This window comes from Microbacterium sp. UMB0228 (assembly GCF_002871415.1).
Lineage (GTDB): Bacteria > Actinomycetota > Actinomycetes > Actinomycetales > Microbacteriaceae > Microbacterium.
Map to the genome: position 1 here is coordinate 12,147 of NZ_PNFU01000001.1, position 54,122 is coordinate 66,268.

Here is a 54,122-nt window from a genome sequence, read left to right on the forward strand (position 1 = left end):
ACGGCGACGACGACCGCTGCGATGGCCAGCCCGGCGAGGAAGGACCAGCGCACTCCCGAGCGTCGGTTCGTGGTCGGTGACGTCACTGTGCAGTTCCCTCTTCGTGCGATAGCTCGTGCCGGGCCGGTTTTCGGTTACCGGCTTCACCAGACTATTCGCTGGGCTATGGCCGAGAGGTCAGGGCTTCGACGCCAGTCACACTTTCACGGGGAACGTCGCCAAGATGACCACACCGATGACAGCGAGAGTCAGGCCCAGAATGAAGAAGGTGCGCCGGCGCCATTCGGCGCGCTGGTTCTGGGACAGCGCCGCGAAGAACAGCACGAGCGCGAAGAGCACGGTGAGCAGAGCGTAGTTGTCTCCGCGCTGGTTGTTCACGAGTGCTTCGTCGAACTTGGCGTCCGCGCGCGCGTGCAGGTCTTCCGCTTCCTCGGTCCCCGGCGGAATGTACTCCTCCCTGGCGAGGGGCCCCTGGGATACGCGCCCCTCCGCCGTCCAGGCGTCGAACGCGATCCGGAACTCGTCCGTGAAGCGTTCCTCGATGAAGGTGACGAGTTCCTGGTCGTCGTCTGCGGTGGCGAGCACCCATTCGGTGTAGATGGTCAGATCGTATTGGCGCGCCGCTTGGGCCCTGCTTTCGGCGGAGGCGGCCTGGACACGTGCGCTGGACGCTTGGCTGAAGGCGATAGACATCTCACCGCCCCATTTCGACGCCTCGAATCCGCACCATGCGGTGATGACCGCGGTTATGGACAGCAGCACCACCGTGGCCACCTCCAACCACCGGCCGGGATGAGTGACTTTCTCGGTGGCGTCCATGCGCGCCGTCTTTTAGGGCAGCACGATCTCGAATGCCGGGTCTCCGGGGGTCAGTACGCCGAGCAACTGCTTCAGGACGCCGAGGTCGCCGCGCACGTCCAGGCCCTCGGCGTCGAGGTCTCCGCCGGCGAGGCGGATGAGCCGCTCCTTGGTGAGGGTGAGATGCAGTGCGGCATCTGTGGCGGGTTCGCGCTCGACGTAGACGAGCACGCCGTTGCGGAGCGTGACGTGGAACGAGCGGTCGAGATCACTGAGTGTGATGTCGAATCCGAGGTCGAGGTCCCAGGCGCGCGGGCCGTCGACGGTGATCGCGACGGCATCGAACAGCTGTTCCGGGGTGAGCTGCGCTCGGATGGCTGGGGCGTTGGTCACGGTCGGGGTACCGAAGTTTCCCTCGCGCAGTTCGGTCGCCCCGGAGAGGAAGAAGTTGCGCCAGGTGCCGTTCTCAGCGCCGTAGCCGAGCTGCTCGAGGGTGTCGGCGTAGAGCGCCTTCGCTTCCGCATTGTTCTCCTCGGTGAAGACCGCGTGGTCGAGCAGTGTGGCCGCCCAGCGGAAGTCTCCCGAGTCGAAGGCGGCGCGGGCGAGCTCGAGGACCCGGTCGATGCCTCCGATCGCGTCGACGTAGCGCTTCGCCTGCTCCTTCGGCGCGTGCGGCCAGAGCCGAGCCGGGTTCCCGTCGAACCAGCCCATGTACCGCTGGTAGATGGCCTTTACGTTGTGGCTGACCGAGCCGTAGTAGCCGCGGGCGTGCCAGGCGTTCTCGAGCGCGGGCGGCAGCTGGATCGCCTCGGCGATCTCGGCGCCCTGCATGCCCTGGTTCAGCATCCGCAGCGTCTGGTCGTGCAGGTACCCGTACAGGTCCCGCTGCAGACCGAGGAACTCACGGATCTCCGCGTTGCCCCAGGTCGGCCAGTGGTGCGAGGTGAACACGACTTCGGCGTCGTCGCCGTAACGCTCGATGGCCTCGGTGAGGTACTGCGACCACACGTGCGGATCCCGCACGACCGCGCCCCGCAGGGTGAGCAGGTTGTGCAGCGTGTGCGTGGCGTTCTCCGCCATGCACAGCGCCCGGTACTTCGGGAAGTAGAAGTGCATCTCGCTGGGCGCCTCGGTGCCCGGCGCCATCTGGAATTCGATCTCCAGCCCGTCGACGGTGTGGGTCTGCCCCGTCTCGGTGATCTCCAGCGTCGGCGCGAGCAGGGTCGCCTCCCCGGTCGACGTCGTCTGTCCGAGACCGGCGCCGACTGCCCCCTGCGGGCCGCGTGCGAGTGCCGCGCCGTACATGTACCCGGCGCGCCGGCCCATCGCGGTGCCCGCGTAGACGTTCTCTGCCACCGCGTGCTCGACCATGCCCGCGGGGACGATGATCTCGACCCCCGCGTCGACGTCGGCCTGTGAGACGATGCCCTGCACGCCGCCGAAGTGGTCGATGTGAGAGTGGGTGTGGATGACAGCGGTGATCTTGCGGTCACCGCGGTGACGCCGGTAGAGCGCCATCGCCGCGGCTGCGGTCTCCTTCGAGATCAGCGGGTCGATCACGATCACGCCGGTGTCGCCCTCGACGAATGACATCACCGACAGGTCGAGCCCGCGGATCTGGTACAGGCCGGGCACGACCTCGAACAGGCCGTGCTTGGCGACCAGCGTGCTCTGGCGCCACAGGCTCGGGTTCACCGTCTCCGGAGCATCACCCTGCAAGAAGTCATAGGTGGACGCGTCCCAGATGATATCGCCGGCGGCGTTGCGGATCGCAGGCTCGTCTAGCGTGCCGATGAATCCTCGCTCGGCCGCCGCGAGATCCCGCTCATCGTCGAACGGGAGCCGTGCCTGCAGCTCTGCCTGCTGTTGCCGGATGGTCTCTGATGCGTCGCGCTGACCCATGATGGTGCTCCCGTCTCCGAAGAACAGTTCACGACGAGTCTTGCGGTCACGAAAGACGGTGACAACCACCTTTCGTCTGAACCTTGTGCCGGCCGCTGTCACGCGGCATCCTGAGGTATCGGATCACCGCGGGCCCCCGCGGGTGTCCGGTTCTGGGGACGAGGCTGGGGAGGCCTCACGCGGGATGCCTCATGGGTGGCGACTCCCTCGGTCGCACGTGCGGCATCCCGCACACCCGGACGGACGCTGGCTGATACCGTCGGCGCATGCCCCGACGTATGGCGGACCCTGAGTTTCGACAGCAGCAGTGGGACGATCGCTATGCGCTGCACATCGCGCCGGTCAACGAGTACGTCGACGAACTGCGTGAGGTCGGCCGCGGGTGGGCGCCGTACGTCGCGCCCCTTCATGGTGGAGTCGAAGCGCGGGTGCTGAGCATTCTTCGCGATCCAGGGCCCGCGACGCAGGACGGCAAGGGTTCGGGCTTCATCTGCGTCGAGAACAACGACGGCAGCGCCGAGCTTCAGGCGGTCCTGCTCGAGCAAGCAGCGCTATCTCCGTACGAGCTGCTGCCGTGGAATGCGTACCCCTGGTACATCAACCGCGCCCCGAAGGCGGCTGAGCTGGATGCCGGCGTCCAGACGATCCTGCACCTGCTGGAACTCGCGCCGAGGCTGAAGGTCGTGCTACTCCAGGGTGGTGATGCGGATCACGCCTGGCGCCGGTTGCTTAGGCAGTCCCCTGAGATCGAGCGTGAGCGGGGTCTCACCGTCGTTCGGACGTTTCACCCTTCGCCGCAGGCTCTCTTCGTGCGGGATCTCGAGGAGAGAGCTGCACGCGTAAAGCGACGAGCCGACGCGTTCGTCGAGGTGGCAGGTCTGCTCGAGCCCGTGCGATCGACGCCATGACGGGCACGGGGAGCTCGCCACGCGAGCGCTGATGACCGTCCGGTAACGATGGTCATCAGCGCCTTTCGCGTCTCGCACTGAGAACCGAAGGTGTCAGTAGGCGCTGATACGGTCAGCGTCGACATCAACCTGCTCGGAGAGGCATCCCTTGAACATCACAGCACCCAAGCTCGGCGCGACCATCGCACTTCTGGCACTCCTCGGCATCAGCGCCGTGGGGTGCGCATCTCCCGAACCGTCCAGCTCGTCGTCTGGCGGCGAGTCCTCCTCGTCCGAGACCGAGCAGGTCCAGGAGGAGGAAGCTCCGGAGCCGGTGAGTCTGGAGGGCTCCTGGAAGCAGAACAACTCCAACTCCGAGGACGCGTGGCAGGAGGCCACGATCACCGGTGACACGATCGAGGTCCACTGGGTCGCCGACGGCGGTGACACGAAGTCGCTGTACTGGGCCGGCACCGTCGAGGTCCCGGCAGAGGGCGACTCGTTCACCTTCGATTCGGCGAACGACACGTCCAAGACCGAGTCCTCGATCATGGCATCGAGCGACGCGACCAAGACGTTCACGTACGAGAACGACGAGCTCAGCTACGAGGTCACCGCGATGGGCACCACGATGACCGTGCGCCTCAGCCGCGAGTAAGCACTTCGCTCACTAGTCGGCACAGCCCCCACGCTCTCGGAGCGAATGGGGGCTGTTCTGTTGCAGTTGGTGGCTCGTTCCAGGCGAGTCCCGACGGACACATGGTGTCGCGAATCTTCAAGCACGCTGGTTCTCGCGCCCCGTAACGTCGAAGCCATGACAGGAAGAGGACACCGTTGAGCGCGTTGATGGGCGAAGAGATCAGGACCGCGGAGGTCAGTGGCGACATGAGGACGGCAAGAGGAACGTTCGAGGTGTCGCTCGAGCCCGCGGAGCACGATCAGGCGGGCATCCGCCGAATGGTCATCACCAAGACATGGCGGGGTGACCTTGCCGGGCAGGGGGCCGGGACGATGCTCGCAGCTGGCGATCCGGCAACCGGAAAGGCGGGCTATGTCGCCGTGGAAACCGTTGACGGCGAGCTCGACGGGTTGCGCGGAGGCTTCGCGTTCCAGCAGTTCGGAACGATGACGGCACCCGACCAACAGCTGCGCTACGAGATCGTGCCCGGCTCGGGAACCGCGGACCTGGCAGGAATCACCGGAACGCTCGACCTCGAGATCATCGACGGGAACACCGCTACCTGTTGACCTACGCGCTGAGCTGACAGCACGGGTGAAGCGCAAGCGGCTCGCCTGTTGAAGGTGTCTCAGGCCTGACTGAGATTGCTCGCGGCTTCAGTCTGCTGGTCAGGCGCGGCGGCGTCGAAGACGCGCGTTCTGATGACCTGGTCGACGCCGACGAGGCCGGCGAGCTTCACTACATCGCGGCCGCCCATGATGCGGTTCAACATGAACTGCGGCGGGAAGAGGTCCAGCAGCGGGTTCTCACCGTCGAACGACCGCGAGGTCCTGGCGGCGAAGATGCGCGTGGTGTCGAGAGCTCTGAAGCTGTCGATCGAGAGGATGGACGTTCGGGGATCGGGCCAGATCAACCGGTCCAGAGGCTTCGCACCGGTCCAGTGCTGCTTGATGCGCTTCATCACTCCGACCGAGGCGTTCGTCGCGCCGACATACGCCTGGCGGTACTCGTCGAGCACCATGACGTAGAGGCCGGGCACCCCATCCCACTTCGTGAGATCGGTGACCTCGGTCATGCCCGGTTGGCTGGTGATTGCCGCCTGCAGCGCGGCATCGAACTCGGCAGTGTCGAGGGAGGCGAAGTGCGCCATGTTGAGGTCGTAGTTCGCCAGTGCCAGCTCCTGGAGGAACGAGCACCATGCGTCTGTGTAGATGCGGTGGTCGGGGTCCTCGTATCTGTCGTCGATCGCGTCCCAGAGATACGGGTCCTCCTCGCGGTACCAGCGTTGCAGGGAGGAGCGCTTGTTGATCCGGGCGTAGGTCTCGCGCGACATGCGGAGGCCGAGCTCGCGGCTGCCGCGGACCTTGAGTCCGAAGTGCACGGCGCTTTCGACCGGACTGGTGCCTGCTCGGCGACCACGCTGCGACGAGACGGCGACCCCCCAGATCTTCCGGGCTGGTCGCGGATGCCACCGGTGCCAGAAGAGCACGTGACCGGAGTCGACGAGCATCTGCAGGGACGCGTTCGCGTCGGCGCCGATGTCGACGTTGAAGATCCGCGCAGGGTCGAACTCGAGATGCTCGCCCTCGGGGATGATGCTCTGCTGGTTCAGCTCCCACGGATCAGCATCGAGCACTAGGTAGCCGGAGTCAGTCAGCTCTCGTCGCAGCTGTGCAGCGTGCTCGGTCGACGGCGCCCAGACGAGTGTCTCGCGCGGAGTAGCGGTGATCTCGAGTTCCACGATGGCGTTCAGCCCTCGGGGCGCCACGCGGCGGCCTCGGCGGCCATCGCGGCTCGAGCAGCCGAGAGCCGGGGGAGCCTGCCGGGGTTCTTGTCCAAGTTGATCGGTGGTGTGAGGCGCACGATGACGCTGGTCTCGACGTCGCCGAGCGGGACCCGCATGTCCGCTGGCGCCGGCCAGACAGAGAGCTGGAGGCGCGCGTGCATCCACTCGTTGAGGCGTGCGTCGCCGCCGTCGGCAAGGGCGTAGTTCGCGAAGCGCTCCGGCTTCGCGAGGTTGCGCGGGACCGCATGCAGATCGAGGAAGTCGCGCAGGAGGGCGGCGAACGACCGCCGGACCGTGGACCCGCCGGTGCGGGGCTTGGACTTCGGGTTCGTGGCGAAGTGACCGTTCAGGTCGCGCGAGACCAGGCTCTCCTCGGCCTTGCCGACGTACAGGGGATGATCCGGAGCCGGCTCAAGCTGGAGATCCCGCCAGGCCTGCTCGTCGCCGTAGATGGCGTACAGTCCGGGACGGGCGGGGACGAGTTGCGCGGCCTCCATGATCGCCCAGCGCTCTCCGGTGAGCGCGGCGACGGCAGGATTGGTGAGGTCGTGCAGGGAGTCAGCGCTCACGCCGAGGTCCTGCCGAAGTGCGCACGAACCTCGTCGGCCTGCTCGGGGGTCAGCTCCCAGCGCTGGTTCTTCAAGTGGTCGGGGTAGCGCTCGCGCAGATAGCGGCGCACAGTGATGCCGGGCCGATCACCGTCGTTGTGACCGAGTTCGCGGCCGAGCTCGGCGGGGGTGATGACGTCGTGCGATGCGCTCATGAGGTCATCATGCACGATGCCCTCGTTGACCGCATTCCCACGGATTGTCCTCGAAGGTCGGCAGTGTCCCGGGTTGTTCTCAGTGCTGCAGGCCATCTTCTCGCTGAGGTGCGGAGGAGCCAGCAAGACCATACCGATCGAGGTGCACACCGCGAAGCTCGGGGAAGGCATCGGAGACGCGCTTCGGTGGCGCGGGAGTCCGCGGCACCTTCGGGGCGGGGGTGTGCTGAGCCGCACTCTGCAAGCTGGACCGAACCATGTGCGAGGTGAACTGTCGCGGCCGCATCATCAGCCGGCCGTTCCATGCGGGACCGAGATCGATGAGGTGATGGTCGGAGGAGACGATCACGTCCGCGTCGACGGCGGGGTCCTTCGCGAGGGCGAGGATGTTATTGTCCTCGTGATTCCCGATGGCATAGTCGCGGACGACCGGGTCCACGATCGCGCCTCCGGAGTCGTCGCAGGCCTCGGCGACGAACTCGATGTACTTGGCCGTGGTTCGTTCAGACTGCCCGGAGGCGATCATCAGGCGGTGGACGTTCCGCAGGATGTGCGGCGAGGTGAACAAACGCACCTGCTGATCGAACGCGAGCGAGAGAGCGTCGGATGCCGCCGAAGGGGAGGGGAGCTTGTCGGGGAGCAGCATTCCGGTGCCGCTACGGATGTGGTCGAGGTAGACGTTGATGTCGTAGACGACCGCGATCCGAGGGCGCTCCCGCTGGCTGTTCATGAGGTTCCCAAGTCCTCGATGAGCTTGAGCGTTTCCTCGGTCGTGTAGACCTTGCCGCCGCGCTCTTCGAGCATCTCGGCGTGCAGATCGTTCATCTGCTGGACGCGGAGCTTCTTCTTGAACTCCTTCATGGCGACGCGCAGGAATTCGCTGCGGTTGCCGCCGCCGAACGCATCGGCGAGCTCCTGGAGCAAAGGGACGTCCGTCTCTTCGACGGCGAAACTGATCGGTCGTGCAGCCATTCGAGGCCTCCAAGCGTGTTAGTAATGCATTAGTAATGGTACGTCGAGAGGTCGACATCGACAAGAGTGGTCTCGAATCCCGCACGCAGTTCGCGGGATATCGGCCACCATTGCGATTCGGCTTAGATGCTGGCTGATATGTTCGGCGGCATGGCCCGCAAAATCGTGCATCAGCTCGTCGACGACATCGACGGAGAAGTCCTGGAAGTCGGATCCGGCGAGGCGGTGACCTTCTCCCTGAACGGCACCGCGTACGAGATCGATCTGTCCGAGAAGAACGCAGCAGCGTTGCGAGAGGCCTTTGAGCCGTGGATCGCGGCAGCCCGCCGGGTGTCCGCCGGCGGTACTCGCGGAGGCCGTGGGCGCCGGAACTCGCAGGGCGCCGCCAAGCGCGACCTCTCGGCAATCCGCGCGTGGGCGAAGGAGAACGGTCACCAGGTCTCCGACCGCGGCCGCGTCCCCGACGCGGTGCAGCAGGCGTACGACGCCGCGCACTGAGGCCGCCGTGGGAGAGGCGCGCGGGTTCGAGCAGGGGACGAACTGGAAGGCGAAGAACGCCGCGAGTATCCGTCTGCGCGTCGGCGACGGAAAGAAGCACCCGGTTCGTTCCTCTGATGGCGCCCCGCGGCTTACGTCTGAGGAGCAGCGGCGAGCGGACGTCCTGCGTGAGCAGGAGCGTGAACGCATCGCGAAAGAGCGCCAGGCGCGCGCGGGGCGCGCACGTGGGCAACGGCGTGAGGCCGGGCTCGACGCACGCCATGCTGAGCGCGATCACACACCAAAGGGGTGGGTGCCGGCGAACCGGCGAGGGTACGTCGATCCGCTCTCGCAGGCAGCTGATCCACGGCCGACGGCGCCGCTCAAGAAGAAGAAGTTCCGTCGCGGCCGCCGCGAGCTACAGTAGCTGAATCTCAGCGGTACTGACGAGCCTGCGCCGCGAGAATCGCTTCGCGCATCACGTCGCCGAGTTCGGCGACGATGATCTCGATGCCGGCGTCGCGGATGGAAGCCGTCAGCCACGCGCCCGGGCGATGCAGGTAGCTGGCCGCCGCCTCGTCAGCCACGGCGAGGATGAGCCGGGTCGCACCGAGCTTCTGACCGGCCCAGGCGAGTTTGAACGCGTCGGTGGCGAGCTTGCGGGGCTGCGCACCCTTGAGTGCGCCGATACGGGCGTAGGCCTCCACGAGGACCATGCGGTCTGGGGTCGCCCGTCGATCTCCATGTGGGCGTCATCGATCGCGATCCGAGCGGGAGTGAGCGCGACGCCCAGCTGCTCGGCGACGGCCGCGACGATCGCGCGCTCCGCCATGCGCTGCTCCGCCATGCGCTGCTCGGCCGAGTCGGAGGCGTGCGGGGTGGCGGATGACGGACTCATTCCGCGGCCACCAGGTCCGCGCACCCGATGGCGAACTTCGACGTATAGTCGACATGGCCACAGGCACTGCTTTCTGCAGCCTGGAGCTGGTCGCTCGAGACGGGCGCTTTGCCTGCAGCGGCGTGGAGAGCGTTCACTGCTGCGAGCATCTGCTCGCGTTCATAGAGAACCCATCCGAGCTCCGTGTTGCCGTCCTCGAGCTGGACAAATTCCTGGCGCCGATAGCGCGTCTGCTGAGCACGCGTGAGCGTAGTGCGAAGGTATTCGAGGTCTTGAGACCAGGTACGGGCGGTCATGACACCCTCCTTTCGGGTCTCTACGCCAAGCCGAGGCCTAGGGTCTTCGCGAACGACTCGAGCGTCACGGTGAGTCCAGGCGAGCTGAGTTCGATGTCCGCGGTCGGGCTCACCGGCAGGGCGTCTTCGGCGCGCTCCCACAGCGCCGCGGCGCGAGCCTCGGGGAGCTGCGGACGCTGCGCGATGGTGCGGGGGCGGTAGAAGACGCCGTCGACGTCGGGATATGCCTGGTGGATGGCGCGGGCCCACGGCCGGGACAGCGACCGATCGCCAGTGTTGATCTGATCGTTCCCGCCGACGTCCGTGACCCAGGTGCTGTCGATAAGGTCGAGGAGTGTGATCTCGCGGGTGGTCGCGAACAGCACGAACCGAGGCTGCGTGCCCCCGGTCCCTCCCGCTCCGACGCCACCGCGTTCGATGACGCCTCGGTCGCTGAAGCACTCTGATAGGCAAACGAGCAGGAGGCTCTGAACTGCCGTCTCCGGTGGAACCGTGATCTGGGGCGTGACGTAGGTCACGGCGTGGTTCGGATGGTGACCCACGGGATCGGGGTGGTGATCGAATCGGCTCCCCGTGGGCCCGAAGTGGCGGAGCTCGTGCCACCGGGCAGGGTGAGCGCCGCCGGCGTCGTAGATGCGTCCGAAGATCGTGCCGGCCGGCAGCGTACGGACAGCGCTCGGGGGGAGAGGATGCGGGAACTTCGATGCGTCGGGGGCAGGAAGCGCGCTCATCGGATCGAGAACGCCTGCTCGGCCAGCGCCGCGACAGGTTCTGCGGGCTTGCCGGCTGCGAGCCACTGGGCAGGAGTCAGCTCGCCGTCTCCCAGGTCGGGGTGAGCGTGAGTGAGGAAGTACTCCACGGCCACGGGGTTCGCCCCTTCGGGCAGCGCTCGGCTCACCGTTCCCCAGCCCGGGAGCTCACCGTGGTCGGTGAACTGGAACGTCGGGAACCGCAGGCCGCGGCCGGGGCCCGGGATCGCGAAGAGAGTCCCCTCGCCGTGGCGCTGGCGCACTCGGCCTTCGGTCACGTCGAGCAGTTCTGCGACGCGCTTAGTCGGCAGCGCCTCAGCGAGGATGTCCTGCTGGCGGAGGGCCGTGAGCACGCTGGGGCGCTCTTCGACAGGCAGCGCGTTCTCCGGCTCAACGAGCGAGCCGGCTGCGCGCAGTGCGTCCAGCTCAGCCTCCGTCAGCGACGAGTGCCCAGGCTCTTCCTCGAGCCGGAGCGCCTTGTTCACGCCCTGCAGGATGCTGATGAGGTGAGCGCGCCGACCGCTGGAGCCCAGCACGTTCAGCTCGTGCGCGAGCTCCTCGGCCTCGTGGTCCGTGAATTCCACAGGACCGACGATCTTGATGGTGATCTCGCGACCTTCGTCCGACCGAGTCGCCGTGAGGTATGCGCGTCGATCGCTGCGGAGGGGGTGTGCGGTTGCGTTCGACATCATCGGATCCTAACGGTCATTAGCGAGTATAGCTTGCGTAAGCGGCGGGGGGTCACTGTTGATGCAGAACCTCAGCGATCAGGTCGACATCGTCGTAGTCGGCGCGGCCGGGGCAGGCGCCCGTGACCTAGCTATCGACGTCCCGCGTCGATGTGTTCAGAGCGACGTGACCACGTAGCTGCGTGGGCCGGCGTGCGCGCAACGTGAGCTGCCCCGCGAAATAAACAAAGTAAATACGATTCGGCTCATCGAGTTCAGCATCGAGCCGGGTTCATCATCATCCAGGCCGCTGGCGGTCCAATGACACACTTAGCTCCATCGGCGTCCGCTGAGGTCTCATTCCCGTGATTAGAAGGGCAGAGAGGTCAGATTTGTGCCACGCCCGGAGACGAGTTCTGGGCGGATGAGCACAGGGCTCAGCGGAATGCTCCTACGGAGCTGGGGCGCTCGCTAAGCCCCCAGCAACCGGTTCGGGGCAGCGCGATCTGCGCCTCGAAGTGGAGAGCGCATGAGGCCAGTCGCTTCCGGGCTGCTCGCATCATCCCGCGGAGGGTGACGATCCGCCGGTCCATCAGCTGCGAACGACGGCGCCATCGCCTTGATCAGCGCGGTGCTTGTACCGTCGTCTTCCGCCGCGGATCTCGTTGAGTGGAAGTGGGCTGAACGCGAGGCCCGCGAGGTCGAGCACTCCTGCGTTGCAGGCAAACGTGTCCCGATCGAGACTGACCACGGTCCTGCCGTCCTCGCGCTCAAACTTACCGTAAACGTGCATATGGCCGTGCATGTGCAAGCGGGGGAGCGCAGCATCAGATACACGTTGCACACGCTCTCTCTGTGCAGCAGATACGGCCAACGCCTCGGGACGAAAATCATGCGGATTGTTCGTGAGCAGCCGCTGCACCTCCGGTACCGCGATCGCTGGAGACTCGTGCGTGAGCATAAGGTCGGCCGGGCCGCCGGCAATCGCGGCGGCTTCCATCGGTTCCGTGATGAGTTCATCCTCGAACCAGTCCTTGCCCGCAGTTCGAAACGCCTTGTCGACGCTGGACGCGCCGCCGAGCGATAGCACCTCGCGTCCCGCGATCTGAAAACGGAACGGCCGGGGGATGAGCCACACGACGTCACTGACCCTGATCGCCATACCGGAGGCGCTTTCCTGCGCCGGGGTGATGTGGTTCCACTCTTCGTGGTTGCCAGGCGTGACCAGCACGCGCTCGATGCCTGTGCGCTTCGCCCAATAATCGACCGGGCCAGTCCCGGGCTGAGCATGCTCGAAACCGTAATCTCCGAGTTGAAGGATGGTGCGCAGCGATGGTCATGCCGACGCATCGCGGGCAGCAGCGGTTGAATCCATCCAGCATTGCCGTGGAGGTCGCCCACGACCCACACGCGCTCATCCGGCAGGTCGAAGCTGTCGGCTGTCTCATGGATCTGCATCCATCCATCATGCCCGTGAGTGCCGACTCGGACATGGCGTCGACAACTCAACGTGGAGAATGCGAAACGGCCGAGATCAGTGGGCGCCGAGCGACCATATTGTGGTCATGTTCTGGCCACCCCTGCTGCCCAGCGAAATGCCGGTGTCCCGTTAGTGACCACGAACCGGCCTGTGAAGGACCAGCTGAAGCCCGTTTTTCGGACTGCCACTAGCGACTATGTAGTGTGGGCACCGTCGGACCACTATATGGACACGAGGCGGTCACCGGCCACCCACTGCACAGTGCTAGTCGCCGATGCTCCGTTCTTGGTGATCGGGCGCGGAAAGCTCCGCCTCTTCGAAGAGTGCGGGGAACCGCAGTCGCAGCGGGCGAGGCTTGGGGGAGGTCTCCTGATTCTCACCGGTGTTAGCCTGCGGCCGCGCCGATCGCGGTTGCTCGACGTCGTGCGGACGGTAGTCGGGAACCGTGACCTCCGTTTCTGGTTCCTCTGGGTCCGCGATCCGTGGCTGAGTTTCTCGGAGTTCCGACAGTCCCATTGTGCCCGGGACTGCGGGTAGCTCGGTGGGAGCGTGCGCACCGGAATTCTCGTGTTCGCTTGTCATCGCGTCGGCGTTTGACAGGGCTGTAGCCACCAGGCGTTGCGCGGCGCGATTTGCCTCCTGTGTCGCCTCGTCCAGAGCGATCATCATGCGTTTCTTGGGCGACAGTCGGCGTTCAACAGTCGTGTGTTGTGGCACGGACAATGTCACCGCGCTGTTGCGAGCGAAAGCGGTCTCAACAGCGTCCCTCTCGAAGGCCGTGCCGAGTGTGGTGCAGCGGCGTCGATCACTCGGCGTTGGATCGGCTGGGGTTCGGTCCGGATTCTCGCGAAGCATGCCGTACGAAATGCCACGGCCCTTCTTGCCGCGCTGTTCGATCTGAACGCCTCGGGTTCTACCGACTTCGACGAAGCTGTCCCAGTCGACAACGGCTGGATCGGCGAGCGTGTTCTCGATGCTCGCCCTCAGCACGGTGAGACTAAAAGGTTGCTTGTTGCGGGGCGCACCGAACTCATCCGCGAGGTCGCATTCTGTTTCCCAGATGATGTGCCGCTGCCATTCGCGAAGCTCACTGTCCGCGGTCGACCCGGCGCGGCGAAGACCGCTCGGCTCGCCCCGCTCGAAGCGCTCGTTCGCGTCGCTGAAGGCCTGCTTGAGGTCCGCTCGCTGCTCGAAGCCGCGCTGTTCAAGAACACGCTCATGTGCCTCGACAAGGCGTGCGTGCGTGACGACTGAACTGTTGAGACTGCGGCCGGTTTTGGTCTCGATGGAGTTCGCGACGAGGTGGTTGTGCACACAGCCTGTTCGCCCGTCTCGTTGTGTTACAACGAGCACCTGTCGGCCGGGGAACCTCTCTTCTGCGAGTGCTGTCCCGAGCTTCTGAGCCGTCAGCCAGTCGTCTGGCTCTTCGGGGTCCAACTCGTCCTTCGCGAAAGACTGGATGACGTGATACGCCTGGACGAACGCGCCAGGCTTGTCCTTACCCCACTTCTTGCGGACGTCGCGCATCTGCTGCTTCGCGACCGATACCAGCATGCCGCCCACGCCGGACGCCATGACGTACCGCTCGCCATCTTGCTCGGGCTTGTCATCGAGCGCATAGTTGATCAGCGCATCGGCCGACCGCGTCGAGCTCGCCACCACAACAGGCATAACTACACCGTCCCGCGCGGCGGCAGGCCATGGTCCACGAGGCGTGCGATGCGCTTCTCGATATCGTCGGGAACATCGCGTAGCTCAGCCACCGTAAGGAGAGCCTCCGAGACCTCCCCAGCGGTCACCGGGTCGCCGATATTCAGCCGCTTCGCGATCTGATTGAGGTTGCCGCCGATATGCGCGATGTGATTGCGAATCGGACCGAGCTCGTACCCGAGCCGATCGGAGATGTCGGCCAGGCCCCAGTCGGTCACGTTCGGGCCCTGGCGCTCGATAGCCAGCGCCCTCGCTTCCACCTCGGCGGCACCCTCACGGTCAGTAATGAGCAGGCGCAGAGCTTCGGAGAAGGAGACCTCTTCGAGGTCGCGTCCGGAGGACTTGGCCAAAGCTCGCCGCACGTCGTCGACGGCTCGTTCCTCGTCGTCGCTGAACCTCAGTGTGCGGCGCTTCGCAAAGTTGACGACCCTCTTCCTCGGACGACGCGGCGTCGCTTCGCTCGCCTTGCCGGTCCTCGTCATCAGGTCGTCCCCTTCGCTCGGTTCTTTGTGCAGTCTGGGCCTTTGCTTCCCCGCTCCGCGAGGGTGGTCCCAGACTACACAAATAACGGCAAGCAGTTTATCCGTCAGACATATCGCTGCGCTCCTGTCCTTGGATACTCCTTGGTCAGGCCTCCGGCCCGACACCCGGATGAAGGCTCCCGCCTCCACGCACAGGTCGTGGCGCCACCTTCCGAAACGGAGAAACCCCATCAGCGCCTCTTCGAGGGCAGATGGGGTTTCTCTACTCGCCGCGACCGCACGGGGCCGCGGGCGACGCAACGCTCAGGCGGCTGGCTGCTTGACCGCCGTCGGCGTGCTTGAAGTCGTCGCGACCAGGGCCGGAGAAGCCGCCTGCGGCGGTCTCTCAGCTGCCTGAGCAGGAACCTGACGATCACTGCCGACTGGTTGCGTCGTAGGCTGCTCCTCAATTGATAGCAGGACGGTGACAGCCTCGATGAGGCGAGCAGCGCGCTTGGCCTCGTCCTTATCGGACGTGACCTCGTAGCGGCCGTGCTTGCCATCACGAATGATGGGTGGTTCAGGCTGGACGTCGAGAAGCTCGTACAGCTGCTCGACGGCGTCACAGCGTGCGAACGCCGCGACCTTGATCGCGTCGTTCACGTTCTTGTCGTAGGCGTCCTGCTCGGCCTGCAGCGCGGCGATCTGCGCAGCTCGGAGCTGACTACGGGTCCTTCGCATGGTGTTCTCCTAACGGTGCGGTGTAGTGGTCAGCCCCGATCAACGGGGCTCGGTCTTAGGTGGGGCTACGGTCTCCTCGCCCCTACCCGGAGGTGCAAAGGGATCGCTGCCGACGTACTGGTCCAGGTCAGCAACGCTGATACCGAGAGCCGTGAGTTCGTCCGCGAGTCGTGAGGTCAGCGCTCGGGACCGCTGCAACGGCGTGTCCCACTCGGAGCGCCAGCCGGCAGTGCAGCCGGGCGTCCGGCAAGTGATAGGGAAGCCCGAGCTCGCAGCGGATCCGTGGTCGGTGGCGCATGAGGCGGTGGCCCCGTTCGCCATGAACCTAGCGATCCACGCTCGAACGTCTTCAGCGACGAACTCGCGGGTCAGTTTCACGCTCGCAAGATCCGCATCGGAGATGGCGGAATCCGGAGGCACCAGAACCCAAGTCTTGGAACGCTTGGTGGTCGGGTCCGGCTTGATCTCGTCGATCTGCCACCCTGCCTTTCGAAGATCCGGAGCCACTCGCCGGAGCTTGCCACTCATGCCACGAGGCTCGGGCCAATAGCGATCGTCCGAGGGTCTGCGCAAGAGCTCGTGAAGGGCCTTGCCGGTACCCGTCCAGCGACGTTTGATCGTCTCGGTGATCGCCACCAGGAACTGGTCGGTGCTCACGATGTCCTCGGCGACAGAATCTTGCGCCCGCCGGTAACGGCTCAGAGTGTCTGACCCCGTTGCATGATCAAGAGCGGCCAAGATCTCGGCGAAGTCCGCCATCCGAGGCTTGTTGCCGAGTTTCACGACGGGCAGCTGCTGCAAGGTCAGAACAACAAGGTCCAACAATGCACCCACCATCGAGGCGTAGCTCGCGTTCCAAGCGGAGTTCAACTCGCGTTCTGAGCGACGCCTGTCTGCGGGGATCACCTCAAGATCTCCCCAGACGCATCGCTCGGCGAGGTCGCCGTTGAGAACGCCGATATCGATACTGGTGAATCCCAGGACGCCCTGCACCTGCATGATGCGCACGTCGTCGTCGGTGTACAGCGCGCGGTCGACATCAGCTTCACCGGTCACGAATCGGCACAAGCCGTCCGACAACCAACGCGGCATCGACGACATATTGTCGAAGACCACGCCGCGCGAGTGAGCCCCGGCGTGAAGCAGCCGGTCCGCATCGTTCGGTGGGCGCCTCACCGGCGCGGTGGTCGGATCGAACAGGGAGAAGAGCCGTCGTGCACTACTGGTCTTGGCGGTTCCCTGTTCACCGAGCAGAGCCAAGGCCGGGCACGGAAGACCGACAAGGATCGTCGCAGCGACGAGCCAGCCGATGATCAAGCCGCGGTCCGAGGCCGGCAGATTGACGAACTCCCACAATGCGTCGAGGTTTCCGCCGCGCGCAGGGACGGGCAAAGGGGCGGTCACGGCGGTGCGGCGAAACAGCACGGGAAGGTCATCGTCGCCGTCGAGGATCTCCCAGCCGGCTGCCGTCACGCGGATGACCTGCTCACTGCGATCGCCGATGTCGATGAAGATCTCGTCGTCGCTGGGGCGCGCCGTGCGCAGGTGCAGCTTGATGGGCTCGAAACTCTCCTCCGCCTCGTACTCAAGCGCGCTCATCGCCTCAGTCAACGCGTTCTGCGAGGCTGTGCGAGCGGTCCGACGCCGGTACATGCCGCCGAGTTCCTTGCGGACGGAGCGTCTGCTGCCGAGGAGAGGAATCGCTACGTGACCGCCCTTGCGAACACCGAAAGGCTTGCCATCGGTATCGACGTGAAGGTCGTAGTGATCGAGGGCCAACTCAACGAGCTGCTGCGCGGTGGACCGCTTCCCGAGCGCCTCGGGGATATCGCGGTCTTCAGGTACGCTGGTGGTAGTCAAATGCAGGATCTCCTTTCAGATCCGCCATGGGGTCGCCGAGTTGCAGCTCGGTGGCCCTTTTTGTTTCTTCCGTATGGGTAGTGCTCGCTCAGGGTTCGAGCGTGATGTCGATCTTGTGGTTGCGGTCCCTTCGTATCCGCGCCTGCACCCTGCCGTGCGCGTGTTGAGCACCAGCAGGCCGCTTCGGGGGCGAGGCAAGAGCAGGCACGCTCCCGGGAGCCGAGGAAGATCGGTAGTGCGGAAGTCACCCCCGCACTTCTCCTGCGCGGACTGCACCTATTTCGCCTCCGAGGTGCCAATAGAGAAGTGATGGGGTTCCGTCCGCATCTCCGCTCCCGTGCGCGGGTTATCTAGGCGACGGCGGGGCGCGCCACGTGCGGAACACCACGCGGAACGTGTCGGTCCCGACAGTTGCCTCGAAGTTCCGCACGGTTTCCGCGCGCAATGGGTCCGGCGAGGACGCATCACATCGCCGGCTCGAGCTGCTCCTCGGTCCAACGGTCGACATCGGCCTGACGCCAGCGAACAGCGGCGCCGATCTTCACGGCCCGGGGGAGCGGCTCACCGAGCGACCGCTTGCGGTAGATAGTCGACACAGACATGCCGGTCTGGGCGGAGAGATCGTGAACGTCGAGGAGGGTGTTCGTCGTCTGTGTCATGCGGAGTCCTTTGATAGCGAGTACCAGAAATTTGTAACTTGTGAGGTACCGTAACACAAGCTACATGATTCTGGTAACTTGTAAGCATGGAATCAATGGCATACGCGGAAGCGGTGGGCGGATTTCTTGCCGCCTACCGGCGGCGGCACGGGATTACCCTTGAGGCGATCGCGACCGTTGGACGCGATTACGGAGCAACGTGGAGCCTGTCTAGCGTCCAGGCGATTGAGCGGGGCAAGGCTGCGCCGACGGTTCCGACGCTTCTCACGCTCGCACTCGCACTTGGAAAGCTCTCTGGTGAGCCGCTTCGACTCGCCGACCTTCTTGGGGCTGCGGAGTTGCTGGAACGGCCGTACGAGCTCCGTGAGGATCAGCCCGTGCGGCGGGAGTGGGTCAACCGCGTACTGTCGGGCGCACCGATCGCGCTCGAGGATGGCGACTATGCGCACGTGGGCGCCGCGCCGATAGGTGGGGATCACGAGTGGGACGAGGAACTCGAGATGGCGGCCCTTGAGCATATGAGGGTGCACGGCAGGAAGTCCGAGTCGTATGACCAGGTGGATGCACAGTGGGGGGCCATGACGGAGGTGCCCGACCGTGACACGCGTCAGAGCGCTCGTCGGCCTAGTGTGAGCCTTGCAGAGTCTCGGGCGGCAAAGAAGCTTGGGATACGCCCACCTCTGCTTCAGCAGTACGCGGCGCGACTCTGGGGCCATTCCCTTGAAGTCGAGGCCCTGCTCCGTGCCGGCGAGGACAGCACGCCGCAGGCGCGTGGGCGCGTCACGCGTGTGCTCATTGACGAACTCCGCGCATCCACCGACGGTGAAGTCTGATGGCCAGACCTCGAATGGCGATCGGAACCTACGGCACCATCCACGTGGCCGAGGTTCAGCCGGGGAAGTGGCGTGCCCGCACGCGGTATCGTTTCGCGGACGGCAAATCCCGCCAGATCGAGAAGCACGCGCCGAGCAAGGCCAAGGCGACGGCCGCGCTGAGGCATGCGCTGACCACGATCGAGGCCGACCGCGGTGGCGAGCTGAAACCGGCAACGCACCTCCGCGCCCTCGGCCAGAGGTTCTTGGAGTCCCGGCGTGAGTTGGGGCGCTCAGAAGGCACGCTGGAGACCTACGGCTATGCAGTCACCGCTCATATCGCGCCCCGGATCGGCGACCTCTCAGTCGCCGAGGCCACACCTGAACGGCTGCAGAAGTTCCTTAACGCCGTTGAGAAGGAAGCCGGCCCGGGGGCAGCAAAGAACTGCCGATCGGCGCTGAGTGGCATGCTCGGCCTAGCGGTGCGGAACGGGGCTTTGTCGCACAACCCCGTGCGTGAGCTCGAGCGCGTCACCCAAAGGAAGAAGAAGGGCAGCACCGCAATCCCGTTGGACGAACTGCCGATGTTTCTCCAGCGCGTCCGTGAGGACGAGAAGCTCAACGAGTGGGACACGGTGGATCTGATCACGTTCATGCTCGCGTCAGGGTGGCGAGTGGCCGAGGTGTGCGCGCTCGAAGCGAGCGCTATCGACTTCGCCGCCGGCACAGCTTCCGTTGTCGCGCAGAATGTGCGTGTGAAGGGGCGGGGAATTGTGCGGCAGGAGTTCGCGAAGACCGACAAGTCCGCGCGTACCACCCACTTGCCGGAAGCGACCATGCTCCTCCTTCACAAGCGGCACGAGAGGCTGCGCGCCGATACCAACCTCATCTTCCCGACTCCGCTGATGCGCCCTCGCGATCCCTCGAACACGCAGCGGGAGCTTCGAGACCGTCGCGACGGCCTGGGGTACCCGGGATTGTCAACGCACGCGTTCCGAAAGTCGGTAGCCACGATTCTTGACAAGGCTGGACTGTCCGCGACAGAGATCGCCGACTACCTCGGACACGAGAACCCGAGCATGACCCAGGACGTGTACATGAACACCATCAAGGGCTCCACCAAAGCTGCAGGCATCATGGGCCAGAAGCTGGACGGGCTGATCTAATCCGGTGCGAGAAGCAGCCCGGGGCGGAGTGAGGAGAGGGCTTCCGCTCTACCCGATCGTAGTGTCCGTGGCTGCGGATACGATCCATCGATGACTGATGAGCAGCCGCCGGCGCCTGATCCTGCGAGCGGGCTGAATCTTGCGGACGAGCTGAACCGTGACTTCTATTCGCATTCACCATCGCAGTACCTGCGAACTCGAATCGCGTTGCTCGTCGCCCTCGGCGACGCCGATGCCGCCTTGCATCCCGCGCTCGTTGGAGGTGTCCGTGCGTGGGGTATGGGCGTCGAGCTAGAGGTGCCACTAGACGACGAAGAGATCGACGGATTCGCTGTGGTCGAGTCGATCTCGATCATGTACCTCGCGGCGGAGGCACTCCTGCGGTTGTACTTCGCGCACGTGGAACCGGAGCCTTGTCCGCCGCTGAAGCTCTCGTCGTTGACGAGCTTCGCGAAGTTCAAGCAGATGGCGGGCGACTTGTTGACCAGCCCTCCGCGCAATGAGCTATTGCGCGAGGTATTCCGCGGCAGGCTCGATGCGCCTGCTGAGGTATCCGCGGAGGCATGGACAGAGGACGCTGACGTCCTTCGATTTCTCTTGACTCGGGCAGCCGCGCTGCTCGCCCGCGAGGCTAACGTGTACAACTCGACGAAGCACGGGCTTGCAGTGCAACCTCGGAAATCCGGGCTGCGCCTCGGTAGCGAGGAGGACCCGAATGGCGTGATCATCGACCACCACGGACCGTCCATCCGGTTCCTCAGCAAGGGTCCTAGCGCCGAAGAGGGGGTGCAACAGTGGCGAGAGACGATCCAGTTCGCGTTCCCTTCCATCAACCTCGCAGTTGCATCCGCTTTCGCCGACGAGATCGACGCGATCCACGCGGTGGCGAAGGCGCGCTTGACTGGTGAACAGGGCTCAGTGACGATTCGTCAGCGAGCGTTGATTGACCACCTTCGTGCCGTGCCCTTCGCTAGCAACTACACGGGGCTTCTATCTCTGGGGATGCATCGAGACTTTGGGGTCAGGATTGGGCGCTAGTTGCGTTCGGGCGACGCTGCTGCCTGAGCCTGATAGTGCGGAGTTTGTGCGGAGTCCACGACTGAAAACCCCAGAGCCTGCCCGGAGGGAGGCAGTCGCTGACGCGGAAAAACCCTGATAAGCGCATAAAAGAACCCCCGCGATGTAGAAGCTACGCGAGGGTTCCAGTGGCTCCGACCGGCATCGATCCGGTGACCTTTCGATTTTCAGTCGAACGCTCTACCAACTGAGCTACAGAGCCGCGCGGCGATGATGCTGCCGCGTCCTAGACGAAGAGCCCTCTCCGAAGAAAGAGCTCGTCGCACGGAGCGACCCTGACGGGACTTGAACCCGCGACCTCCGCCGTGACAGGGCGGCACGCTAACCAACTGCGCTACAGGGCCATACTGGTGTTTTCAATTGTATCGGATGGAGTGACCCCAACGGGATTCGAACCCGTGCTACCGCCGTGAAAGGGCGGCGTCCTAGGCCGCTAAACGATGGGGCCGAGTCAGTCCCGGGGGACTTCCTTGCCGACGCTCAAGCATAAGGGATCATTCGGGCAAATCGCGAATCGAGCCCCGAACCGGCTTCCCCCGGGCGTGTTCGAGCGGGACGATGGGGGGGTCGGGGATGCCGTTTCCTACGCTCCACGAGCCTGGTGCTGGTGTGAAGGTTGTTGTTACTGTGGCATCTGTGAAACCGGCGGAAGGGGCCGTGTGAACGACAAGACCACGCAGGATGCGGCACTCGCGGCATCCGCGGACTGCGGGTGTGCGCCCACCCCGACGGAGCGCCGTACCCTCTTCGGCGACGGCATCAGCCGCCGCGGCGCTCTCGGACTCGGCGCGCTCAGCGTCGTCGCCCTCAGCGCGTTCGGCATCACGTCCGGAGTCACGGCCGCCCACGCCGCGTCGTACCCGAGCTGGGACGACGTGCAGAAGGCCAAGCAGAACGAGGCCGCCAAGGCCGCTGAGGTGACGCGCATCGAGGGGCTGATCCAGTCGCTCACGCAGAAGGTCTCTGAGACGCAGGCCGCCGCCGAGATCGCCTCGACCGAGTTCTACAACGCGCAACAGGCCTACTTCGCCGCGATCGCGGAGGCCGACGCGCTGCAGGAGAAGGCGGACGCGCAGGCCGCCGTCGCCGACGAGTCCGCCCGCAAGGCTGGACAGGTCGCCGCGCAGCTCTACCGCAACGGCGGCGACGACACGTCGCTGGAACTGTTCTTCGCGGGATCCGCGGCCAACGCCGACGAGCTCCTCGCCCGCCTCGGCTCGATGGACAAGCTCCTCGAGTACAACCAGACCGTCTACAACGACGCGGTCGCCGCGCGGAACTCAGCGCAGTCCCTCAGCGACCAGGCGGTCGTCGCTCGGGACGAGCGCGACCGGCTCCAGAAGATCGCCGAGGAGAAGATGGTCGCGGCGCAGCAGGCCGCCGACGCCGCCCAGGCCGCTCTCGACGAGCAGTCCGCGAACCTCGCCACGATGCAGGCGCAGCTCGCCGCGCTGAAGGACACCACCGCGACCACCGTCGCCGGCTACCAGAAGGGCGTCGAGGAGCGGGAGAAGGAGCGCAAGCGCCGCGAGGCCGCCGAGGCCGCCGCGAACGCCGGGGGAAACAGTGGCGGAGGCGGCACCCCGGGAAGCGGTGGTTGGGTGCGTCCGCACGGTGGCTACCGCAGCTCCGGCTACGGCCCCCGCTCGCAGCAGTGCAACGCCAACGGCTGCTCTTCGAGCTGGCACTACGGCGTCGACCTCGCGAACGGCTGCGGCGCGGCGATCTACGCGGCCCATTCCGGCACCGTCGACGCAGCCTTCTACAACGGCGGCTACGGCAACTACGTCCGCATCCAGCACGGCGGCGGCATCGCCACCGGCTACGCGCACATCAAGCCCGGCGGGTTCGCCGTGCGCAGCGGCCAGTGGGTCGAGGCTGGACAGGTCATCGCCTACGCGGGCAACACTGGCGGCTCCTTCGGCTGCCACCTGCACTTCGAGGTCTACATCAACGGCCGCTACACGAACCCCATCGACTTCATGGCGGGCAAGGGCATCTCCGTCTGACGGACGGCTGGACAGCAGAAGACCCCCGGACGCCTGGCGTCCGGGGGTCTTCGCTTCGACAGGCTCAGCGACCCAGAGAGGTCGGCGACCCGGATAGGTCGGGTCAGTGGCCCTGCTCGCCGAAGCGGACGATGGCCTCGTCGAGGATGCGCTGCGCCTCGGCGGCGTTGCCCCACTCGTCGACCTTGACCCACTTGTTGGGCTCGAGGTCCTTGTAGTGCTCGAAGAAGTGCGCGATCTCCTTCTTCGTGTACTCCGGAACGTCGTCGATGTCCTGGATGTGGGCCCAGCGCGGGTCCTTGGAGAGCACGGCGACGAGCTTGTCGTCTCCGCCGGCCTCGTCGCTCATCTTCAGCACGGCGACGGGGCGGACCTCGACGACGACGCCGGGGTAGATCTGGTGGTCGAGGAGCACCAGCACGTCGAGCGGGTCGCCGTCCTCGCCGAGCGTGTTGTCGAAGTAGCCGTAGTCGGCCGGGTAGCCGAAGGTCGTGTAGAGCACGCGGTCGAGGTGCACTCGCCCGGTCTCGTGGTCGACCTCGTACTTCACGCGGCTGCCGCGCGGGATCTCAATGACGGCGTCGTGTGCGCCCATGCGTGTGCTCCTCAGGAAGATCGGTTGGATGCCGCGGACCAGCCTACTCGGGGGTCGCGGGATGGCTGTCCCGGTGCCGCCGCTGGACGATCCGATTCAGGAAGCGTGAGAGAGGACTGCTCAACAGGAGGACCAGCAGCCCCAGGTAGCCGTTCGGCGACGCGGCGACGGCGATGACCAGGGCGACCGCGAAGAGGGCGATCGCCGCGAGATCACCGGCGATTCCGCCGCGGATCACCGCCGGGGGTGCCGTGATGAGCTCCCTGTGCCGCTGCAGATAGAGCCAGCCGGCGAGTGTCGTGACCTGCGTCAGAAGGAGCGTGCCGATGTAGAGGACCGCCTGCAGAGGGTCGGCTCCATCTGACCGATCATCGCCGTCGGCACCGGCAGCCACACGATGGTCGCCATCCACGCCACGTTGATCCACAGCAGCGCGGGCGTGACCGCCTGGACGTCCCGGTACTGACTGTGATGCCCCATCCAGAACACCGCGATGAGGAGGAAGCTCAATCCGAAGCTCAGAAGCTGGCCGGCGTGTGCGGTGAGGAACTCTGCCGTATCCAGGTGATCGGCGGCCGCCTCGGCGACCGAGTCCGTGAGCGGCAGGATCAGCAACGTCATCGCGATCGCCACGACCGCATCGACGAACGCCTTGAAGCGCTCAGGGCGGAACGACGGAGCAGGGGAGCGACCGGTCACGGCGCCAGGATAGCCCTGCGCGGTTTCGGGCGACACGGCAGCCGAGGCGGTGCCCTAGCGTGGAGGGATGCCTTCCCTCGACCCCGCCGTCGCCGAGATCCGCCTCGCCGTGCGCACCGCGCTCGCCGACCTGCCCGAGGGCTCGACCGTCGTCGTCGCGGTGTCCGGCGGTGCCGACTCGCTCGCACTGGCGGTGGCCACCGCGTTCGAGGCCGCGAAAGTCGGGGTGCGTGCGACCGCGGTGACGGTCGACCACGGTCTGCAGGACGGGTCCGCCGAGGTCGCCGCCGAGACGGCACGCATCGCCGGACGACTCGGGTTGGAGGCGCTCGTCGTCCGTGTCGAGGTCGACGGCGGCGGTGGTCCGGAGGCGGCCGCGCGGGACGCGCGCTACCGCGTGCTCCGGGACGCGGCGGGCGACATCGGCGCGCGGGCGGTTCTGCTCGGTCACACGCTCGACGATCAGGCCGAGACGGTTCTGCTCGGACTCGCCCGCGGCTCCGGGGCGACGAGCCTGCAGGGCATGGCGCCGGACCGGGAGGACGACGACGGCCTCCGGTGGCTGCGCCCGCTGCTCGGCGTGCGCCGCGAGACCACCCGTGCCTTCTGCGCCGCGGCGGAGCTGCAGCCGTGGGACGACCCCCACAACACCGACGACCGCTACACGCGGGTGCGGGTGCGCCGCCACGTGCTCCCGGTGCTGGAGACACAGCTCGGTCCGGGTATCGCCGAGGCGCTGGCGCGCACCGCCGAGCAGCTCCGGGAGGACGCGGAGGCGTTCGACGAGATGATCCACGAGACGATCGAGGACATCGTCGAGCACGCGGAGGCCGGGATCTCGGTGAGCGTCGCCGCGCTCGCCGCCAACCCGGCCGCGCTGCGCAACCGCATCATCCGTCTCGTGGTCGACAGCGAGTTCGGGGCGAGCCTGAGCCGCGCGCAGACGATCGAGGTCGCCCGCCTCGTGACCGACTGGTCGGGTCAAGGGCCGATCGACCTGCCCGGGTGCGCCGCCGTGCGCCAGGGCGGCCGGATCGTCTTCACCGCCGCGACCCGCTAATCGCGGGCCGCGGCGGCGTCACGTCCTACTTCTTGCCGCCGAAGATGCCGCCGAGGATCCCGCCGAGGTCGATGCCGCCGCCGGAGCCGCTCTTGCCGCCGCCGAGAAGGCCACCCAGCACGTCACCCAACCCGCCGCCGGAACCGGAGTCGCCGCCGCCGAGGATGCCGCCGATGACGTCGCCGATCCCGCCGGAGCCCTCCGTGCCCGCGTCCGCCTTCGCCGTCTTGTCCTTGGTCGCGTTGGCGATGAGACCCATCACGATCGGCGCGAGGATGGGGAGGAGCTTTCCGAAGTCGATTCCCGGAGTCGCCTTCGACTCCGTCAGCTCCTTCGTGACCTCCTTCTCCTTCCCGCCGAGGATGTGGGAGACGATCTTCTCGCCGTCCTCCTGGTCGATGTCGTCGACCGTCGCCGGGCTCGACGCACCGCGGTGCTTGCCGAGGGCCTTCTCGATGGCCGCCGACCCCTCGGAGCTCTCCGCGTTCTTGGCCAGCCCGCCGAGGAGCACGGCGCCGCCCTGCTCGACCGCGACCTTGGCTTCGTCGCGCGACACTCCGAGCTTCTGCGCGATGTCGTCGAGGGGGACCTGGCTGAGGATGTCGTGAGTCGCCATGGGGATCTCCTTCCGTCGGGGCGTGCGCCCGCGTCACCGTCAGAGTAGTGCGGTGTCGACCTGCGGGGGAGGTGCGCGCCCACGACCGGAGCACACCGCCGCGTCGCCTAAAATCGATCCATGCGCGCCGCGGAGATCCAGGACGACCTTGCACAGATCCTCGTCACCGAGGAGGAGATCCACGCCAAGCTCGACGAGCTCGCGGCGCAGGTCGCGAAGGACTACGAGGGCAAGGACCTCATCCTCGTCGGCGTGCTGAAGGGCGCGGTCATGGTCATGGCCGACTTCGCGCGCTCGCTGCCGTTCCACGCGCCGATGGACTGGATGGCGGTGTCGAGCTACGGCGCCAGCACGAAGTCGAGCGGTGTCGTGCAGATCCGGAAGGACCTCGACACCGACCTGCACGGCAAGCACGTGCTCATCGTCGAGGACATCATCGACTCGGGCCTCACCCTGAGCTGGCTCCTGGAGAACTTCGAGTCCCGCGGCGCGGAGTCGATCGAGGTCCTCGCGCTGCTGCGCAAGCCGGAGGCCGCGAAGGTCGAGATCGACTGCAAGTACGTCGGCTTCGACATCCCCGTGGAATTCGTCGTCGGCTACGGACTCGACTACGCGGAGCGCTACCGCAACCTCCGCGACGTCGCGGTGCTGGCGCCGCACGTGTACAGCTGACGCTTCGACAAGCTCAGCGACCCAGGCGGGCTCAGAAGCCGGGCGGGTTCAGAACCCGGGCGGGCTCAGGGCCCGGGCGGCAGCGTCGGGGGCGTTGCGCCGTGGGTGAACGCACAGCGGCCCCCTAGCACGGAGGCGATACGCTGATCCGACCATGGATGTGAAGAAGCTCACCCGCAATCCGCTGATCTACGTCGCTCTGATCGGCCTGCTGCTCTTCGGCGGATTCCTGCTGATCTCGAACCTCGGTGCGCCGAAGCAGATCACGACGCAGGAGGGGCTCGAGCTGCTCTCCGGCACGACCGTGACCGAGGTCGTCACCACCGACGGCGATCAGCGCGTGGACATGACGCTGTCCAAGCCGTTCGAGGGCTCCGAGAAGGTCCAGTTCTACTACGTCGAGGCCCGCGCCGACGAGGTGGTCTCCGCGATCGATGCGGCCGCCCCGAAGGACGGCTTCAACGACGCCGTGCCGCGCGCGACCTGGTTCGACGGCTTCCTCTCCCTGCTGCTTCCCCTCGTGCTGCTCGGCTTGCTGTTCTGGTGGCTCCTGTCGTCCATGCAGGGCGGCGGCGGCAAGGTCATGCAGTTCGGCAAGTCCAAGGCCAAGCTCGTCAACAAGGAGACACCGACGGTCACCTTCGCCGACGTCGCCGGTGCCGACGAGGCCATCGAGGAGCTCCACGAGATCAAGGAGTTCCTGCAGGACCCGGCGAAGTTCCAGGCCATCGGCGCCCGCATCCCGAAGGGCGTGCTGCTGTACGGCCCTCCCGGAACCGGAAAGACCCTCCTCGCCCGCGCCGTCGCCGGTGAGGCCGGAGCCCCGTTCTACTCGATCTCCGGTTCCGACTTCGTCGAGATGTTCGTCGGCGTCGGCGCCTCCCGCGTGCGCGACCTGTTCAGCCAGGCCAAGGAGAACGCTCCGGCCATCATCTTCATCGACGAGATCGACGCCGTCGGCCGTCACCGCGGTGCCGGCATGGGCGGCGGCAACGACGAGCGCGAGCAGACGCTGAACCAGATGCTCGTCGAGATGGACGGCTTCGACCCGAACGCGAACGTCATCGTGATCGCGGCCACCAACCGTCCCGACATCCTCGACCCCGCGCTGCTGCGCCCCGGCCGCTTCGACCGTCAGATCGGTGTCGACGCCCCCGACCTCAAGGGCCGCCAGAAGATTCTCGAGGTGCACAGCAAGGGCAAGCCGCTGTCGAAGAACGTCGACCTCGAGGTCGTCGCTCGCAAGACGCCCGGCTTCACCGGTGCCGACCTGGCGAACGTGCTCAACGAGGCCGCGCTGCTCACGGCCCGCTCGAACGCGCAGCTCATCGACAACCGCGCCCTCGACGAGGCCATCGACCGCGTGATCGCCGGTCCGCAGCGTCGCACTCGCGTGATGAAGGACAAGGAGAAGCTCATCACGGCGTACCACGAGGGCGGACACGCGCTCGCGGCGGCGGCGATGAACTACACCGACCCCGTGACGAAGATCACGATCCTGCCCCGCGGCAAGGCGCTCGGCTACACGATGGTGCTGCCGCTGGACGACAAGTACTCCGTCACCCGCAACGAGCTGCAGGATCAGCTCACCTACGCCATGGGCGGTCGCGTCGCCGAGGAGCTCGTCTTCCACGATCCCACCACCGGTGCCTCCAACGACATCGAGAAGGCGACCTCGATCGCCCGCAAGATGGTCATCGAGTACGGCATGACGACGCAGGTCGGTCCGGTCAAGCTCGGCACCGAGGGCGGCGACATGTTCGTCGCGCGCGACATGGGCCGTGGCCGCGAGTACTCCGAGAAGGTCGCGGAGCGTGTCGATGCCGAGGTGCGGGCGCTCATCGAGCAGGCGCACAACGAGGCGTACGCGGTGCTCAGCGAGAACCGGGACATCCTCGACCGTCTCGCCCTCGCGCTCCTCGAGGAGGAGACCCTCGACCACAACCGCATCGCGGAGATCTTCACCGAGGTGAAGAAGCTCCCCGAGCGTCCGCTGTGGCTGTCCAGCGAGGACCGCCCGGTCTCGGAGCGGCCGCCGATCGAGGTCCCGAAGAAGGACGTCTCGCTCGCCGCCTCCGTCGAGGCGCCGACGGCCCCGCCGCGTCCGCAGCAGGGCTCCGCCGGAGCGGGCAACCCTCGTCCCGCGACGGCGTGACGTGACCGTCGACAAGGGACGCGTCGAGCGGCTCACCAGGGAACTCCTGGAGGCGATCGGCGAGGACCCCGATCGTCCGGGGATCAAACAGACCCCCTCCCGGATGGCCGAGCTCTACGCGGAGTTCTTCGCGGGGGTGGGCGAGGATCCCGCCGAGCCGCTCGCCCACACGATCAGCGTGACCCGCGGGCCGGCGCCGGACACCCTCCCGTCCGGCGCGGTGCTGCTGCGCGACATCCGCTTCCGCTCGGTGTGCGAGCACCACCTCCTGCCCTTCGCAGGGCATGCGCACATCGCCTACCTTCCGGGCGAGCAGGTCGTCGGCCTCGGTGCGCTCGTGCGCGTCGTGGAGATCCTCGCCGCGCGGCCGCAGGTGCAGGAGCGGCTGGGGGAGCAGATCGCCGACACGATCGCCGAGAACCTCGACGCGCGCGCCGTGCTCGTCGTACTCGATGCCAGCCACGGCTGCGTGACGATGCGGGGCGGGCGGCAGACCGAGGCCTCGACGCTGACCATCGCGGCGCGCGGGGTCTACACGGATCCCGTGGCGCGTGCGGAGCTGGTGACCCTGATCGGCATGACCGTGCCGGGGGCCGGGACGTCGCGCGCATGACCGGCATCTGGGGCATCGTGAACGTCACCCCCGACTCGTTCAGCGACGGCGGGCGGTATCTCGACGCAGACCGCGCGGTCGCCCACGGCCTCCGTCTGCGCGCGGAAGGGGCGTCCGTCCTCGACGTCGGGGGCGAGTCGACCCGGCCGGGCGCGGAACGCGTCGGGGTGGACGAGGAGCAGCGCCGGGTCCTTCCGGTCGTCGAACAGCTCGCGGCGGCCGGTGCCGTCGTCAGCATCGACACCCTCAACGCGTCGACCGCCGCGGCCGCCGTGCGCGCGGGAGCGCGCATCGTCAACGACGTCTCCGGCGGACTCGCCGACCCCGACATGCGCGCCGCGGTGGCGGAGTCGGGAGCCGACTTCGCGATCGGGCACTGGCGGGGCTTCTCCGCCGACATGTACGCGAACGCCGATTACCGACGCGTCGCCCGAGAGGTGGCCGGCGAGCTGCGCGAGCGCATCGGGGAGGCGGCCGCCGCCGGGATCGCGCCCTCCCGCCTGATCGTCGACCCCGGTATCGGGTTCGCCAAGGCCGGTGCCCAGAACTGGGACGTGCTGCGGGGCCTCGACGAGATCGTGGGTCTCGGCTTCCGCGTGCTGGTCGGGACGTCGCGCAAGCGCTTCCTCGCCGACGTGCTGCAGGAGGCGGCACCGGGCGGTGACGGCGTCTCCGAGGAGCGCAGGGACCTGGCCACCGCGGTGACGAGTGCGCTCGCGATGCGCGCCGGGGCCTGGGCGGTGCGCGTGCACGACGTCGCGGCCACCCGCGACGCCCTCGCGATCACCCGCGCCTGGGAAGGCTGAGTGCGAGGTCGGAGCGTCGCCGTACCCTAGAGGCATGGACTTCCTCGACGAGATCGTGCTGACAGGGCTGACCGTGTTCGGCCACCACGGCGTCTACCCGCACGAGCGGGAGAACGGACAGGAGTTCACGGTCGACCTCCGGCTGCGGCTCTCCCTCGAACAGGCCGCCGCGTCCGACGATGTGGCCGACACCGTGCACTACGGCGAGCTCGCGGAGCGGGTGGCCGCCGTCGTCGCGGGGGAGCCGGTGAACCTCATCGAGACCCTGGCCGAGCGGATCGCGGACGTCGCCCTCGGTGACCGCCGCGTGCAGCAGGTGACCGTGACGGTGCACAAGCCGCAGGCGCCGATCGCCCTGACCTTCGGCGACGTGGCCGTGACGGTGCATCGGACGCGGGCTCCGGAGTCGCTGGAGGACATCACCACATGAGCCGCAACCTCACCCGCCCGCCGGAGGTGCCGGGCCCCCGAGCTCCGCGCCCCGAGACGGTGGCGGTCGTCGCGCTCGGCGCCAATCTCGGAGACCGCGAGGAGACGATCCGTGCCGCGGCCGCGCGCATCGCTCGGCTTCCGCTCGTCTCGGACGTGCGCCTTTCGCGTCTATTCGAGACGGTGGCGGTGCGCGTGGACGGCCCCGATCCGGACGCGCCCGGGTACGTGAACGCGGTGGCCCTGGTGACCACCCGGCTCGCTCCCGAGATCCTCCTCGGCATGCTGCACGCCATCGAGGACGAGAACGGCCGCGTGCGCGGAGAGCGGTGGGGCGACCGCACTCTCGACCTCGACCTCATCGCCTATGGCGACGTCGTCTCGGACGACCCTCGGATCCAGCTGCCCCATCCGCGGGCGGCGGAGCGGCTGTTCGTCCTGGAGCCGTGGCTCGACGTCGACCCCGACGCCGAGCTCGTGGGGCGCGGCCGGGTCGCCGATCTGGCGGCGGACCTTCGCGCGCGAGGCGAGGGATGAAGCGCACCTCCGCCGGACTTCTCGCCGTCCTCGCGCTCGTCGGCGCCGGGGCCGGCTTCATCCTCGACCAGACGCTCACGGCGACGGGGCGGGCCACGTTCACGCCGTCCCTCTTCCTCCCTGTGCTGCTCGTCCTCATCGCGGGCGCATCGCTCGGGGTGGCCTGGCCGGTGCGGCGCAGCGTCCGCTCCGGGGTGCGCATCGACCCGTTCCGTGCCCTCCGGGCCGCGACCCTCGCGCGGGCGTCGAGTCTGCTGGGGGCGATCCTGGCGGGCTTCGGGGCGGGCCTGCTGGCCTTCCTCCTCACGCGCCCCATCGATCCCCCGATAGGGTCGACTGTGGCCATGGTGGCGCTGATCGCGAGTGCGGTCGTGCTCGTCATCGCCGCTCTCGTCGCCGAACAGTTCTGCACCCTGCCGAAGGATCCTGATGACTCAGAACCCAGAGACCGCGCCCCTGAACCCGGCGGAGGGCACTGACCTCGGCGCCCTCGACCAGGGCACCTACACGGGCCTGCGCACGGCGCGCAACGAGGCCCGCCTCGAGCTCGACGGCACCTGGCACCAGATCTCGCCGCGCTACGTGGTGTCGCAGATCGTGCAGAACGTCATCTTCCTGGCGCTCGTCGTGGCGGCGGCCGTCGTACTGAACATCGTGCTCGAACAGGACTGGGTGTGGATCCCGGCCGGGGTCATCATCCTCATCACCCTCGTGACGCTGGTCATCCTCCCGCGTCAGGCGCGCGCGATCGGCTACATGCTGCGGGCGGACGACATCGTGTTCCGCAAGGGCATCCTCTGGCAGCGCATGATCGCCGTGCCGTACGGCCGCATGCAGCTCGTCGACATCACCCAGGGGCCTCTCGACCGGGCGTTCGGCATCTCCCAGCTCAAGATGGTCACCGCGGCGGCGACCACCGGCGTGCAGATCCCCGGCCTCACCCAGGCGGCGGCCGAGGCGCTGCGCGACACACTCATCCAGGTCGCCGAGACCCGCCGGACCGGACTGTGAGCGAGTCGCAGCTCCCCACCGCCGCGCCGGGGCAGACCTCCGCGGGCGCGCCGTCGACGCACCTCGCGGACGGCGAATGGCACCGGATGCATCCGCTGACGCCGCTCTTCAAGGGCGGCCTGGCGCTCATCATCGTCGGCGGAATCGTGATCGCGAACATGCGCGACCGCGTCATCGCCTGGCTCGTCGGGCAGTTCGCGCCGGAGGAGGCGCACTACGACGACTACACCGGCGGCGATCCGGTCGACTGGGTGCTCGCCAACAACTTCGCCCTGATTGCCCTGCTGGGTGTCCTGGCGCTCGTCGTGGTGCTCGTGGCCATCTTCTGGTTCGTCTGGCGCTTCCAGCAGTTCCGGATCACCGGGGAGCACGTCGAGGTGCGCAAGGGCATCATCTTCCGGTCGCACCGTCGCGCCCCGCTCGACCGTGTGCAGGGCGTGAACCTCACGCGGCCGTTCCCGGCACGCATCATCGGCCTCGCGAAGCTCGAGGTCGTCGGCGCGGGCACGGATGCGAACGTCGCGCTCGAGTACCTGGCCACGCCGCGCGCCGAAGGGGTGCGCGCCGAGATCCTGCGCCTGGCCTCCGGTGCGCGAGCCGCTCGGCACGCGGCGTTGGATCCGCAGAGCGGCGCGCCGTCCAACGGGACCGCTCCGGCTTCCGCTCGGGCACAGCTCGTCGGCTCGATGAACGAGGGCGTCAACGGCCTGCTCGCCGGCGTGGACCTGCAGGACGTCGTCCCCGAGAGCGTCGTCAAGATCCCGGCCGGCCGGCTGATCGGCTCGCAGCTCATCTCCGGGTTGCTGTGGCTGGTCTTCTTCGGCGTGATCTTCGCGATCGCGATCGGCAGCACCCTCATCGGCATCCTCGTCGACGGCGATCCCGACGGCGGGGTGGTGCTGCTGGGCATCGGGCTCGGCATGGGCGTCCCCATGGTCATCGCCGTGGTCGGCATCACCTGGGCGCAGATCTCCAGGTCGCTGCGCTACTCCATCGCGCCCACCCCCGACGGCGTGCGCATCACCTACGGCCTGCTCACCACGGTCACCGAGACCCTTCCGCCGGGCCGCATCTTCGCGGTCGAGGTGTCGCAGTCCCTGCTGTGGCGGCCGTTCGGCTGGTGGACCATCAAGATCAACCGCATGAGCGGCAAGAGCGCCGCGCAGCAGTCGTCGAGCAGCGGTCAGCAGTTCAACGTCGTGCTCCCGGTCGGCAAGCGCGCCGACGTCGAGCGCGTGTTGTCTCTCGTGCTGCCCGACGTGCCGGCCGAGAGCATCCCCGCGCTGTGGGACCACGGTGTCGTCGGTCCGACCGATGCCGACCCCTATCGGACGATGCCGCGCCGGGCCTGGTGGCGGCGACCGTTCTCCTGGAAGCGGCACGGCTATACGGTGACGACGGACGGTCTGCTCCTGCGCCGCGGCATCGTGTGGCGCAAGCTCGCGGTCTTCCCGCTCGCGCGTCTGCAGGGCGTGTCGCTGAGCCAGGGGCCCATCGACCGGGCCCAGGGGGTCTCCGGTGCGCAGGTGCACACCGTGCCCGGGCCGATCACCGGCCTCCTCTCCGGGCTCGAGCGCGCGGACGCCCTCGCACTGCTCAACGAGGTCAGCGTCGCCGCGGCCGAGGCGGCGTCCCGAGACCACACGCACCGCTGGAGCGAGCACGCCGTGGCCGGAACTCCGGTCGCACCGCCCGCTTCGCCGGTGTTCGATGGTCCTGCGAGGCCGGCGTCTCCCGCGTTCGGAGGGGCGGCATCCGCACCGCCTGCTCCGCCCGCTCCGCCGGCCCCGTTCGCGCCGCCGGCTCCGTTCGCGCCGCCTGCTCCGCCGACCGGTGTTCCGGGGTCGGCGACTCCGCCGGTCCCGCCCGTCCGGACTCCTCCGGTGACGCCGCCGCCGGCCCCGCCGGTCACGGCGCCTCCGGTCGCGCCGCCGCCTGCTCCGCCGGTCGCGCCGCCACCGCCGCGGACGGCTGCCCCCTCGACCTCTCCGGCGCCGACCGGCCCGACCCCGCCACCCACCCCGCCGGCGCGACCGGACACGTCGCGCGAGGAGTGAGCGTGGTGCGCGACGGGCGCCTCGGCGTCGGCATCGTCGGGGCCGGGCGCGTCGGTCCGGTGATCGGCGCGGCACTGGCCGGAGCCGGGCACGCGATCGTCGGGATCACGAGCGGATCGGACGACGAGCGTGCGTCCGCGGTGCTCCCCGGCGTTCCGGTGCTGGACACGCAGGAGGTCGTGCGGCGCGCCGAACTGGTGATTCTCGCGGTCCCCTCCGCCGAGCTGCCGGCCCTCGTCTCCGGCATCGCGGAGCTGGGCGGGTGGCAGATCGGCCAGCTCGTCCTGCACACCGATCCGGCGCAGGGCATTGAGGTCCTGCGCCCGGCGGCGGAGCGCGGTGCCATCCCGTTGGCGGTGCACCCGGCGATCACGTTCACCGGGACCTCGATCGACCTCCGGCAGTTGCAGGCGGGCTTCGCGGCGGTCACCGCTCCCGCCGCCGTGCTCCCGATCGCTCAGGCGCTCGCCGTGGAGATGGGGTGCGAACCGGTGGTCATCGCGGAAGCCGACCGTGCCGCCTACGCCGACGCGATCGCCACGGCCACGGAGTTCTCCCGCTCGATCATCGGACAGTCGACCTCGCGGCTCCGTGACATCGGGGTCGAGAACCCGGGTGGCTTCCTGTCGGCTCTGGTGCAGTCGACGGTCGAGCGGGCGCTGCGCGACGCCTCGGATCCGCCCCCGCTGGTCTGATCGCCTTCCCGACGCGGCGTCTCGGGCTTAGCGTCCGCCGGAGAAGCCGCCTCCGCCTCCGCCCCCGGAGAACCCGCCGCCGAACGAGCCGCCGGTAGAGGACGAGGTGCCGGTGGACGGGGCCGAGTAGGTCGCGGCCGCCGTGGAGGAGCTCATGAACGCCACGAGCGACGTGCGGAGGGCGAAGGACGTGGGGTCGCCGATCCAGGTCGGGCCGTGCGCCTCCCGACTGTAGGCACTCTCCAGCACCCGGCCCCACTCGTCCTCCATGCCGAACAGCATCGCGTAGGGGAGGAGGCGCTCGTAGACATGGATGACGTCCGCCCCCTCCTCGGTGCGCCGTTCCGCGCCGGTGTAGGACTGCAGCATCCGCAACCGGTCCTCCTCCGCGACGCGGATGAACTCGCGCACCCCCTGCAGATGCTCGTACGCCTGCGCACCTTCCGGCGTCAGCACTGTGTGCCGTGAGAAGGTGAAGAAACTGGACGCCGCGACGAGCAGCGTCCCGACGGAGATGGCGAGAAGCGCGGGGCCGGCGGAAAGGCGCCCGGATGCCACAGCCACGATGGCGACGACGAGACCGGCCACGGCGACGGCGATGGCCATGGACTGCAGGATGACGGCAGCGCGGCTGCGCGCCGTGGTCGTCAGCCCGCGACGGGAGGCCTCCTCCTGGCCCTTCGTCGTCAGCGCGGTCATCCGCGTCGCGAAGGCCTCGCTCTCGGTCGGCAGGTCCACGACGCCGTCCGCATCCGCGTGGAGGAAGAGCGCGTCGAGCGCAGCCTGATCGAGGGGGCTCGGCGCCCTGCCGTGGGGCTGTCGTCGCAGCCGGGGCGCTTCGGCTGATGCGCCTTCCTCGATGCGCAGGGCGCCGCGGACGGCGAGGTGCACGATCTCGGCGGGCACCACGTTCTTGGCACCAGGGAGGAGCGCGGCTGCGAGGAGGGGAGGCTGGTCGTCGGGGACCTCGTACTGCGCCACGATGATCCCGGTGGCGCGGCGCCGACGTCGTCCCGAGCCCACCGTGGCCGCCCAGCCGGCCGCGGACAGGCCGACGGCGCCGACCGCAGCGAGCACCGGCCCGAGGTCGGCGACGGGATCGGGCAGGCGGGCGGCGGGCTGGGTCACGGTCCCCGGTGCGAAGCCGACGGCCACCGTCACCCCGTCCCCGGCGGGAAGCGACCGGGCCTCGACATGGAACGTCGCGCCCTCCCCGCCCGCGATCGGCCCGGCGAGCTCGCAGGGAGCCGTGGATCCGGCAGGGCCGATGTAGCATTTCGTCGCGCCGGTGAGATGGGTGGCCAGCGCCGCGTCGAAGCGGATGTCGGCCCGGAACGCCTCGATCGGCTGCGTGCTGTCGAGGGGGAGGAGATCCCAGTAGAACTCGTCCGCGGTACGGGAACCGGATGCATCGGGCGCACTGCCGACGATGATGTCGCGCATCTCGTATTCGATGACGTAGGTGGTCAGGCCGTGGACGAAGTCGTCGTCGCCGGTGAGGACGAAGAGCGTCCCGTCGTCCTCGTCGGTCTCGTACGGGATGGCGGCTCCGTCCTCGTCGGTGACCGCGAGCACCCGGGTGTCGAGCGCGGCGTCCTTGTACGTCGTCGCCAGCCCCCGCACGATGCCGCGGTTCTGGTCGGCGTCGGGGAATCGCGCGACGACGGTCTCCGTCACCTGCATGCGCGCCCGCCCGTCCTCGTCGAGCCCGACGTTGTACACCGCGTCCCAGGAGGCGTAGGAGAAGTCGTCCACGTCGGCGGCGGAGACGACGGTGGTCGCGGTCGCCGGGGCCGCCGCGACGGCGATCTCCGGCGCGAGGACGGGGACGGTGGCGAGAGCGACGACGGCGCTCGCGCGGAGGATCCGAGTGGGGGCCATGCCTCGAGGCTACCCAGCACGCCGCGCGGCGAGGACGTCCCGCGCCATCTCGGTAAACTGGGGAGGACTTCCAAGGAGCCCCGCACATGACTGACGCGTCCGCCGCGCCCGAAACGGCCTCGGCCGCCCCTTCCGCCGAAGAGGACATCCACGAGCAGAAGGCCGTCCGCCTCGCCAAGCGCGAGCGTCTGATCGAGAAGCGCACGGACGCCGGCGGCGGTGCGTTCCCGGTCGCCGTGCCCGTGACGCACAGCATTCCCGCGCTGCGCGCGGAGTACGGAGACCTCGAGCCCGGCGCCGAGACCGGCGTCGTCGTCGGTGTCGCCGGCCGCGTGGTGTTCAGCCGCAACACCGGGAAGCTCTGCTTCGCGACGCTCCAGGCCGGCGACGGCTCCCGGATCCAGGCGATGGTCTCCCTCGCCAACGTCGGCGAGGAGTCGCTCGCGGACTGGAAGGAGTACGTCGACCTCGGTGACCACGTCTTCGTGCACGGTGAGGTGATCTCCAGCCGTCGCGGCGAGCTGTCGATCATGGCCGACGACTGGACCATCGCGTCGAAGGCGATCCTCCCGCTGCCCAACGCCTACGCCGAGCTGAGCGAAGAAGGACGCGTCCGCAGCCGCTACCTCGACCTCATCGTCCGGGAGCAGGCGCGGACGACCGTGCGTGCGCGTGCGGCGGTGAACGCGAGCCTGCGGGCGACGTTCGCGTCCCACGGCTACCTCGAGGTGGAGACGCCCATGCTGCAGGTGCAGCACGGCGGCGCGTCCGCTCGCCCGTTCGTCACCCACTCCAACGCGTTCGACACGGAGCTCTACCTCCGCATCGCCCCGGAGCTGTACCTCAAGCGCGCGGTCGTCGGCGGCATCGAGCGGGTCTTCGAGATCAACCGGAACTTCCGCAACGAGGGTGCCGACTCGACGCACAGCCCGGAGTTCGCGATGCTCGAGGCCTACCAGGCCTACGGCGACTACAACCAGATGGCGGCGCTGACGCAGGAGCTCGTGCAGCAGGCCGCGATCGCGGTGGCCGGGTCGACCACGGTGACGTGGGCGGACGGCACTGAATACGACCTGGGCGGCGAGTGGGACCGCATCTCGATGTACGAGTCGCTGTCCGCCGCCTCCGGGCGCACCGTCACGCCGACGGATGCCGTCGCGGACCTGATCGCCTTCGCCGAGGCGAACGGCGTCGACGTGCCGCCTCAGGCCACGCACGGCAAGCTCGTCGAGGAGCTCTGGGAGCACTTCGTGAAGGGCGACCTCGTCCGGCCGACGTTCGTCATGGACTTCCCCGTCGATACCTCGCCGCTCGTGCGGGAGCACCGCTCCGTCGAGGGCGTCGTGGAGAAGTGGGACCTCTACATCCGTGGATTCGAGCTGGCGACCGGGTACTCCGAGCTCGTGGACCCGGTCATCCAGCGTGAGCGGTTCGAGGAGCAGGCGAAGCTCGCCGCCCGCGGCGACGTCGAGGCCATGCCGATCGACCAGGAGTTCCTCCGGGCTCTGGAGCACGGCATGCCGCCGTCCGGAGGGATGGGCATGGGCATCGACCGTCTCCTGATGGCGATCACCGGCCTGGGGATCCGCGAGACCATCCTCTTCCCGCTCGTCAAGTAGCGGCGAGGCGCTCATTCTCCGCGCCGCCCACGGAAAGCCCACTCCGGCAGGACCGCCCCGCCGATCATGGCGTCGAGCAGCAGCGCGAGACTGTACGTCGGGTCGATCTCCCGAGCCATCTCGAGGTAGCGGCCCGCGTGCGTGGCGCGTCCGAGCGCCCAGGACAACCAGGCCGCCACGGTCAGCGGGCCGGGGCGTGCCTCCCGCGGCGCCCGTGCCGTGGCCTGGCGCACGGCACGAAGCGCGGTGCGGAGTCGCTCGCCGTCCGGCGCCGTGCCGCGGCCGAGGAACACGCGCCCGATGTCGTCGGGCACGGGCGCCCCGGCGGCGGTGAAGGCGAGCTGCGCCTCCATGGTGCGGATGCCCTGACGATGGTCGGTCGCCCACTGCGCGATCGCCGTGTCGCGGACCGGTGGTCGCCCCAGGCACCACACGAGCGCGGCGGCGGTGAGAGGCGGGAGCGGGTCCGCAGCCTCGAGAACCGATTCGAGGAACGCGGGGATGTCGTCGAGCAGAGCGGCGGCGGCGATCACCTGCGGCTCGCCGGCGCGCGTCGTGCGCTCCGGTCCGAGCGCACGGTCGAGGCCGTGCAGGATGCGGGCGACCTGGCGAGCCTCCGCGGCGGGGGCGGATGGCAAGGCCGCTCCGGAGAACTGGTCTCCCGAGACGTCGCCGAGCGCGGCGGCCGCGGGCGGCGGAACGATGTCGGTCAGCGGATGCAGCACCGGATCGGTGTCGTCGTACCGGCTCCAGCCCTCCGGCGTCACGCACAGGGCCTCGACCACGCGGAGCCCCGCGCCCTCGGCACAACCCAGAAGCGTGTCGACTGCCACCGCGTGTGGCAGCACGAGACCGTCCGGCGTCTGCTCCGCCGCGGTGTCGGTGTAGACGACGACGGCCAGGGCGTCGGTCCCCGGCACCCGGACGACCAGGTCGACGGCCCCCGCGGCGTAGTGGAGGGCGGGGATGACGTGATCGGGGAGGTCGAGGCGCATCGCCCCGTCGCTGCGGGAGCCGCGGAACGGGAGGAGGACGATGCTCTCGCGTGGCGTGAAGCCGGCGAGGGCGGGCACGATGGCCAGGAACTGGGCGGAGTCGGAGGCGCGGAGCACGGTTGTCATGAGGAGAGGGTGACGTGCTCCCACACTCGACGGGGCACCGGAGGGGCGCTGTGGATGAGAATCCTGGGAAGCGCCACCTGTGCACGAGTAGTCGCTCGCGTACGATGGAGACATGGACAACTTCTGGCTCGCCGCGGCATGGTCGCTCCTGCCGACGGTCGGCGTCAGCATCGTCTTCTTCGTGGTGCTTCGCGGCATCCTCCGGTTCGATCGCACGGAGCGCAAGGTGCACGCGCAGATCGAGGCCGAGGAACGCGCCGCGCGCGGGCTGCCGCCGCGCTCCTGAGTCCGGCCCATCGGCTACTGTGAAGCGAGCGCGCCCGGTCCGGCGCGCCCCGGGGTGAGCATCCTCGGTGTGGGTGAGGGGGCGTGATGACCGCGGAGTCCTGGGGTTGGTGGGTCGCCGCCTTCGTCCTGGTGCTCGACATCATCATCCGCGTCACTGCGATCATCGTCATCCCGCGCAATCGCCGTCCCACCGCGGCGATGGCCTGGCTCCTCGCGGTGTTCTTCATCCCTGTGGTCGGCGTCTTCCTGTTCCTGCTGATCGGGAACCCCCGCCTGCCGCGCGCACGGCGACGCAAACAGGAGCAGATCAACCAGTACATCGCGGAGACGAGCGAGCACCTCCACTTCGGGACGCTCCGGCCGAACGCCCCCGCCTGGTTCGGGCCGATCGTGCAGATGAACCAGCGTCTCGGCGCCCTGCCGCTCTCCGGTGACAACGGCGCCCACCTCATCTCCGACTACCAGGAGTCGCTCGACGAGATGGCGGAGGCCATCCGCACGGCGCAGGAGTACGTGCACGTCGAGTTCTACATCCTGCAGTCGGACGACTCGACGGACAACTTCTTCCGCGCCCTCGAAGAGGTGGCCGCGCGGGGCGTGGCCGTGCGCGTGCTCCTCGACCACTGGGCGAATCGGGGCAAGCCGCGCTACCGTCAGACCATCGCCCGCCTGAACGAGATGGGCGCGGAGTGGCACTTGATGCTCCCCGTGCAGCCGCTCAAGGGCAAGATGCAGCGTCCGGATCTGCGCAATCACCGCAAGCTCCTCGTCGTGGACGGCAACATCGCCTTCCTGGGCTCGCAGAACATCACGGACTCGACATACAACCTGCGGAAGAACATCCGCCGAGGTCTGCACTGGGTCGACCTGATGGTCCGCCTGGACGGGCCGGTCGTGCTGAGCGTCAACGCGATCTTCCTCAGCGACTGGTACAGCGAGACGGACGTCGTGCTTGAGGAGATCGACATCTCGCACGCCAACATCGGCTCCGGCGACCTGGACTGCCAGGTGGTGCCGTCGGGGCCGGGCTTCGAGGTGGAGAACAACCTGCGGCTCTTCCTCGCGCTCCTGTACGCGGCGAAGAAGCAGATCATGATCGTCAGTCCCTACTTCGTGCCGGACGAGGCCCTGCTGCTCGCGGTCACCGCCGCCGTCGACCGCGGCGTCGAGGTGCAGCTCTTCGTCTCGGAGGAGGGCGACCAGGCGATGGTCTATCACGCCCAGCGCAGCTACTACGAGGCGCTGCTCCGGGCGGGCGTGCGGATCTGGATGTACCGGAAGCCCTACATCCTCCACACCAAGAGCCTGACGATCGACGACGAGGTGGCCGTCATCGGCTCCAGCAACATGGACATGCGCTCCTTCGGCCTGAACCTCGAGGTCTCGATGCTCGTGCGCGGCGAGGAGTTCGTCGCCGAGATGCGCGAGGTCGAGGACAAGTACCGGTCGCTGAGCAGGGAGCTGACGCTCGAGGAGTGGCTGCAGCAGCCGCTGCGCTCCACCGTGCTCGACAACCTCGCGCGGCTCACGTCCGCCCTGCAGTGATCACGCGATCCGTCAACCCCCGTTTCGAGACGAGGGAGCCGTCGCTACCCTGAGGGCATGACTCCCCGCAGGCTCGTGCTCGCCGTATCCTCCGCGCTCGCCGCGGCCCTCGTCCTCGCCGGTTGCACGGTCGGTCCCGGCGGCGCTGCCCCGAACGCGACCTCCGACCCCTCCAGCGGTCCCGGGAGTGCGGGGAGCACCGAGGACCAGGACGACATGGACGGGGCGCTCCTCGACGACGGACGGATGTTCGCCATCGTGAGCTGGGGGTCGTCGACCTGTCTTCCTCAGGTGGACGACGTCTCCGCGGAGGGACAGCGGGTTTCCGTGACCCTCGTCGAGCCGGAGGGCGACGGCGCCACGGAACAGGCCTGCACGGCGGACCTCGCGCCCCGGGCCACCGTCGGAGCGCTGCCGGACGGTGTCGACCCGACCAAGGACGTGACGCTGGTGGTGACGTACGGCGACCTGATCGATGAGATCGACGTCGACGGCGACCCGGCCGCCACGGCGACGCCCGGTTCGTCGACCGAGTACCAGCCGTCCGCGGCCTGGTTCGACGACGGCGGACTAGTCCTGCTGACGTGGGGCTCCTCCAGCTGCGCTCCGGTCGTGGAATCGGTCGAGGCGGACGGCTCGACGGGGACCGTGACCTTCGTCACGGACGAGGCTCAGGTGTGCACCATGGACATGGCGCCGCGGGCCACGGTGGTCGAGTTCGCCGAGGACGAGGTCGACGACGACGCCCCGTTCGAGTTGACGCTCGTCGGCGCGGGGCTCGACGGCACGGTCGAGGTCCGCTGAGCCGGACGATCCCGTCAGAGGATGTGCACCGGGTGGCCGGTGGGCAGCGCGAGCAGAAGCGCGCCCGGGGCGGCCCGACACGTGAGGTGCACGGCCTCGCCGAACTCGTCGCCATCGAGTTCGACGGGCGTGGGGGCGGACACGGCGGCCTCGGCGCGGGCACCGCGGAAGTAGTGGACCGAGGCATCCGTGCCGCGGCGTTCGAGCACCATCCGGCCGGCACGTGAGCGGCGCAGCACGGAGTTGTCCCACCAGATCTTGCGCCAGACCCCGAGCCAGCCGAGGACGCCGGTCGGTTGAATGACCGCCACGTCGAGGGTGGCATCCGTGATGGAGGCGCCAGGGATGAGGGAGATGCCCGCCGGGAGCGTGCCGCAGTTCGCGAAAAGGATGCTGTGCACCTTGGTGGAATGCAGGCGCCCGGTGCCGATCTGGTACACCGCGCGGAAGGGCTTGGCGCGGGGGAGGGATCGGGCGGCGCCGTCGACGTAGGCGATCCAGCCGACGGACTTCTTCAGGTCGGCACGGGTGTTCGCGATCATGTCGGCGTCGAGCCCGATGCCGGCGAGCACGACGAAGGCATGCTCCTCCTCGGAACCGTCCTCCCTGGTCATCCGCGCCCAGCCGATGTCGATCGGATGACGGAAGTCGCCGAGGGCGGCGCGGATCATCTCCGCCGGGTCGGCGAGCGGCAGCCCGAGGTTCCGGGCGAGGAGGTTCCCGGTGCCGCTCGGCAGGATGGCGAGGGGGACCCCGGTGCCTGCGATGGCCTCCGCGACGGCGCGCACCGTCCCGTCTCCGCCGGCCACGAGCACGACATCCACGCCGCGCGCCAGCGCCTCGGCCGTCGCCCCCTGGCCCGCATCCTCCACGGTCGTCGGATAGAAGGCGGGGTGATCCCATCCCGCCTCTCGGGACAGATCGCGGACCTGCGCGCGCAGGCGCTTCCCGTCGACCTTCACGGGGTTGTACACGAGCGCCGCCTGCTTCAGAACGCGGGGACTCGTGGTCATGGCGCTACTCTAGACCGGCATCCGCCGAGGAGCGGGACGCCGGTGGAGGGAAAACCCGGACGCCCGGTCTCGCGCCGCGCACCTCGTAGACTTGCGGAATGATCGACCTCGCACTCCTCCGCGAAAATCCGGAGATCGTCCGCCGTTCGCAGGCTGCCCGTGGCAACGACCAGAGCACCGTCGACGTCGCACTCGAGGCCGACCGATCGCGCCGCGCAGCACTGGCCGCGTTCGAGGAGCTGCGCGCGGAGCAGAACGCCTTCGGCAAGCAGGTCGCGAAGGCGCCCAAGGAGGAGAAGGCCGCGCTGGTCGCGCAGGCCAAGGACCTCGCCGACCGGGTCAAGCAGGCCCAGCACGCGGCCAACGAGGCCGCCGACGCCGCGGCTGCGGCCCTCGCCCGGATCGAGAACGTCGTCATCGACGGTGTTCCCGCCGGCGGTGAGGAGGACTTCGTCGAGCTGCGGCGCGTCGGGGAGGTGCCGGCGTTCGACTTCGAGCCGCGGGATCACCTCGAACTCGGGGAGATGCTCGGCGCGATCGACATGGAGCGCGGTGCCAAGGTCTCCGGCGCCCGGTTCTACTTCCTCCGCGGAATCGGCGCCCGCCTCGAGATCGCGCTCATGAACCTCGCCCTCGACACGGCGTTGCAGAACGGCTTCGTCCCGCTGATCACGCCCACGCTCGTGCGTCCGGAGATCATGCAGGGCACGGGCTTCCTCGGCGAGCACGCCGATGAGGTGTACCACCTCGACAAGGACGACGACCTCTACCTCGTCGGCACCAGCGAGGTCGCGCTCGCCGGGTACCACAAGGACGAGATCGTCGACCTCGCGCGCGGGGCCCTCCGCTACGCCGGATGGTCGACCTGCTACCGCCGGGAGGCCGGCTCCCACGGCAAGGACACCCGCGGAATCATCCGCGTGCACCAGTTCAACAAGCTGGAGATGTTCGTCTACACCACGGCCGAGGACGCCGAGGCGGAGCACCTGCGGCTCGTCGCGCTGCAGGAGGAGATGCTGACCTCGCTCGGTCTCGCGTACCGGGTGATCGACGTCGCCGCGGGGGACCTCGGGTCGAGCGCGGCGCGGAAGTACGACATCGAGGCCTGGGTGCCCACTCAGGGCGCCTTCCGCGAGTTGACCTCCACGTCGAACTGCACGACCTTCCAGGCGCGGCGTCTCGACGTCCGGTACCGCCCGGCTGCGGAGGACGGCGGCACGGCTCCGAAGACCCAGCACGTCGCGACGCTCAACGGCACGCTCGCGACCACGCGCTGGATCGTCGCCCTGCTCGAGACCCATCAGCAGGCGGACGGCTCGGTGCGGGTCCCCAAGGTCCTGCGCCCCTATCTCGGCGGGCTCGAGGTGATCCGCCCGCTCGCCGACGAGCAGGCCGCCCGATGACGGCGCCCTGGCTGGTCGGACTCGACGTCGACGGGACCATCCTGCTGCAGGACGAGACGATGAGCCCCGGCGTGCCCGAGGCCGTCGCCCGGGTGCGGGACGCGGGTCATGTGGTGACCATCGCGACGGGACGCAGCTGGATGGCTACCCGCCGCTACGTGGAGGAGCTCGGGCTGACCGCAGACTACGTGGTGTGCTCCAACGGCGCGGTGACGATGCGCCGCGACGGCGACGAGTGGGAGCGCTGGCACGTCGAGACCTTCGACCCGACGCCGGTGCTCGCCCTGCTCCAGGAGCGCCTGCCGGATGCGCGCTACATGGTCGAGCTCGGGTCGGGGCAGCGGCTGTTCACCGAGCAGCTCGACGACTGGACCCTCGACGGCGGCCGCCAGGTCGACTTCGAGGAGCTCGGGGCGCTCCCCGTGTCCCGTATCGTCGTCGTCTCGCCCGGACACGACGAGGACGATTTCCACCGACTCGTCGCCGACGCCGGGCTCAACGAGGTCTCATACGCCATCGGCTGGACGGCGTGGCTGGACATCGCCCCGCAGGGCGTGGACAAGGGCACGGCGCTGGAGCGCGTGCGCGGCGAGCTCGGCCTCGACGCGGCCCGGGTCCTCGTCGCCGGGGACGGGCGGAACGACATCGGCATGTTCGGCTGGGCGCGCACCGGCGGCGGTCGTGCCGTGGCCATGGGGCAGGCGCCCGCCGAGGTGAAGGATGCCGCGAGCGAGGTGACCGCCGACGTCGAGCAGGGAGGGCTTGCGGCGGCTCTGAACACGCTTCCAGCACCTGCCCAGGTCGACGCAGGAGAATAGAACTCGGCTAGACTCGCGCCTGGTCGGCAGATGTTTCTGTCGGGAGGGTTGTCCGAGCGGCCGATGGAGCTGGTCTTGAAAACCAGTGGGCAGAGATGTCTCGTGGGTTCGAATCCCACACCCTCCGCTTCCTGAGCGCGGTACCTCCGCCGTCGCTGAATTCGAAAGGGTCCGAGTGAGCGAGAACACCCGCCGGCGCCGCACCGTCGCGCGTCATGGTCAGCTGCGCTCGCCCGGCGCCGCCAGTCAGCTCCTCAAGCTCCTCGCGATCAGCATGGCGGTGGTGCTCGTCAGCGGCATCGGGGTCGCGGCCTACATCTGGTTCGACTTCTCGAGCACGGTCTCCGCGAACGCGGTCGACCTCGACGGTCAGGAAGACCTGCCGCCGGACATCGGGGAGTACAAGGGCGGGTTCAATCTCGTCCTCACCGGCGTCGACACCTGCGAGGACGACTACAAGCAGTACTTCGGCGACCGGTGCACGGGTGGCGACGCCGAGGGCACCCTCAACGACGTGAACCTGCTCGTGCACGTCTCGGAGGAGCCGCGGCGGATCACGGTCGTCAGCTTCCCGCGCGACCTGATGATCCCCATCCCGTCCTGTGAGGACGAGGACGGCAACGCCACCGCCGCGATGAGCAAGCAGCCCCTGAACGTCGCGTACACCGACGGCGGGCTGAACTGCGTCGTCCGCACGATCTCCGCCCTCACGGACCAGGAGGTGCAATTCGCCGCCTCCGTGACGTTCGGCGGCGTCATCGAGATCACCAACGCGATCGGCGGCGTCGACGTCTGCCTCGCCAACCCGATCCGCGACCGCTACACCGGTCTCGACATGGCCGCCGGCACCCACACCGTCCAGGGCCTCGAGGCCCTGCAGTTCCTCCGCACCCGGCATGGTGTCGGCGACGGCAGCGACCTCGGCCGCATCGGCAACCAGCAGCAGTACATGTCCAGCCTCGCGCGCAAGCTCATCAGCGGTGAGGTGCTGGGCAACGTGCCGGTCATGCTGAAGCTCGCCAACACCGGCATCCAGAACCTGGAGACGAGTACGTCGCTCGCCGACCCGATGATGATCGTGCAGATCGCGCTCGCCGTGAAGTCCGTGCCCTTCGAGGACATCGTGTTCGTGCAGTACCCGACGCTGACCGACTGGAATGACCCGAACAAGGTCGTGCCGAACGAAGAGGCGGCCGCCGCTCTGTGGGACGCGATCGAGGCGAACGCCCAGCTCCAGATCACGCACGAGAACACGAGCAACGACGGCGTGGTGGTGCAGGAGCCGACGGCTCCGGCGGAGCCGACCGAGCCCACGACTCCGGGTCAGGAGGCGACTCCGACTCCGACCGATCCGGGCGTCGTGGCACTGCCCGACTCCATCAAGGGCAACTCCGCGGCCCAGCAGACCTGCTCGAACGGCAACGTGCGCTGATCGGCCCTCAGGCGCCCCGCGGGCGGTAGACCGTCGGCGGTTTCAGGCCAGCCCGCGGATCTGGGCCGCGAACCGCTCGATCGTCGCGATGAACGCGGGCTCCTCCGGACGGTTGAGGTGCCCGTGAGTGGTGCCTGGTTCGACGACGGCGGTGACGTCGACGCCCGCGGCCTCCAACGATCGCGCGAAAGCCTCGCCGGAGACCCGCAGTTCGTCGGTCTCGTCGTTGACGATGATCGTGGGTGGGAAGCCGGCCAGCGCCGCGGGATCTGCCGTCCCGGGGATGGCGTAGACATCGGCGAGCGCCGGGTCGCCGCCCAGGTAGTTGGCATACATGCCGTGCACGAAAGGTGGGGGGAACACGTCGGCGGCGGGGTTCGCATCCAGCAGGGCGCGAAGTTCGGAATCGGGGCGGCCCTGCACCGCCTGGAGAGTCGGATAGGCGAGCACGACGAGAGCCGGTGCCGGGCCAGTTTCGTGGGAGAGGCGGAGCGCGGCACCGGCGGCGAGGTTGCCTCCGGCGCTGGCACCACCGAGCGCCCAGTCAGACGCCAGCCCTGACGATGAGGCCCAACGGAACGCGGTCACGAGCTCATCATGAGGGACAGGGTAGTGAACTCCGTCGCGCTCGAGCACGCCCAGGCGCTGCGTCCACTCCGCAGTGACCGGTGCCAGCGCGTAGTCCACGCTCACGACGAGGATCCCGCGATCTGCGAAGGCTTTCGCCACCGCATCGGCTTCCGGCATGTCGAGGTCGCCACCCGCGAAGCCCCCTCCATGCGCCCACACGAGTCCATGGCGCGCCGGCGCGTCCGGATGGTAGACCCGGATCGGAAGGGGGCCGTGCGGTCCGTCCACGACATGATCCGCTGCGGGGGGCGTGCTCATTCGAATCAGAGTACCGGCGGCCGGGTCAGGCCGGCGTCGATGTGGTGCGTTGGGCGCTCGCACCCCGCATGATGCGGGCGACGGCGGTGATGAGGAAGAGCTGCCCGGTGATCCCCTCGGCGACAGCCACCGCCTGCACGCCCGGTCCGACGGGCACGAGGTTCCCATAGCCGGTCGTGGTCAGTGCCGTGAACGAGAAGAAGAGCTGGTTGCCGAGCGAGTCGTTCGCCGCATCGCCGAACAGCGGGGTCGGCAGCAGCAGCGACAGCAGGTTGTAGACGAAGGCGAAGAACATGCCGACGAGGATGTACGCGGTCACCGCGGCCAGAAGCGCCTCGACGTCGAGGCCTCGGCGGGTGACCTGGTGCGCGATGATGGCCCACGGCGCCACGAGCAGCGCGAGCATGGAGGCGGCGGACAGGGCGACCGCGAGGGCGGGACTGTCCGTGGCGAAGAATGCCGCGAGGAGGGCAGCCAGGCCGGCGGCCGAGAGCACGACCCACGACACCCGCTGCACGAGGGCGTGCGCCCTGGTCACGCGGAACACGATCGCGACCGTGACCAGCATCGCGAGGAACGCCCAGGGGCTGGGGACCGTGCCGGGCTGGGCCGCGCACAGTCCGTACGACACGATGAGGAGGGCGAGCACCGCGGCATAGCCCAGGGCGCCGCGCCTCGGGTCGGCCGGGGCGGCGAACCCCGCGCGGACGTGCGCTCCCGATGGCTCGGACATGGCGTCTCCTCTCGCGTCCGCGGGGGCCGGACCCTCGCAACGTGCGGCCAGTATCGCAGGGCATGAGGCCGGCTCCCGGGAGCATCCGAGACCGGCGGTTCGTGACCACGCGCAGGACCCGTTATGATGGTGGGGTGCATCCGTGCTCTCGAGCCGGATGCCTGGAGACGTCGCATAGTCCGGCCTAGTGCACCACCCTGCTAAGGTGGAGTCCCCTTACGGGGACCAGGGGTTCAAATCCCCTCGTCTCCGCACTGAGAAGCCCCGACGAGTCCGCTCGCCGGGGCTTTCGTGTTCTCGCGTGCGGGCGGGCCCTCCTCACGCCCGCGTCCCCGGCATCCAGGTTGGGTCGGGGGAGAGCGCGGCGGAGATCTTCCGGCTGGCCGCGCCGAGCTGCCGGGCCTGCGCCGGGGTCAGGGTGTCGAAGACGACGCGGCGGATGAGGGCCTGGTGTGCGGGGGTCGACTGCTCGACCTTCCGGTGGCCGGCGTCGGTGAGGATGCCGAGGGTGAAGCGCCCGTCCTCCGCATCGACCTCGCGCCGGATCCAGCCTTTCGCCTCCAGGCGGGTGACCGCACGGGAGAGTCGGGACAGCGTGCTGTTCGCGTAGCCGGCGAGGACACTGAGGCGGAGCGTGCGCTCCGGTGCCGCATCGAGGGCGTAGAGGATGCCGTGCTCGAAGTGGGTCAGTCCGCTGTCGCGCTGCAGCTGCGCGTCGAGCGCCGCGGGGAGCCGTTCGAGGAGCGTCGCGAGTGCCGACCAGACGTCCATTTCTTCAGCGCTCAAGGGGGCGGGGGAGGATGACGACATTCCTCCACCGTAGCGGTCGAGCCGTGCTCTTCGCTTGCTCGGGAAAGTGAGTCGTGGCTAGTATAACTTGCTCAGGCAAGTGACGCGGGAGGTCCGCGGAAGTGAGAGGGAGACGGATGGAACTGGGGCTGCGCGGCAAGAGGGCGTTCATCAGCGGATCGAGCCAGGGGATCGGATACGCGGTCGCGTCCGCTCTCGCCGCCGAGGGGGTCGATGTCGTGATCAACGGTCGTGACGAGGGACGGGTCGACGCGGCGGTCGGCGTGCTGGCCCTCGCGCACCCGGAGGTGACCGTGTCCGGGATGGCCGCGGACTTCACCGACCCGTCGCAGGTGGCGCGGCTGACGGAGCGGCTCGGTGACGTCGACATCCTCGTCAACAACGTCGGTCTCTTCGGTCTCGCCGACTTCGCGGACGTCGCCGATGCGGACTGGGCGCGCTACTTCGAGGTGAACGTGATGAGCGGCGTGCGCCTCTCCCGAGCTCTCCTGCCGGGGATGCGGGAACGGGGCTGGGGGCGCATCGTCTTCGTCAGCAGCGAGTCCGGCGTCAACGTCCCGGCCGACATGGTGCACTACGGCGTGACGAAGGCCGCGATGATCGCGCTCGGGAACGGGTTGGCCAAACTCACCCGCGGCACCGGCGTGACGGTGAACACCGTCCTGGGCGGCCCGACCTACTCGGAGGGGGTCGCGGCGAGCGTCGCCGCGGTCGCCGAGGCCCGGTCCGTCTCCGAGGAGGTGATGAAGGAGGCGATCATCGGACAGAACACGACCAGCCTGCTGGGTCGCTTCCTCGATCCGGCCGAGGTCGCCGACCTCGTCGTCTACCTCTCCGGCGTCCGCGCATCGGCGACGAACGGCGCCGCGCTGCGGGCGGACGGCGGTGTGCTCACCGCGATGCTGTGAGCGCGGCCGGGCGAGTCGCCCGGGTGTCCCGGTTCGGGTATCCTCGCGGGCATGCCTGAACCGACCCAGACCCCGCAGCGCGAGGCCTTCGGCTCGCGGAACGTGTTCATCCTCTCGGCGATCGGCTCGGCCGTGGGTCTCGGGAACATCTGGCGCTTCCCCTACGTCGCCTATGAAGGCGGCGGCGGTGCGTTCCTCATTCCGTACCTGTGCGCGCTGCTGACCGCCGGCATCCCGCTGCTGTTCCTCGACTACGCGATCGGCCACCGGTTCCGGGGCTCCGCGCCCCTCGCGTTCCGACGCCTGCACCGGGCCGCCGAACCGCTGGGCTGGTGGCAGGTGCTGATCTGCGTCGTCATCGCGGTGTACTACGCCGTGATCGTCGCGTGGGCGGGCATGTACACCTGGTTCTCCGCGCAGCTCACCTGGGGTGCGGGCAACGAGAACGATTTCTTCTTCGTCGACTTCCTGAAGTCCGCCGACGTCGCGGAGGTCGGCCTGTCCGGCGAGTTCGTGCCGCAGGTGGGCCTGCCGCTGATCGCGGTGTGGCTGATCGTCATCATCATCATGGCGCTCGGCGTCAAGCGCGGCATCGGTCGCGCCAACATGATCCTGATGCCGCTGCTCACCCTCATGTTCGCGGTGCTCGTCGTGCAGGCCCTCTTCCTCCCTGGCGCCCTGGACGGTCTGAACGCGTTCTTCACGCCGAACTGGGAGGCGCTCGCCGACCCGGCCGTGTGGGCCTCCGCCTACGGGCACATCTTCTTCTCGCTGTCCGTGGCGTTCGGGATCATGGTGACGTACGCGTCCTACCTCAAGCGCAAGACCGACCTCACCGGCTCCGGTCTCGTGGTCGCGTTCGCCAACTCCGGTTTCGAGATCCTCGCCGGTATCGGCGTGTTCGCCGCCCTCGGGTTCATGGCCCAGGCGCAGGGCACGGATGTCTCCGGCGTCGCGACCTCGGGCATCGGTCTCGCGTTCGTCGCGTTCCCCACGATCGTCTCGCAGGCGACCGGCGGCTCGATCATCGGCGTGCTGTTCTTCGGGGCCCTCGTCTTCGCGGGGGTGACCTCGCTCATCTCGATCCTCGAGGTGATCGTGGCCGCCCTGCAGGACAAGCTCGGGTGGGGACGGGTGCGCACCACCCTCATCGTCTCCATCCCGCTCGCCGTCATCTCGATGGCCCTGTTCTCCACCACCACCGCGCTGTCGGTGCTCGACACCACCGACGCCTTCGTCAACGCCTTCGGCATCATGGCGGTCGCCCTCGTCGCGGTGATCGTCGTGGCCTGGGTGCTGCACCGGCTGCCGCAGCTGCAGGAGCACCTCAACCGGCGATCCAGCTTCCGGGTCGGGCTGCTCTGGCGCCTGCTCGTGGGCGTGCTGGCCCCGCTCGTGCTCGGTTACCTGCTCATCACCGAACTCCTGACGAAGATCGCCGAGCCGTACAGCGGCTACCCCGGTTGGTTCCTCGGGGTGTTCGGCTGGGGCATGGTCATCGCGCTGGTGATCGGGGGAGTGCTGCTGTCGCTGGTGCCGTGGAGCAGGCGCTCCCGTGCCAAGGACGATGCCGGCTACGACGACTTCCTCGACCAGGAGGAGTACGCCGCCGACCCGGAGACGACGAGCATCGCCGTCCCGGCGGCGCAGACGAAGGGAGCGGGAGCATGACCACCACCGCGATCGTCATGATGATCATCGCCATGGTCACGGTGTGGGGAGGCCTCATCGCCGCCGTCGTGAACCTCGCCCGCCATCCGGAGGTGGAGGACACGGAGCCGGCGGTCCCGGTCGAGCTCTGATCCCCGACCCGATCGCATCGGACCACGACGATCGGGTGCAGGCGGGGACTGCGGCGAAACGATGGTGGGGAAAGGAGGGCCCCCGTGATCGGCACGCTCAACGCCCTGGTCGACCTCGTCGACGCGGACCGCGGTCAGGAGATCGACGTCGCCGCGTTCGCCCGTGCGCACGGCACCACCGAGTACCACCTGCGCCGGATGTTCTCGGCGCTCGCCGGGATGCCGTTGACCGAGTACGTGCGGCGTCGTCGGATGACGCTCGCCGGCGCGGAGCTCGCCGCCGGCGCGCCGAGTCTGCTCGATGTCGCGGTGCGGCACGGCTACGGATCGACCGAGGCGTTCGCCCGGGCGTTCCGCGCCGTGCACGGCATCGGGCCGGCGGACGCGCGTCGGCACGGGGGTCCTCTCCGCACACAACCGACGCTCCGGTTCCGCCTGAGCGTCGAAGGGAGTATCCCGATGGATGTCACCATCACCCACCGTCCCGCGTTCGTCCTCGCGGGCCATGCCGCGGAGGTCCCGCTGATCCACGTCGGCGTCAATCCGCATATCCAGGCGCACATCGCCGCCATCCCGCCCGAGGAGCACGCCCGCCTCAAGGCCCTCGGGAACGAGGAGCCCGCAGGCATCCTCGCCGTGACCGCCGACATCGATCCGGATGCCCCGGAGGGGACGCCGCTGACGTACCTGCACGGGGTGGCCGTGCGCGCCGACACCGCGGTTCCCGACGACCTCGACGCCCTGCGCGTGGCGGAGGGCACCTGGGCCGTGTTCGGCGCGAGCGGACCCTTCCCCGAGACCCTGCAGAATCTGTGGGGGGCGACGGCGACCGAGTGGTTCCCGTCGAACCCGTGGCGGCTGCGGCCCGGGCCGTCGATCGTCCGCTACCGGGAGTTCACCGGCGACACGGCTTCCTGCGAGCTCTGGCTCCCCGTCGAGCAGAGCTGACCGCCCATCGGGTCGGGCCCCTGGGGCTCGACCCGATGTCGGTGCCCCGTGGCACACTGACCGCACGACGTACCGAGAGGCGGGCCATGACGGCGATCGATCCCAAGAAGACGCTCGACGCCTATCAGGCGAAGCGGGGCGCCTTCCGTGTCCTCGAGGTGCCGCCGCTGACCTATCTGATGATCGACGGCGCCGGAGATCCGAACACCGCTCCGGCCTTCTTCGACGCGGTCGCGGCGCTCTACCCGCTGGCGTACACCCTCAAGTTCGCCAGCCGGGCCGAGCTCGGCATCGATCAGGTCGTGATGCCCCTGGAAGGCCTGTGGCATGCGCCCGACATGGCGTCCTTCACCACCCGGCGCGACAAGTCGACGTGGCTCTGGACGCTCATGATCATGGTGGGCGACCACGTCACTCCCGCCCTGTTCGACCGCGCGGTCGAGACGGTCGCGGCAAAGAGCGCGAAGAAGGGGGAAGAGCTTCCGGCGCTGGCCGCCGTCCGGCGGGAGGTCCTCGACGAGGGCCTCTGCGTGCAGACATTGCACATCGGGCCGTTCGACGATGAAGGACCCGTGCTCGAGGAGCTGCACGAGCGCTTCGTCCCGGAGAACGGGTTGCAGATGCGCGGACGGCACCACGAGATCTACCTCAGCGACCGCCGTCGGACGGCTCCGGAGAAGCTGCGCACCATCCTGCGGCAGCCCGTCGAACGGATCACCTGAGCGCGGTCGCACCGGGGGTCCGGAAAGCAACCCCCTGATCGGGACGCGCCGCGGCGGATACTCTTCGAGCATGAGCACCGTCAAGCATGCGGCGCGCGTGGCGAAGGACTCCACCGCGTTCCGGCGGACCGCCCGCGTGGGATTCGTGGTCCTCGGCATCATCCACATCATCATCGGCGCGATCGCCATCACGATCGCGGCCGGCGGGTCGGGGGACGCCGATCAGGACGGTGCGATGGAGCAGGTGCGCAACAACCCCATCGGCGGACTGCTGCTGCTCGCGATCGCCGTGGGCCTCTTCGCGCTCGCCGTGTGGCAGGTGGCGAGCGGGTTCCTGGCCGCCGACCCCGCCGAGACGAAGAAGTGGGGCAAGCGCCTCAAGCTCTTCGGGATCTCGGGCACCTACCTGGTGATCGCCGGCCTCGCACTCGTCTACGCGGTGGGCGGCCGCGCGGAATCCTCCGACGCGTCGAAGACCCTGAGCCAGGTGGTCCTGGCCGCACCGGGCGGGGTGGCTCTGCTCGTGGTGATCGGCCTCAGCGTCATCGGTGTCGGCATCGGCTTCATCATCGGCGGGATCATGCGCTCCTTC

Annotated in this window: 60 protein-coding genes and 5 tRNA genes (1 of these 65 only partly in view); 35 read left to right on the forward strand and 30 right to left on the reverse strand. The window is 68.3% G+C overall.

What is annotated here, in order from left to right; all coding sequences use genetic code 11:
- Positions 1-195 precede the first annotated feature (195 nt).
- Both CJ226_RS00075 and CJ226_RS00080 read right to left on the reverse strand, forming a co-directional pair.
- Positions 196-819, reverse strand: coding sequence for a hypothetical protein (locus CJ226_RS00075; protein ID WP_051667916.1), 624 nt, complete (start codon positions 817-819; stop codon positions 196-198).
- 12 nt (positions 820-831) lie between these two features.
- Positions 832-2,700: an alkyl/aryl-sulfatase gene (locus CJ226_RS00080; protein ID WP_036331343.1), complete on the reverse strand. Its 1,869-nt coding sequence runs from the start codon at positions 2,698-2,700 to the stop codon at positions 832-834.
- 266 nt (positions 2,701-2,966) lie between these two features.
- Between CJ226_RS00080 and CJ226_RS00085 the strand changes: the two genes are divergently transcribed.
- The 3 genes from CJ226_RS00085 to CJ226_RS00095 all read left to right on the forward strand — a co-directional run bounded on the left by CJ226_RS00085 (position 2,967) and on the right by CJ226_RS00095 (position 4,835).
- Positions 2,967-3,608, forward strand: coding sequence for a uracil-DNA glycosylase (locus CJ226_RS00085; protein WP_029266173.1), 642 nt, complete (start codon positions 2,967-2,969; stop codon positions 3,606-3,608).
- A gap of 148 nt (positions 3,609-3,756) precedes the next feature.
- A complete protein-coding gene (locus tag CJ226_RS00090; protein WP_029266170.1) occupies positions 3,757-4,245 on the forward strand; it encodes a hypothetical protein in 489 nt (162 codons plus the stop codon).
- A gap of 176 nt (positions 4,246-4,421) precedes the next feature.
- Positions 4,422-4,835 (forward strand): DUF3224 domain-containing protein, encoded by a 414-nt coding sequence (locus CJ226_RS00095; RefSeq protein ID WP_197462133.1) that lies wholly within the window; start codon positions 4,422-4,424, stop codon positions 4,833-4,835.
- Positions 4,836-4,894: 59 nt separating this feature from the next.
- On the opposite strand, the gene CJ226_RS00100 is transcribed toward CJ226_RS00095, so the two are convergent.
- From CJ226_RS00100 to CJ226_RS00120, 5 genes are all read right to left on the reverse strand, one after another.
- Complete coding sequence (locus CJ226_RS00100) at positions 4,895-6,034, reverse strand: hypothetical protein (RefSeq protein WP_062635485.1); 1,140 nt, start codon at positions 6,032-6,034, stop codon at positions 4,895-4,897.
- Positions 6,016-6,621 carry a GIY-YIG nuclease family protein gene (locus tag CJ226_RS00105; RefSeq protein ID WP_029266166.1) on the reverse strand — a complete coding sequence of 202 codons (606 nt, stop codon included), beginning with the start codon at positions 6,619-6,621 and terminating at the stop codon, positions 6,016-6,018. The genes CJ226_RS00100 and CJ226_RS00105 overlap by 19 nt, the downstream gene beginning before the upstream one ends.
- Positions 6,618-6,815: a hypothetical protein gene (locus CJ226_RS00110; RefSeq protein WP_071327683.1), complete on the reverse strand. Its 198-nt coding sequence runs from the start codon at positions 6,813-6,815 to the stop codon at positions 6,618-6,620. The genes CJ226_RS00105 and CJ226_RS00110 overlap by 4 nt, the downstream gene beginning before the upstream one ends.
- A gap of 79 nt (positions 6,816-6,894) precedes the next feature.
- Entirely contained in the window at positions 6,895-7,545 is a 651-nt protein-coding gene (locus CJ226_RS00115; RefSeq protein WP_029266162.1) for a hypothetical protein, read from the reverse strand.
- Positions 7,542-7,787: a hypothetical protein gene (locus CJ226_RS00120; RefSeq protein ID WP_029266161.1), complete on the reverse strand. Its 246-nt coding sequence runs from the start codon at positions 7,785-7,787 to the stop codon at positions 7,542-7,544. The genes CJ226_RS00115 and CJ226_RS00120 overlap by 4 nt, the downstream gene beginning before the upstream one ends.
- Positions 7,788-7,937: 150 nt before the next feature.
- Between CJ226_RS00120 and CJ226_RS00125 the strand changes: the two genes are divergently transcribed.
- Together CJ226_RS00125 and CJ226_RS18265 are read left to right on the forward strand one after the other, a co-directional pair.
- Positions 7,938-8,285 carry an Lsr2 family protein gene (locus CJ226_RS00125; protein WP_029266159.1) on the forward strand — a complete coding sequence of 116 codons (348 nt, stop codon included), beginning with the start codon at positions 7,938-7,940 and terminating at the stop codon, positions 8,283-8,285.
- 7 nt (positions 8,286-8,292) lie between these two features.
- Positions 8,293-8,691 carry a hypothetical protein gene (locus CJ226_RS18265; protein ID WP_029266157.1) on the forward strand — a complete coding sequence of 133 codons (399 nt, stop codon included), beginning with the start codon at positions 8,293-8,295 and terminating at the stop codon, positions 8,689-8,691.
- Between the two features lie 7 nt (positions 8,692-8,698).
- On the opposite strand, the gene CJ226_RS00130 is transcribed toward CJ226_RS18265, so the two are convergent.
- From CJ226_RS00130 to CJ226_RS00175, 10 genes are all read right to left on the reverse strand, one after another.
- Positions 8,699-8,980 carry a hypothetical protein gene (locus CJ226_RS00130; RefSeq protein ID WP_029266155.1) on the reverse strand — a complete coding sequence of 94 codons (282 nt, stop codon included), beginning with the start codon at positions 8,978-8,980 and terminating at the stop codon, positions 8,699-8,701.
- A 178-nt stretch (positions 8,981-9,158) separates the two neighbouring features.
- The gene (locus CJ226_RS00135) at positions 9,159-9,458 is read right to left on the reverse strand and encodes a hypothetical protein (protein ID WP_029266153.1); all 300 of its coding nucleotides are present in this window, start codon (positions 9,456-9,458) and stop codon (positions 9,159-9,161) included.
- Between the two features lie 20 nt (positions 9,459-9,478).
- On the reverse strand, positions 9,479-9,823 hold the full coding sequence (locus CJ226_RS17760; RefSeq protein ID WP_143049226.1) for a hypothetical protein: 345 nt from the start codon (positions 9,821-9,823) through the stop codon (positions 9,479-9,481).
- A 362-nt stretch (positions 9,824-10,185) separates the two neighbouring features.
- Positions 10,186-10,791: a hypothetical protein gene (locus CJ226_RS00145; protein ID WP_143049225.1), complete on the reverse strand. Its 606-nt coding sequence runs from the start codon at positions 10,789-10,791 to the stop codon at positions 10,186-10,188.
- A 676-nt stretch (positions 10,792-11,467) separates the two neighbouring features.
- On the reverse strand, positions 11,468-12,205 hold the full coding sequence (locus CJ226_RS00150) for a metallophosphoesterase (protein WP_374754506.1): 738 nt from the start codon (positions 12,203-12,205) through the stop codon (positions 11,468-11,470).
- A 414-nt stretch (positions 12,206-12,619) separates the two neighbouring features.
- Positions 12,620-14,026 carry a relaxase/mobilization nuclease domain-containing protein gene (locus CJ226_RS00155; protein ID WP_029266145.1) on the reverse strand — a complete coding sequence of 469 codons (1,407 nt, stop codon included), beginning with the start codon at positions 14,024-14,026 and terminating at the stop codon, positions 12,620-12,622.
- A gap of 2 nt (positions 14,027-14,028) precedes the next feature.
- On the reverse strand, positions 14,029-14,547 hold the full coding sequence (gene mobC / locus CJ226_RS00160) for a plasmid mobilization relaxosome protein MobC (protein ID WP_029266142.1): 519 nt from the start codon (positions 14,545-14,547) through the stop codon (positions 14,029-14,031).
- Between the two features lie 303 nt (positions 14,548-14,850).
- Positions 14,851-15,267, reverse strand: a complete 417-nt coding sequence (locus tag CJ226_RS00165) for a hypothetical protein (protein WP_029266140.1) — start codon at positions 15,265-15,267, stop codon at positions 14,851-14,853.
- A gap of 39 nt (positions 15,268-15,306) precedes the next feature.
- A complete protein-coding gene (locus CJ226_RS00170; RefSeq protein WP_051667911.1) occupies positions 15,307-17,127 on the reverse strand; it encodes a hypothetical protein in 1,821 nt (606 codons plus the stop codon).
- A 464-nt stretch (positions 17,128-17,591) separates the two neighbouring features.
- Positions 17,592-17,786, reverse strand: coding sequence for an AlpA family transcriptional regulator (locus tag CJ226_RS00175; RefSeq protein ID WP_102207980.1), 195 nt, complete (start codon positions 17,784-17,786; stop codon positions 17,592-17,594).
- 95 nt (positions 17,787-17,881) lie between these two features.
- On the opposite strand from CJ226_RS00175, the gene CJ226_RS00180 reads away from it, so the two are divergent.
- The 3 genes from CJ226_RS00180 to CJ226_RS00190 all read left to right on the forward strand — a co-directional run bounded on the left by CJ226_RS00180 (position 17,882) and on the right by CJ226_RS00190 (position 20,802).
- Positions 17,882-18,619, forward strand: coding sequence for a helix-turn-helix domain-containing protein (locus CJ226_RS00180; protein ID WP_062635493.1), 738 nt, complete (start codon positions 17,882-17,884; stop codon positions 18,617-18,619).
- 14 nt (positions 18,620-18,633) lie between these two features.
- Positions 18,634-19,764: a tyrosine recombinase XerC gene (xerC, locus tag CJ226_RS00185; RefSeq protein WP_062635495.1), complete on the forward strand. Its 1,131-nt coding sequence runs from the start codon at positions 18,634-18,636 to the stop codon at positions 19,762-19,764.
- A gap of 90 nt (positions 19,765-19,854) precedes the next feature.
- Positions 19,855-20,802: a hypothetical protein gene (locus CJ226_RS00190; protein ID WP_029266130.1), complete on the forward strand. Its 948-nt coding sequence runs from the start codon at positions 19,855-19,857 to the stop codon at positions 20,800-20,802.
- Between the two features lie 168 nt (positions 20,803-20,970).
- Here the strand turns inward: CJ226_RS00190 and CJ226_RS00195 are convergent.
- The 3 genes from CJ226_RS00195 to CJ226_RS00205 all read right to left on the reverse strand — a co-directional run bounded on the left by CJ226_RS00195 (position 20,971) and on the right by CJ226_RS00205 (position 21,289).
- Positions 20,971-21,043, reverse strand: a tRNA-Phe gene (locus tag CJ226_RS00195).
- Positions 21,044-21,111: 68 nt separating this feature from the next.
- Positions 21,112-21,185 (reverse strand) — tRNA-Asp (locus CJ226_RS00200).
- 31 nt (positions 21,186-21,216) lie between these two features.
- Positions 21,217-21,289 (reverse strand) — tRNA-Glu (locus CJ226_RS00205).
- A 211-nt stretch (positions 21,290-21,500) separates the two neighbouring features.
- On the opposite strand from CJ226_RS00205, the gene CJ226_RS00210 reads away from it, so the two are divergent.
- Positions 21,501-22,850 carry a M23 family metallopeptidase gene (locus CJ226_RS00210; RefSeq protein WP_102207981.1) on the forward strand — a complete coding sequence of 450 codons (1,350 nt, stop codon included), beginning with the start codon at positions 21,501-21,503 and terminating at the stop codon, positions 22,848-22,850.
- Between the two features lie 103 nt (positions 22,851-22,953).
- On the opposite strand, the gene ppa is transcribed toward CJ226_RS00210, so the two are convergent.
- The 3 genes from ppa to CJ226_RS18355 are packed head-to-tail and all read right to left on the reverse strand — an operon-like array spanning position 22,954 to position 24,144.
- Positions 22,954-23,445: an inorganic diphosphatase gene (gene ppa, locus CJ226_RS00215; protein WP_025104593.1), complete on the reverse strand. Its 492-nt coding sequence runs from the start codon at positions 23,443-23,445 to the stop codon at positions 22,954-22,956.
- 43 nt (positions 23,446-23,488) lie between these two features.
- Positions 23,489-23,839, reverse strand: coding sequence for a hypothetical protein (locus tag CJ226_RS18350; protein ID WP_257996510.1), 351 nt, complete (start codon positions 23,837-23,839; stop codon positions 23,489-23,491).
- Positions 23,755-24,144: a TMEM175 family protein gene (locus CJ226_RS18355; protein ID WP_257996408.1), complete on the reverse strand. Its 390-nt coding sequence runs from the start codon at positions 24,142-24,144 to the stop codon at positions 23,755-23,757. Before CJ226_RS18355 ends, CJ226_RS18350 begins: the two co-directional genes overlap by 85 nt.
- Before the next feature lie 67 nt (positions 24,145-24,211).
- Here CJ226_RS18355 and tilS point away from each other — a divergent pair, with 67 nt between their 5' ends.
- Positions 24,212-25,204, forward strand: coding sequence for a tRNA lysidine(34) synthetase TilS (gene tilS, locus CJ226_RS00225; RefSeq protein WP_102207982.1), 993 nt, complete (start codon positions 24,212-24,214; stop codon positions 25,202-25,204).
- Positions 25,205-25,229: 25 nt separating this feature from the next.
- Here tilS and CJ226_RS00230 read toward each other — a convergent pair whose 3' ends face one another.
- Positions 25,230-25,820, reverse strand: a complete 591-nt coding sequence (locus CJ226_RS00230) for a DUF937 domain-containing protein (RefSeq protein WP_102207983.1) — start codon at positions 25,818-25,820, stop codon at positions 25,230-25,232.
- A 120-nt stretch (positions 25,821-25,940) separates the two neighbouring features.
- On the opposite strand from CJ226_RS00230, the gene hpt reads away from it, so the two are divergent.
- The 10 genes from hpt to CJ226_RS00280 all read left to right on the forward strand — a co-directional run bounded on the left by hpt (position 25,941) and on the right by CJ226_RS00280 (position 34,795).
- A complete protein-coding gene (gene hpt / locus CJ226_RS00235) occupies positions 25,941-26,492 on the forward strand; it encodes a hypoxanthine phosphoribosyltransferase (RefSeq protein WP_062635507.1) in 552 nt (183 codons plus the stop codon).
- Between the two features lie 154 nt (positions 26,493-26,646).
- Complete coding sequence (gene ftsH, locus CJ226_RS00240) at positions 26,647-28,647, forward strand: ATP-dependent zinc metalloprotease FtsH (protein WP_102207984.1); 2,001 nt, start codon at positions 26,647-26,649, stop codon at positions 28,645-28,647.
- Position 28,648: 1 nt separating this feature from the next.
- Complete coding sequence (folE, locus tag CJ226_RS00245) at positions 28,649-29,260, forward strand: GTP cyclohydrolase I (RefSeq protein ID WP_102207985.1); 612 nt, start codon at positions 28,649-28,651, stop codon at positions 29,258-29,260.
- Positions 29,257-30,066 (forward strand): dihydropteroate synthase, encoded by an 810-nt coding sequence (folP, locus tag CJ226_RS00250; RefSeq protein ID WP_102207986.1) that lies wholly within the window; start codon positions 29,257-29,259, stop codon positions 30,064-30,066. The genes folE and folP overlap by 4 nt, the downstream gene beginning before the upstream one ends.
- A 34-nt stretch (positions 30,067-30,100) precedes the next feature.
- The gene (gene folB / locus CJ226_RS00255; RefSeq protein WP_085604020.1) at positions 30,101-30,496 is read left to right on the forward strand and encodes a dihydroneopterin aldolase; all 396 of its coding nucleotides are present in this window, start codon (positions 30,101-30,103) and stop codon (positions 30,494-30,496) included.
- Positions 30,493-31,032: a 2-amino-4-hydroxy-6-hydroxymethyldihydropteridine diphosphokinase gene (gene folK, locus CJ226_RS00260; RefSeq protein ID WP_102207987.1), complete on the forward strand. Its 540-nt coding sequence runs from the start codon at positions 30,493-30,495 to the stop codon at positions 31,030-31,032. Before folB ends, folK begins: the two co-directional genes overlap by 4 nt.
- Entirely contained in the window at positions 31,029-31,511 is a 483-nt protein-coding gene (locus tag CJ226_RS00265) for a DUF3180 domain-containing protein (RefSeq protein WP_062635517.1), read from the forward strand. Before folK ends, CJ226_RS00265 begins: the two co-directional genes overlap by 4 nt.
- Positions 31,462-32,043 carry a PH domain-containing protein gene (locus tag CJ226_RS00270; protein ID WP_062635519.1) on the forward strand — a complete coding sequence of 194 codons (582 nt, stop codon included), beginning with the start codon at positions 31,462-31,464 and terminating at the stop codon, positions 32,041-32,043. The genes CJ226_RS00265 and CJ226_RS00270 overlap by 50 nt, the downstream gene beginning before the upstream one ends.
- Positions 32,040-34,100, forward strand: coding sequence for a PH domain-containing protein (locus CJ226_RS00275; RefSeq protein ID WP_257996409.1), 2,061 nt, complete (start codon positions 32,040-32,042; stop codon positions 34,098-34,100). The genes CJ226_RS00270 and CJ226_RS00275 overlap by 4 nt, the downstream gene beginning before the upstream one ends.
- A gap of 2 nt (positions 34,101-34,102) precedes the next feature.
- Positions 34,103-34,795 carry a DUF2520 domain-containing protein gene (locus CJ226_RS00280; RefSeq protein WP_062635523.1) on the forward strand — a complete coding sequence of 231 codons (693 nt, stop codon included), beginning with the start codon at positions 34,103-34,105 and terminating at the stop codon, positions 34,793-34,795.
- A gap of 27 nt (positions 34,796-34,822) precedes the next feature.
- Here the strand turns inward: CJ226_RS00280 and CJ226_RS00285 are convergent, their stop codons facing one another.
- Positions 34,823-36,676 carry a DUF2207 domain-containing protein gene (locus CJ226_RS00285; protein WP_102207988.1) on the reverse strand — a complete coding sequence of 618 codons (1,854 nt, stop codon included), beginning with the start codon at positions 36,674-36,676 and terminating at the stop codon, positions 34,823-34,825.
- 86 nt (positions 36,677-36,762) lie between these two features.
- Between CJ226_RS00285 and lysS the strand changes: the two genes are divergently transcribed.
- Positions 36,763-38,295 (forward strand): lysine--tRNA ligase, encoded by a 1,533-nt coding sequence (gene lysS, locus CJ226_RS00290; RefSeq protein ID WP_102207989.1) that lies wholly within the window; start codon positions 36,763-36,765, stop codon positions 38,293-38,295.
- A gap of 11 nt (positions 38,296-38,306) precedes the next feature.
- On the opposite strand, the gene CJ226_RS00295 is transcribed toward lysS, so the two are convergent.
- Entirely contained in the window at positions 38,307-39,416 is a 1,110-nt protein-coding gene (locus tag CJ226_RS00295) for a DUF4192 family protein (protein WP_102207990.1), read from the reverse strand.
- 112 nt (positions 39,417-39,528) lie between these two features.
- On the opposite strand from CJ226_RS00295, the gene CJ226_RS17935 reads away from it, so the two are divergent.
- The 3 genes from CJ226_RS17935 to CJ226_RS00305 all read left to right on the forward strand — a co-directional run bounded on the left by CJ226_RS17935 (position 39,529) and on the right by CJ226_RS00305 (position 42,053).
- Positions 39,529-39,702, forward strand: a complete 174-nt coding sequence (locus CJ226_RS17935; protein WP_180964499.1) for a hypothetical protein — start codon at positions 39,529-39,531, stop codon at positions 39,700-39,702.
- A gap of 86 nt (positions 39,703-39,788) precedes the next feature.
- The gene (cls, locus tag CJ226_RS00300; RefSeq protein WP_062635530.1) at positions 39,789-41,249 is read left to right on the forward strand and encodes a cardiolipin synthase; all 1,461 of its coding nucleotides are present in this window, start codon (positions 39,789-39,791) and stop codon (positions 41,247-41,249) included.
- A 57-nt stretch (positions 41,250-41,306) separates the two neighbouring features.
- A complete protein-coding gene (locus CJ226_RS00305) occupies positions 41,307-42,053 on the forward strand; it encodes a hypothetical protein (protein ID WP_102207991.1) in 747 nt (248 codons plus the stop codon).
- 14 nt (positions 42,054-42,067) lie between these two features.
- Here the strand turns inward: CJ226_RS00305 and CJ226_RS00310 are convergent, their stop codons facing one another.
- On the reverse strand, positions 42,068-43,066 hold the full coding sequence (locus tag CJ226_RS00310; RefSeq protein WP_102207992.1) for a diacylglycerol kinase family protein: 999 nt from the start codon (positions 43,064-43,066) through the stop codon (positions 42,068-42,070).
- A 98-nt stretch (positions 43,067-43,164) separates the two neighbouring features.
- Between CJ226_RS00310 and serS the strand changes: the two genes are divergently transcribed.
- From serS to CJ226_RS00330, 4 genes are all read left to right on the forward strand, one after another.
- Positions 43,165-44,469, forward strand: coding sequence for a serine--tRNA ligase (serS, locus tag CJ226_RS00315; protein ID WP_102207993.1), 1,305 nt, complete (start codon positions 43,165-43,167; stop codon positions 44,467-44,469).
- Positions 44,466-45,287, forward strand: a complete 822-nt coding sequence (locus CJ226_RS00320) for an HAD family hydrolase (protein ID WP_062635538.1) — start codon at positions 44,466-44,468, stop codon at positions 45,285-45,287. Before serS ends, CJ226_RS00320 begins: the two co-directional genes overlap by 4 nt.
- 42 nt (positions 45,288-45,329) lie before the next feature.
- Positions 45,330-45,414: transfer RNA gene (locus CJ226_RS00325), tRNA-Ser, on the forward strand.
- Between the two features lie 48 nt (positions 45,415-45,462).
- Positions 45,463-46,719 carry an LCP family protein gene (locus tag CJ226_RS00330; RefSeq protein WP_102207994.1) on the forward strand — a complete coding sequence of 419 codons (1,257 nt, stop codon included), beginning with the start codon at positions 45,463-45,465 and terminating at the stop codon, positions 46,717-46,719.
- 42 nt (positions 46,720-46,761) lie between these two features.
- Here CJ226_RS00330 and CJ226_RS00335 read toward each other — a convergent pair whose 3' ends face one another.
- A complete protein-coding gene (locus CJ226_RS00335) occupies positions 46,762-47,607 on the reverse strand; it encodes an alpha/beta hydrolase fold domain-containing protein (protein ID WP_102207995.1) in 846 nt (281 codons plus the stop codon).
- Positions 47,608-47,632: 25 nt separating this feature from the next.
- Positions 47,633-48,340 (reverse strand): potassium channel family protein, encoded by a 708-nt coding sequence (locus tag CJ226_RS00340; RefSeq protein ID WP_102207996.1) that lies wholly within the window; start codon positions 48,338-48,340, stop codon positions 47,633-47,635.
- 163 nt (positions 48,341-48,503) lie between these two features.
- Between CJ226_RS00340 and CJ226_RS00345 the strand changes: the two genes are divergently transcribed.
- Positions 48,504-48,592 (forward strand) — tRNA-Ser (locus CJ226_RS00345).
- Positions 48,593-48,658: 66 nt separating this feature from the next.
- On the opposite strand, the gene CJ226_RS00350 is transcribed toward CJ226_RS00345, so the two are convergent.
- Entirely contained in the window at positions 48,659-49,126 is a 468-nt protein-coding gene (locus tag CJ226_RS00350) for a MarR family winged helix-turn-helix transcriptional regulator (RefSeq protein ID WP_257996410.1), read from the reverse strand.
- A 140-nt stretch (positions 49,127-49,266) separates the two neighbouring features.
- On the opposite strand from CJ226_RS00350, the gene CJ226_RS00355 reads away from it, so the two are divergent.
- From CJ226_RS00355 to CJ226_RS00380, 6 genes are all read left to right on the forward strand, one after another.
- The gene (locus CJ226_RS00355; RefSeq protein WP_102207998.1) at positions 49,267-50,058 is read left to right on the forward strand and encodes an SDR family NAD(P)-dependent oxidoreductase; all 792 of its coding nucleotides are present in this window, start codon (positions 49,267-49,269) and stop codon (positions 50,056-50,058) included.
- A 51-nt stretch (positions 50,059-50,109) separates the two neighbouring features.
- The gene (locus CJ226_RS00360) at positions 50,110-51,729 is read left to right on the forward strand and encodes a sodium-dependent transporter (RefSeq protein ID WP_102207999.1); all 1,620 of its coding nucleotides are present in this window, start codon (positions 50,110-50,112) and stop codon (positions 51,727-51,729) included.
- A complete protein-coding gene (locus CJ226_RS00365; RefSeq protein ID WP_082802897.1) occupies positions 51,726-51,860 on the forward strand; it encodes a methionine/alanine import family NSS transporter small subunit in 135 nt (44 codons plus the stop codon). The genes CJ226_RS00360 and CJ226_RS00365 overlap by 4 nt, the downstream gene beginning before the upstream one ends.
- An 84-nt stretch (positions 51,861-51,944) precedes the next feature.
- Complete coding sequence (locus CJ226_RS00370; RefSeq protein ID WP_062635556.1) at positions 51,945-52,808, forward strand: AraC family transcriptional regulator; 864 nt, start codon at positions 51,945-51,947, stop codon at positions 52,806-52,808.
- An 86-nt stretch (positions 52,809-52,894) separates the two neighbouring features.
- Positions 52,895-53,530, forward strand: coding sequence for a GyrI-like domain-containing protein (locus CJ226_RS00375; RefSeq protein WP_102208000.1), 636 nt, complete (start codon positions 52,895-52,897; stop codon positions 53,528-53,530).
- A 70-nt stretch (positions 53,531-53,600) separates the two neighbouring features.
- Positions 53,601-54,122, forward strand: the 5' portion of a protein-coding gene (locus CJ226_RS00380; protein WP_102208001.1) for a DUF1206 domain-containing protein. It continues 282 nt past the right edge of the window; the window shows 522 of its 804 coding nt (coding positions 1-522); its start codon is at positions 53,601-53,603; its stop codon lies beyond the right edge, outside the window.

What these genes read in the sequence shown, in the direction of transcription:
- CJ226_RS00085 (WP_029266173.1), top strand. Translation starts at nt 2,967, where the DNA reads ATGCCCCGACGTATGGCGGACCCTGAGTTTCGACAGCAGCAGTGGGAC.
- CJ226_RS00155 (WP_029266145.1), bottom strand. Translation starts at nt 14,026, where the DNA reads ATGCCTGTTGTGGTGGCGAGCTCGACGCGGTCGGCCGATGCGCTGATC.
- CJ226_RS00360 (WP_102207999.1), top strand. Translation starts at nt 50,110, where the DNA reads ATGCCTGAACCGACCCAGACCCCGCAGCGCGAGGCCTTCGGCTCGCGG.
- CJ226_RS00265 (WP_062635517.1), top strand. Translation starts at nt 31,029, where the DNA reads ATGAAGCGCACCTCCGCCGGACTTCTCGCCGTCCTCGCGCTCGTCGGC.
- xerC (WP_062635495.1), top strand. Translation starts at nt 18,634, where the DNA reads ATGGCGATCGGAACCTACGGCACCATCCACGTGGCCGAGGTTCAGCCG.
- folB (WP_085604020.1), top strand. Translation starts at nt 30,101, where the DNA reads ATGGACTTCCTCGACGAGATCGTGCTGACAGGGCTGACCGTGTTCGGC.
- CJ226_RS00295 (WP_102207990.1), bottom strand. Translation starts at nt 39,416, where the DNA reads ATGACAACCGTGCTCCGCGCCTCCGACTCCGCCCAGTTCCTGGCCATC.
- serS (WP_102207993.1), top strand. Translation starts at nt 43,165, where the DNA reads ATGATCGACCTCGCACTCCTCCGCGAAAATCCGGAGATCGTCCGCCGT.
- CJ226_RS00175 (WP_102207980.1), bottom strand. Translation starts at nt 17,786, where the DNA reads ATGACACAGACGACGAACACCCTCCTCGACGTTCACGATCTCTCCGCC.
- CJ226_RS00080 (WP_036331343.1), bottom strand. Translation starts at nt 2,700, where the DNA reads ATGGGTCAGCGCGACGCATCAGAGACCATCCGGCAACAGCAGGCAGAG.
- cls (WP_062635530.1), top strand. Translation starts at nt 39,789, where the DNA reads ATGACCGCGGAGTCCTGGGGTTGGTGGGTCGCCGCCTTCGTCCTGGTG.
- ftsH (WP_102207984.1), top strand. Translation starts at nt 26,647, where the DNA reads ATGGATGTGAAGAAGCTCACCCGCAATCCGCTGATCTACGTCGCTCTG.
- CJ226_RS00120 (WP_029266161.1), bottom strand. Translation starts at nt 7,787, where the DNA reads ATGGCTGCACGACCGATCAGTTTCGCCGTCGAAGAGACGGACGTCCCT.
- CJ226_RS00075 (WP_051667916.1), bottom strand. Translation starts at nt 819, where the DNA reads ATGGACGCCACCGAGAAAGTCACTCATCCCGGCCGGTGGTTGGAGGTG.
- CJ226_RS00335 (WP_102207995.1), bottom strand. Translation starts at nt 47,607, where the DNA reads ATGAGCACGCCCCCCGCAGCGGATCATGTCGTGGACGGACCGCACGGC.
- CJ226_RS00165 (WP_029266140.1), bottom strand. Translation starts at nt 15,267, where the DNA reads ATGCGAAGGACCCGTAGTCAGCTCCGAGCTGCGCAGATCGCCGCGCTG.
- CJ226_RS00180 (WP_062635493.1), top strand. Translation starts at nt 17,882, where the DNA reads ATGGCATACGCGGAAGCGGTGGGCGGATTTCTTGCCGCCTACCGGCGG.
- mobC (WP_029266142.1), bottom strand. Translation starts at nt 14,547, where the DNA reads ATGACGAGGACCGGCAAGGCGAGCGAAGCGACGCCGCGTCGTCCGAGG.
- CJ226_RS00310 (WP_102207992.1), bottom strand. Translation starts at nt 43,066, where the DNA reads ATGACCACGAGTCCCCGCGTTCTGAAGCAGGCGGCGCTCGTGTACAAC.
- ppa (WP_025104593.1), bottom strand. Translation starts at nt 23,445, where the DNA reads ATGGGCGCACACGACGCCGTCATTGAGATCCCGCGCGGCAGCCGCGTG.
- CJ226_RS00190 (WP_029266130.1), top strand. Translation starts at nt 19,855, where the DNA reads ATGACTGATGAGCAGCCGCCGGCGCCTGATCCTGCGAGCGGGCTGAAT.
- CJ226_RS00270 (WP_062635519.1), top strand. Translation starts at nt 31,462, where the DNA reads ATGACTCAGAACCCAGAGACCGCGCCCCTGAACCCGGCGGAGGGCACT.
- CJ226_RS00230 (WP_102207983.1), bottom strand. Translation starts at nt 25,820, where the DNA reads ATGGCGACTCACGACATCCTCAGCCAGGTCCCCCTCGACGACATCGCG.
- CJ226_RS00340 (WP_102207996.1), bottom strand. Translation starts at nt 48,340, where the DNA reads ATGTCCGAGCCATCGGGAGCGCACGTCCGCGCGGGGTTCGCCGCCCCG.
- CJ226_RS00125 (WP_029266159.1), top strand. Translation starts at nt 7,938, where the DNA reads ATGGCCCGCAAAATCGTGCATCAGCTCGTCGACGACATCGACGGAGAA.
- CJ226_RS00375 (WP_102208000.1), top strand. Translation starts at nt 52,895, where the DNA reads ATGACGGCGATCGATCCCAAGAAGACGCTCGACGCCTATCAGGCGAAG.
- lysS (WP_102207989.1), top strand. Translation starts at nt 36,763, where the DNA reads ATGACTGACGCGTCCGCCGCGCCCGAAACGGCCTCGGCCGCCCCTTCC.
- CJ226_RS00285 (WP_102207988.1), bottom strand. Translation starts at nt 36,676, where the DNA reads ATGGCCCCCACTCGGATCCTCCGCGCGAGCGCCGTCGTCGCTCTCGCC.
- CJ226_RS00320 (WP_062635538.1), top strand. Translation starts at nt 44,466, where the DNA reads ATGACGGCGCCCTGGCTGGTCGGACTCGACGTCGACGGGACCATCCTG.
- tilS (WP_102207982.1), top strand. Translation starts at nt 24,212, where the DNA reads ATGCCTTCCCTCGACCCCGCCGTCGCCGAGATCCGCCTCGCCGTGCGC.
- CJ226_RS00115 (WP_029266162.1), bottom strand. Translation starts at nt 7,545, where the DNA reads ATGAACAGCCAGCGGGAGCGCCCTCGGATCGCGGTCGTCTACGACATC.
- CJ226_RS00365 (WP_082802897.1), top strand. Translation starts at nt 51,726, where the DNA reads ATGACCACCACCGCGATCGTCATGATGATCATCGCCATGGTCACGGTG.
- CJ226_RS00305 (WP_102207991.1), top strand. Translation starts at nt 41,307, where the DNA reads ATGACTCCCCGCAGGCTCGTGCTCGCCGTATCCTCCGCGCTCGCCGCG.
- hpt (WP_062635507.1), top strand. Translation starts at nt 25,941, where the DNA reads ATGCGCGCCGCGGAGATCCAGGACGACCTTGCACAGATCCTCGTCACC.
- folP (WP_102207986.1), top strand. Translation starts at nt 29,257, where the DNA reads ATGACCGGCATCTGGGGCATCGTGAACGTCACCCCCGACTCGTTCAGC.
- CJ226_RS00355 (WP_102207998.1), top strand. Translation starts at nt 49,267, where the DNA reads ATGGAACTGGGGCTGCGCGGCAAGAGGGCGTTCATCAGCGGATCGAGC.
- CJ226_RS00135 (WP_029266153.1), bottom strand. Translation starts at nt 9,458, where the DNA reads ATGACCGCCCGTACCTGGTCTCAAGACCTCGAATACCTTCGCACTACG.
- CJ226_RS00110 (WP_071327683.1), bottom strand. Translation starts at nt 6,815, where the DNA reads ATGAGCGCATCGCACGACGTCATCACCCCCGCCGAGCTCGGCCGCGAA.
- CJ226_RS00130 (WP_029266155.1), bottom strand. Translation starts at nt 8,980, where the DNA reads ATGGTCCTCGTGGAGGCCTACGCCCGTATCGGCGCACTCAAGGGTGCG.
- CJ226_RS17935 (WP_180964499.1), top strand. Translation starts at nt 39,529, where the DNA reads ATGGACAACTTCTGGCTCGCCGCGGCATGGTCGCTCCTGCCGACGGTC.
- folK (WP_102207987.1), top strand. Translation starts at nt 30,493, where the DNA reads ATGAGCCGCAACCTCACCCGCCCGCCGGAGGTGCCGGGCCCCCGAGCT.